This window comes from Traorella massiliensis (assembly GCF_900104665.1).
GTDB classification, from domain to species: Bacteria; Bacillota_I; Bacilli_A; order Erysipelotrichales; family Erysipelotrichaceae; genus Traorella; species Traorella massiliensis.
The window spans coordinates 267,584-317,522 of the sequence record NZ_LT629967.1 but is presented as its reverse complement, the minus strand read 5'-3'; the positions used below and the strand labels follow the sequence as shown (position 1 = coordinate 317,522).

The following is a 49,939-nucleotide window of genomic DNA, read 5'->3' as shown; positions in this document are numbered from 1 at the left end:
CGTTAACTTAATTTAGTTTTATACATCTATAAAAAAGAAAAAATATAAATAGCTCAAATAGGTGATAAAATAAGCGTATTTGAGCTTTTCTGTTCGGAAAGAGTATGATATAATAGATGTATAAATATACATCTATAGAAAGGATGATTTTATGCATCAAAATCCTGTGGATTTACCTGAAAGAACAGTCATCATAAAAGGCAGAAGTGGCAGTTATGTGTACTTGACACAAAGGGTTAAATATTCGCCAGAATTAAAACAAACCAGACCAGTAAGAGTAGCTATTGGAAAACTTAACGAAGAAGGAAAGCTGATTCCAAACAGGAACTATTTTGAAATATTTCCATATGAACAGAATGAACCCGGAGATAAAGCAGACTTCGTTATTGCGGGACCTCATTTTGTGGCGGACAAGATAAGTGCTGGGAATGGATTAAAAGAACTGCTGGAGACGATTTTCAAAGATGATTCGGACAAGATCCTGGATATAGCGACATATATGATGATGAGCGAAAATAACGTAATGCAGTATTTTGAAGACTATGGATATAATCACACATTGTTCAGTGCAGAGAACTTCGATGATAATGCGATAGGAAGACTGTTTAAAAAAATAAAAGTAAAGGATATCGATTTGTTCATCAGATCGTGGGTACATATGCATGTTGAGAAGCAAATCTATATAGCTTATGATTCGACGAATATGAACAGTGCTGCAGGAAATCTTGAATTGGCAGAATACGGACATGCGAAGGATCGTGATGAATTACCGCAAGTGAATTTATCAATAGGATATAATCAGACGGATCAGGTGCCTTTATTCTATGAATTGTTTCCGGGAAGCATCATCGACAATACGGAATGTGAAAAGATGGTGGAGAGAGCCCGGCAGTACGGATGCAGGGAAATAGGATTCATACTGGACAGGGGATATTTTTCATTACGGAATATAAGGTATTTCGAAAAGCATAATTATGACTATATACTGATGACGAAGGGGAATGCAAAGTTCATACAGGAAGCGGCAGAAGAAGCAGGAGCAGTATTAAAGAACGGATATTCAAATTATATGCAGGGATACGAACTGTACGGGATGACAGTAGAGAAGGATTTATTCAATACAGGAAAAAAAGAATATGTGCATGTATATTATAATGGAATAGAAGCGGAAAAAGAAAAGATTACGATCAATAACAGATTCAATAAGATGGATGAGGAGTTAGAGAAGAAGAAAGAGAAAAAGATAAAGAAAGCAGAAGATGTGAAAAGCTATGAGAAATATTATCGATTGGGATTTGATGAGAATGGATACTTCATGAATTATCAAAGAAAAGATAACGAAATCATGAAGCTGATAAATAAAGCGGGATATTTTGCGATAGTGACGTCAAAAAAGATGAGTGCAGAAGAAGCGCTGGAAACATATCGGGATAGGGATGCGGTGGAAAAGATATTCAGGATGGAAAAGACATATTTAGGGAATGATGTATTCAGAGTACATTCGGAAGAGAAACTTGAAAGCAAAGTGTTCGTATCATTCATAGCATTGATTATCAGGAATGAGATTTATCAGTCATTAAAGGAATTGTATAAAACGAATAGAAAAGAGTACACAGTACCGAAAGTATTGAAAGATTATGAACGGCTGGGAGTAACTAAATTAGCGGATGAGAAATATCATATAAGATATCGACTGACAAATAAGCAAAAAAAGATATTAAAGGCACTGGGAGCAACAGAAGAAGAATACAGGAAGTTTGTAAATGAACAAATGGATATGTTAGTTAATAATTAACATATCCATTTTATATAGATGTATAATTTTTTGAGAAGTTGACGTTAGATTTAAAAAACATAATTGTCGACAATTAACATAAATTGTTCATCTAATAAAAACTTGTTAATACAACAAGTTCTTTAATGAAAATATGAACAAATAAAGATAATCATAAATATATTTATGATTAATAAGAGTGGAACACCAACTTTAAAAATAGTTTTTTGTGTTTTATGATGGAAACAATGCATTGCGATCAATGTGCCTAAGCTTCCACCTAAAAAAGACAGTGTAAGCAGAACTTTTTCAGGTATACGAAAAGAATGTTTTTTAGCTTTTCTTTTATCTAATCCCATATAGATAAAAGTAATTATATTAATGATGAATAAATAGACAACTAGATAGATCATTTTGATTTTAAAGTCCTTTTTATTTTGCTGGCACAGTTTTTTTCATATTTTAAATTCACTTGACTTAAAATTTGATTAAACACTGTTATGCCATCATGATCACAAGTCTGTTCGTACTCGATTTCATAATCGGTAATGCCATTGTATTCGTTGATGTCAAAACAGAGCTCAGCTTTATCTAATTCGACAACAGCCCGATATGTTACACATTTTCCAAGTTCTATAAGTGGCTGATCTTTTATTAACTGATAAAGGATGTCTTTGATTTCTGAAGTTTTAAAAACTTCTGGTGAATTTTCTTTAACATAACATTCATATTCATGATGTCCTTTTGAGGCAGGAGTTTTAAGCGTAATTAAAAATGTATTATTTTTTTCACGGATTCTTAAGGCACATTTCTGATTTCTTAAGTTGAGAGTTTCTGTATCATAATAATAATTTGTCTGTTTTACAAACATCTTATCTTTATATAAAGCAGATAGTTTTTCAAAACTATCTTTGTTTACTAATATCTTATATTCAACTTCTAAATTATTTATCATTTTCATCACCTATATCTTTATGATACAATAGGGAAGGCAGAAAAGGAAGAAAGAAATGAAAAAGTTTGGTATTGTCGCAAAAAAGGATGAAGCATCGATTCAAATTGAACAGCATTTGAAAGAACAGTTGACTGAAAAAGGATTAGTTTATGATAAAACAAATCCAGAACTGATATTGTGTGTTGGCGGTGATGGAACATTTTTATATGCGGTACATAAATATCTCGATATACTTGAAAATTGTTGTTTTCTTGCCATTCATACAGGAACATTAGGATTTTTTACGGATTATACGGTAGATGAAGTGAATGAATGTATCTTTGATATCGTAAATAAGAATCCTGTGATTCGAAGCGTACCTCTGCTTCAAATAAATTGCGGCAAAGAGGTTTGTTATGCAGTGAATGAAATGAGAATTGAAAATGTAGTTCGTACACAGCTTTTAAATGTGAAAATTGATGGTGTTCCTTTTGAAACTTTCCGTGGCACAGGAATGTGTGTTTCAACACAAGCGGGTTCTACAGCTTATAACCGTTCATTGAAAGGAGCGGTGATCGAAGAAGGACTGAATCTTCTACAGCTGCATGAAATTACCGGAATTCATCATCATAAGTATCGCTCTTTAGGTGTTCCTTATATCATGAATCCTAAAAGAAGAATAGAATTTTTTAGTGATGATTTCAGTGATGCAATTTTGTGTTATGATCAAAAACATATGACTTTAGATCATGTGAAAAATATTGAAGTATCATTGAGTAAAAAAGAGATTCATTTTGCGAAATATCGCAATATTGATTATCTGGAACGATTAAGAGATCTGTATTAAAAAAGTGACTAGTCATAGACATAGTCACTTAATTTTTTTGCTTTAGAAGAAGCATTTAAGATAAAACCTAGAGCAATAAAATAGGAAAGCAGGGAACTTCCGCCATACGAGACAAATGGCAAGGTAATACCAGTGATTGGCAATAGACCAACAACCATACCTATGTTTTGAATTTGCTGATAAACAATCATACCTAAAAAACCACACATCATATATTTTTCAATAGCATTGTCTGATAAAGCAATGATACGATAGATGCGATAATCAAGAGCAAAACATAAGCTCAGTAAGGATAAAGATCCAATAAGACCAAAAGATTGACCAAATATCACAAAAATCAGGTCAGTGTTTGCTTCTGAAAGCTGAATGGTCGTTGGCTGAAGGCCAACTCCTGTGAGTCCGGCAGAACCTAACGCTAAAAGTGAAGTATAAAGCTGATGTCCATCTTCTAATACACTTTCTTCCGGATAGAACCATCCATCAAAACGACTTAGCTGATGATCTTGAAGAAATATATTTAAAATATCTCGTTGGTAAAAATAGAGATAAAGAAATAAAAGTACGATGATCACAATTGCCGTAAAGAAAACTAAAAACCATTCTTTACGAATCCCGGAACATAATACCATCACGACAACACTGATGCCAATGATCAAAACAAGACCTGTATCCGGCTGAAGGAGGATCAGAATTAAAGGAAGAGCACAAAGTTTTGCTACCTTGATAAATAGCTGAATATCTTCTTCATAACTGTTTTCTGTCTTATTTTCATTATGTTCATGAATGATCAGTGCAGTTTTGATGACCAAAACGATTTTCATAAATTCTGAAGGCTGTAAACTACCAAGTCCGGGAATGTTATACCAGCTGATAGCACCGTTGATCTGATCGATCAAACCACCAGGGAGATGATGACTGGTAAGCCGATATAAAACCATATCGATAAATAAGATAACTAAAAGGGCAAGCAGGATCTTATAGATAATCTCAATAAAATCATAAAGCGATTCATTACCGAAGTACAAAATGACGGCAACTGCTACTAAACTGATCAAAACCCAACGGAATTGTGTAAAAACAATATTTGACTGATAAGCTTGAAGCTGTTTTAAAGATGAATAAATGGCAACCAAGCTACAACAAACTAATAAACCTACGACTATGATCAAAATATAATCATACTTCTTTGGTTCTTTTACACGATGAAGATATTTATTCATGAAGTCACTCCTTCTTAAAAGTGTTGTTTGAACTGAACACTTAATAATGTTATTATATATGAGAGGTGATTGTATGTCAAAATGGCATTCATTATTAGAGATACTTCAATTTCCATTAAAAATGCTTTTTATTGGAACATTGTTGCTTGGTATAGGGACAGCTGTCCTCAATCCTAATGTCACATTTTTGTGGCAAATCGATCATCCCGTTTTAATACAGGTTTTTGAATTGCTTCGGTATATGGGGGCAAGTATTATTTATTTTTTTCCATTTCTTGTCTTTATACATATTTTATCACACCGATATGAATCTTCTATGCTTGTAATGATCGGCGTACTTTCTTATGTAGTTATTCATATTTCGATGGTATTCTTTTTAAATCCATCGTTACCAAGTTATTTCTATCAGTCAATTTTTAATGTAACCGAAATTGATTTCACTCAAATGAGCGGAAATCTATCATCGATCAGATTACCATATCAACTCGGTATTTTTGGTTATATCCTTGCCTATGCGGTTACTCATTTCTGTTATATTCGTTCAAGGAAATATTCTATTTTTGGAATTACTTCTTTTGTAGATCATGACACGATGGCTGGAGTTATGACACTTATTCTCAGTGTCTTGTGCGGGATAGGAGTTGCTTATGTATGGCCGCTGGCAACGAATGTGATGAATTCTTTTTTTGAAGTTATCGCAAGCGATATTTCAAATCCGGTAAATTTATTACTGTATGGGATGTATGAAAGAATTAGCGCAGTTTTGGGATTTTTAGATATACCACGACAGATTTTCTGGTTTAGTGATATGGGAGGCAGCTGGCTAAATAATGTAGGGCTGAAGTTTTCAGGTGATGTTGCGATATGGACAGCTCAGCGTCAGGCAGGTATGAGCACAATGACGTCAGGTACTTTCATTACACCTTATTATGTGATTAATCTGTTTATTATGCCGGCATTTTATTTGGCATATTATCGTCTTTGCAGTAATATTGAAGATAAGAAAAGATATCTAGGGTTTTTCATCATTGCTTTTTTACTAACGATTCTTTGTGGTAATCCATTACCTGCGGAAATTATGATGCTGATTTTATCACCAATGCTTTATCTTATATATATCGTTATTGTGGGGTTGTTATATGCCTTCTTACAGATGTTTCACGTGGTGGTTGGATATAACTTTTCAGAATTATTGATGCTGGCAAATCCAGGTAGCGGATTAGACTTATTGGAATATCTAAGAAATCCATATATAGCTTATAATGTTTATAAGCTTTTAGCGGTTGGACTGATCGTTGCAGTTATCTTTTATTTCTTAACTAGAATTTATTTTAAGAAGTATGCTTTAGGTTTATTCCAGATGGTAGATAAAGATAAGATCTGCGAAGAAATCGTAGAGAATCTTGGTGGACTTGATAATATTATTGAAGCTCATTCTACACCGGATAAGCTGACGATTAAATTTGTGAATCGTGAAATGGTAGATTATGATTCTTTGAGGAAAAAAGGTGCTTATTTATTGTTAGAAAGTAGAAATGGTTATTTGATCCGTATCGGTAATATTTCCACGATGATCAAAGACTATATCGTACGTATGAAAAAAGAGAGCATTCAAGAATTTCCACGTGTCCAAAATGAAACAAAAAATGATGAAACAAGCGAATAAAGACCTATTTTGAAAGGTCTTTTTTTGATATAATAAAATGAGTCAGGAGTGATTTTTATGAGTGAAGAAGTTAAATATACCCCAATGATGATGCAGTATCTGGAAGAAAAGAAAAAGTATCAGGATTGTATCGTGTTTTATAGATTAGGTGATTTTTATGAAATGTTTTTTGATGACGCTAAAACAGCAGCACAGGAATTAGATCTTGTCTTAACTGGAAGAAATGCGGGCGTAGAAGAAAGAGTTCCCATGTGCGGGATTCCTTATCATGCCGCAAATGGTTATATTCAAAGATTAACACAAAAAGGATATAAAGTTGCGATTATTGAACAATTGGAAGAGCCGACAGCAGGAAAGATCGTACAGCGTGGCTGTATTAAAATTGTTACTCCGGGAACATGGATGGAAGAAGGCGGTGATGAAAAAGAAAGCTATTTTATTGCTTCAATTGCTGATACGCAGTTTGGACTATCCATTGTGTATTGTGAGATCACAACAGGAGAATGTTATGGACAGCAAGCAGATCGCAGTGTTCAGGCATTGACACGTCTATGTTTAAGTAAAAATGTACGAGAGATCGTTGTTTCGACTAAGTTTGATGCAAAGTTTAAAAAAGTTATTGAAGATCTGAATATCACCCTTTCGACAAATGATAATTTTTATATTCATGACGTATATGAGCCTTTAGTATCTCATATTGATGATGAAGGTATACAAAATGCATTTGCTCAATTGACTAATTATTTAGAAGAAACACAGAAAACGGTCATGTCACATTTAAGTAAAGTTGAAATGATCAGTGAAGAAGAAACGATGCAGATGGATTTTTCTACTCGACAGAATCTAGAACTTACACAGACACTTCGAGCTAATTCAAAATCACAGACGCTTTGGTCTTTTCTTGATCATTGTGAAAGTGCCATGGGTAGCCGAATGCTGAGAAGATGGATCGAAGCACCGCTTATTGATTTGAAGGAAATTAACAAAAGAGAAGATGCAATTGATTATTTAAATGGAAATTTTATTGTGAAGGATGAATTGAAAGAATATCTATCAAATGTTTATGACCTTGAACGATTATGTGCACGAGTAGCAATCTCAACAGCAAACCCTCGAGATTGTGTTCGCCTAGCACAGACACTTTCTGTCATACCTAAGATCTTAGATATTATCCAAGACTGTAAACCTTATGCTTATCTGGCTAAATGTGATCCATGTCAGCCACTTTATGAAAAACTAAAGGGTGCCTTTGTGGATCAGCCAAGTGTACATGTAAAAGATGGCAATGTCTTTGTAGTTGGCTATGATGAAGAACTGGATGAATATCGTCGACTTGGTAAAAGTGGTCAGGAATGGATCTTAGAGTTTGAGGCAAAAGAAAGAGAAAAGACACAGATCAAAAATTTAAAAGTAGGTTATAATCGAGTATTTGGCTATTATATTGAAGTTTCTAAAGGAAATGTACCATTAGTAAAAGATGAATATGGATATGTTCGTAAACAGACACTGACCAATTGTGAGCGTTATGTAACCCAGGAATTGAAAGATCACGAAGATGCGATCCTGCATGCTCAGGAAAGAGCCATTCGTCGTGAAGTCAATTTATTTAATGAATTGATTGCGCAAATTAAAAGTTATTTGCCAAAGTTACATGAATGTGCTCATGCTTGTGCGATCATTGACTGTCTGTATTCATTAGCGGTCGTATCTAATGAGAATGGTTATATCCGTCCTATATTTACTGATAAGCATGAAATTGAAGTGATTGATGGACGCCATCCGATCTTAGAAAAAATGCTGAAAGGAAATCGTTATATTCCTAATTCTTTAGTGATGAAAGAAAATGAGAATGTAAATATCATTACAGGTCCCAATATGGGTGGTAAGTCTACGTTTATGAGACAGATGGCAAGTATCGTGATATTGGCTCAAATTGGCTGTTTCGTCCCAGCTAAAAAAGCTTTGCTGCCGGTTTTTGATAAGATCTTTACAAGAATCGGTGCAAGTGATGATATCATGAGTGGGCAGTCAACCTTCATGGTAGAAATGATGGAAGCAAATCAGGCATTAACTCATGCTACTGAAAATTCATTGATTCTATTTGATGAAATTGGACGTGGAACATCTACTTATGATGGTATGTCATTGGCACATGCAATGATAGAATATATCAATCAGACCATTCATGCGAAAACGCTCTTTTCTACCCATTATCATGAATTAACAGCTTTGGAGGAAGAATATGATTCTATCCGTAATTTACATGTTGAAGTTCATGAAGAAAATGACCATGTAACTTTCCTTTATAAAGTACTTCCAGGTAAAGCAGATAAGAGTTATGGTATCAATGTTGCCCGTTTGGCAAAGTTACCAGAATCTATTCTTGAAAGAGCGAATCAAATATTGGCAGGACTTGAAAATCAGACCAAGCTTGATTTAAATCTGGCAGGACATTATGAATTTAAAAAAGAAGAAAATGTATTTGAGAAACAGCTTTGCGATCAGATTGCACAGATGGATGTAGATGCTCTTTCACCGAAGCAGGCACTTGAATATTTATATAAGCTTCAGGAAAAACTGAATCAGAGATAAGGAGGTCCTATGGCCAAAATAAGACAATTAAGTAAACATATTACGAATATGATCGCTGCCGGAGAGGTCGTTGAAAGACCGATGGGGATCGTTAAGGAATGTGTAGAAAACTCTATTGATGCTCATGCGACACATATTGAAGTACATATTATGGATGGCGGACTTTCTAAAATTACGATCATTGATGATGGTGACGGCATGGATCATGAAGATGCTGCTATGGCTTTTGAACGTCATGCGACAAGTAAAATCAGGGAAGAAAGTGATTTGTGGAATATACATTCATTGGGATTTCGTGGAGAAGCGATTCCTTCGATTGCTTCTGTCAGTGAGGTTACCATGAAGACAAATAATGGTAATGAATCTACGATGATCCAAGTCTTTTATGGAGAAAGAGTCACTTATAAAAAATATGCAACACCAAAAGGAACGCAGATCGATATTGAAAATCTATTTGCGAAAACTCCGGCCCGTTATAAACATTTAAAGACGACACAATATGAATTTTCACTGATCAGTGATGTCATTCAGAAATTTGCGTTAGGATATCCTAATATTTCTTTCCTTCTGACACATAATCAAATCGAAACATTTAAAACCGGAGGAAAAGGAAATCTACAGGAAGTGATCTTTCAGATTTTTGGCAGGGAAACAGCTAAGGGAGCCATTCCTATTTATGGAAAAGATGATGACTATACGATTGAAGGATATGCGATCCAGCCCAATATCAATCGTGCTACTAAATATTATATGTATGTTTATATCAATCAGCGTATGGTACGGCACCCCCGAATCTATAAGGCAATACAAGATGCGTATCATGCTTATATGCCATCTGATCGTTATCCGATCGTTGTCTTAAATGTAACGATGGACGCCCAGCTTTTAGATGTTAATGTTCATCCTTCAAAATGGGAAGTTCGTCTTTCAAAAGAAAAGCAGCTGGAAAATCTTGTTTATACAACGATTCAAAATGCATTGAAAAATAAACTGCAGGTTCCAGAAATGCAGCCTGTAAGAGAGAAAATCAAGGTAGAAATGCCGACTTTTGATATTTATCCAAATGAAGTATCACTTCATCAGGAAGTACATGAAAGCTTCGCAGGATATCAAAGTACAGTGGAAAAAGCACATGAAGAAGAAAAGATAAATGATGTGCAAGAAGAAGTAACAAATGATAATATTGAGGTATCACAACCTAAAGAAGAAAAAAGCATGGACTTTACAGAAACAGTGCAACCTGCAGTAAATCCATCTTTCCCAAATCTTAGCGTTATTGGACAGTTCCATGGCAACTATATACTTGCACAAGGAGATAAAGGTTTATATATCATCGATCAGCATGCAGCACAAGAAAAATATCACTATGAAGTATTACGAAACAACATCTTCAAGCCATGTGATATGCAAACACTTTTAATACCGGAAGTAATCAAGGTATCGCCAGCTATTCTTGTTCAATTAGAAGATATTAACAGGATGCTTGCACATATGCAGCTAAGATGTGAATGCTTTGGTGAAGATGCTTTGATATTGCGTGAAATCCCAATATGGCTCAAAGATACGGATATTACTAAATTTATGCTGGATATTTTTGACTATTATCAGAAAAATCAGCAGATTCAGGCAGAAAGCTTACGTAAGGCAGCCCTTGCGTCATTGGCTTGTCATTCCAGTATCCGTTTTAATCGAAAACTCAATATGGAGGAAATGAAACAAGTCGTAGAAGATCTAAGAAAATGTGAGCAGCCATTCTCTTGTCCGCATGGCCGTCCAACGATGATTTGTATCACCGATGAACAACTGATCAAAGAATTTAGCCGTTAAAGGAGACAATATGAAAAAAATAATCATTCTGGTAGGACCAACAGGGGTAGGAAAAACAAGTTTAAGTCTTGAACTGGCAAAAAAATATGATAGTGAAATCATCAGTGGTGATTCTATGCAAGTGTATAAAGAGATGACAATTGGTACCGCAAAAATTAAACCTGAAGAAATGCAAGGTATCGTTCATCATATGATTGATTGTTTTTCTTATAAAGATGAGTTCAATGTCAAAGTATTTCAAAGTGAAGCCAGAAAATATATTGAACAAATCAGCGCTCAAAACAAAGTAGCGATCATTTGCGGAGGAACAGGATTATATATTAAATCATTATATTATGATTATGAATTTGCAGATGAAGAAGAGGATGAAGAATTTAAAGTTTTCTTACGCTCCAGAAGCAATGATGAATGCTATGGAATGTTGAAAGTGGTAGATCCTAAATCATGCGAAACGATTCATAGAAATAATCGTAAGCGAGTTGAAAGAGCGTTGATGCGAGCTCATTTAGGAAACAAAAAAAGTGAAAAAGAAGAAGCTCAAAAACATCAGCCTATCTATGATGCATATGTAATTGGCTTAACGGCATCACGTGAAACACTTTATGAGCGTATCAATAAAAGAGTTGATCAGATGATGGAAGAAGGTCTTTTAGAAGAAGTGAAGACTTTGATTCATGATGAGTCTGACTGGCAGCTTCAAAGCTTACAAGGAATCGGTTATAAAGAATGGAAGAACTATTTTGAGAATCAAAGTTCACTTGAAGAAACAGTAGAACGAATCAAAAAAAATTCTCGCAATTTTGCGAAAAGACAATATACTTGGTTCAATCATCAGATGAAAGTACATTGGTACAATATTGAAGAAGAACATTATAAAGAAAAAATATTCAAAGACATTGAGAAATGGATAAAAAACTAGCTGTGCAAAGTGCACAGCTTTTGTATTTATAATGAATCCTAACATAGTTATTATAACATAGAAAAATGTAAAAAATAAGGCTAGTACAAAAAGTAAAATAAGATAATATATAAGTGTAATATAGTCATTATCATAATAATGAGAAAAGGGGAGAAGGTGATAATATGATGAAAAAAATACTCATTCTTTTAGGTGGCTGTCTGATAGTGATTGGTGCTTGGGGATTTATAAATTTCATCAAGAACCAGCCGGTAGAAGAGGGAACGATTTTTAATGATCCTGATGCAGGAGGCCAAATGACTTCAAATGAAGTCAAATTTGAATATATCCTGGAAAAAGATGAACGATATATTAGAGCATATTCTGCAGCAGGAAGTCCTTTAAACCATTATTTTTATGGTTTAGACTTTGTGGAAACAAATGAGCCGGCAGATGAAGAGTGGATTTATCGAATTACTTATAATAAAGATATTGATGGAGCTGTTGTCTTGTTAAGTGAAGATTCATTAAGCGTAGATGGTATCAAATATGTTGCAGATGTTGATGATCCTGAAGAGTATTATCAGCTCATATTTGATCAGATTGCTCATTTATATGAAAAGCTTGAAGAATATAAAGTGGATGTCAGGTGATATTATGAAGAAAAAAATTGTTTTAATTGGAATAGGGGCAATTGTAGTCATTGGATGTATAGCTTTTGCTTTACTTCAACGTCAAAGTCCAAAGAAAATGGATGAATCTTTATTTTACGATGCCCTGTGTTATAAAATAGAGTCTGCACAAAAAGAGGAAGATGTTTTTGTGACAAGAGCAGATGGGTTCTCAACAATCGATATTTTTGCTTCCATTTCTAATAATTTAGTAGTGACAGATGATCCATTTGAAGGAGATTGGATTTATAAGATAACTTTTAATGGGAATGATTATTGCGGTTCTTGTGAAGAAGTGATCGTTTTAGTCAATGAAACATCCATGAGCGTAAATGGAGAAAACTTTGTTCCTAATGATGAACAGGACGCAGACTATATGGATTATATATTAGAAAGATTATTGATTCAGTATGATTATTATTACGAATATAGTGAATAAAAAAAGTATGATATCTGATATGGATATGAAATCGGATATCATGCTTTTTATTTGTAAGAGGATCATACTCAAAATAATAAGTTATGATCTATTTATTTTATGATTTCAATTACATCAATAATTAAACGATATACAGCCCATATAGCTAGAAATAAATATAATGGAATTGATATCATCTTTCTTGTTTTTGTTAGATTTTTAAATCTATTTTTCACAAAATCAATACATACCCAAAGCATCAATATGTGAACGATCATATCGAGTATCATCTTCCATGTCATAATGTTAACCTCCATTCTTGTATTTCTATCGTAGGCATTGATCATAGAATAATTTATGATGTAATGAAGAAGTTTACTTTTGATGCATATCGATCCATAATTGGATCTGTTTTTTTACTGGTGGAGAAATATTATCAGGAATAGTTTCGATTGAAAAGAATTGTAGATCATCAACTTCATCTTTTTGAGGTGTAAGCGTACCTGAATAATGTTTACATAAGAATACGATATCAATATTTGACACTTCATCGCCATTTGGATAAATATAATGCAGATCTTTTCCACTGAAAACGCCAAAAAGTTCTAAGTCATGTGCAATCAGACCAGTTTCTTCAAAAAGTTCTCTTTTGGCAGCGTTTTCCACCTCTTCATCTAGCTCAACAGAGCCACCGGGATATCCCCAGCAATGATTATCCCTTCTTAATTGAAGCAAAATGCGATTGTCTTCATCTTCTACGATGACACTTGCTCCTACTTGAAGCAGTGGACGATGCCCAACTATTTTCCGTAGATCCATGATATAATCTGACATTTATTATCCTCCACTATACATCTATAATAAAGGATTCATGAAAAGATGTAAAGATATGGAAATAAATCAAAATACTATAAAAAATATCAAAACAACCAACAGTTGAGCTTAAAACAACCGTAAGTTGGCTGGTTCAACTGTGAAGTTATTTACTTTTATCTATATGGAATTTAAAATGAGGACAGAAAGAAGGGAATTACGATGGAAAAATTCAATATCTTATCAGCATTAAAAAAACAGCTTAAATTGATTAAAGAAGCAAATATGAGATATTTATATATATGTTATGTAATAAGTGCTCTTTTTGGAGGGATGATTCCTATTATTTCCGTTTTTTATGCGAAACTGATCATTGATGTTATTCAGGGGTCTAAAGATCAGCAGGAATTGATCATGAGAGTTATTGTACTAACTGTAACAAGCGTAGTATGTTTCTCGGTAAAGACAATGGTAGGAGGATATGCTGAAAGTAAGTATATTCGTTTAAGACAGAATGAATTTAATCGTTGTGCAATGTTTTATCATGATGTTGATTATAAATATATCGAAGATTCTCGTTTTCAAGACCATGTAAATGTAGGGTTTCAAGCTTTAGAAAGTGATGGCGTTGGTTTCCAGCATGTGTATCATATGTTAGGCATACTGGCAGCTGATTTTATAAGTATCATAATTTTCTTTATCTTGATCAGCCAATTTAGTATCTGGATCGGTATCATCTGTGTATTGGCAACTGTTATGATTACCTGGATCAATCGTTCAATTTCTAATTATGCACATTTAAGGGAAGATGATAAAGCAAAGGCTTTTCGTCAATCTCATTATTTCAATAATACATGTTCTGATTTTACTTATGGTAAAGATATACGTGTTTTTGAACTTAAATTTCCTCTTCTTAAAATTTATCAGGATAAATCAAAACAATATATTCGAGTCATTCGTGAAATTGAAGATAAAAAATTAAGAATTGGGCTTATGGAGTTGGCAGTGCTTTTGATTCAAGATGTTCTTTCGTATTATTTGATCGTGCAGGGATTTTTTAATGGCAGACTTGATCTGGCTTCTGTATCGCTATATCTCTCAGCAGTTGTTGGTTTTACAACAATCATGCGTACTTTTTCAGAAAATCTTTCAATCATGCTGACTGATCTAAAATTAAGCAGTACTTATTTTGAAATGATTACAGATCAAAGCTATTATAGTGAAGATCAAGGAAGAAATGCATTAGATGAAGAAATACCAATTGAAATAGAATTTAAAAATGTAAGCTTCCGTTATCCGAATACTGAAAGATATATTCTTAAAGATTTTAATTTTAAGATCCACGCTAAAGAGAAATTAGCCATTGTTGGAACAAATGGTGCAGGAAAAACAACGATCGTGAAACTGATTTGCGGTTTATTTGAACCAGAGAGTGGTGAAATACTTATAAATGGTATAAGTATGAAAGAATTTTGTAAACAGGAATATTATAAGATGTTTAGTGCTGTATTTCAGGATTTTGAAATTTATGCGGGTACGATTCTTGAAAATGTAATTGGTAATGATATAGATGAGTCATCAAAAAAGAGAGGAAAGATGTGTTTAAACCGGGTAGGTTTGAAAGAAAAAATAGAAAGTTTACCATCAGGTTATGATACACCTTTAGTAAAAAGTATTGATCCAGAAGGAGTTGATCTTTCCGGAGGACAAAAACAGAAGATTGCGATTGCTCGTGCTTTATATAAGAATGGCAATGTTGTTATTCTTGATGAGCCAACAAGTGCGCTAGATGCTTTAGCTGAAGCCGATATCTATCAGTCTTTTGACGATCTGGTATCAAATAAAACAGCAATTTATATTTCTCACCGTCTTTCATCTACAAAGTTTTGTGATAAAATTGCTTTCTTTGATGAAAATGGTTTGCAGGAATATGGCACTCATGAAGAACTGATGGCTTTAAAAAAAGGATATTATCATATGTTTGAAGTACAGGGACAGTATTATCAGGAAGGGGTTGAGAAAGATGGAAGAAAAGAATGTTTTGCCTAGATTTGTGAGATTTGCTTATCAGGCACATAAAAAATTTTTCTATGTCATGATGTTTTCTTCATTAGTAACATCAGCACAAACTATATTCAGCGCTTATACCATTTCGCTTCTCATTGGCTGTATTGAAAAGGGGCAATTAGAGAGAGCCTATCAGATGGTAGCATTAATAGCTGTTGTAGAAATCATCCTTCTTTTACTAAATAAATTGATGAAACGTCTCTTAGAAATTCATCGTGTAGCTATGCAGGAAATCATCAATCAAAAAACTTCAGAAAAAATCATGTCTTTACCATTTGCATATTTGGAGGATCCTTATTATATGGAATTAAAGAAAAATGTACAAATGGGAATTAATAATATGGGTGCCGTTTATCTATTGTGTGATGGATTTTTTAAAATCATATCAAATATTTTATCCTTGGCAGGGCTTGGACTTATTATCTTTACTTTCGATCCAGTCTTAGTAGCTATATTGTTGATTGGCATCCTTTTGAATATCATTTTAGTTAAATTATCCATGAGATCACAGATCCGGTTTTTTCATGAGCTATTACCGATCAATTATAAATATGGTTATTATATGGATACGATCATCTCAGATAAAAATGGTAAAGACTTTAGATTATATTCTCAATTTAATCTCTTATTTAAAAAATTTAATGGCTTTGCGGAAATCGTTGCCAGTTATTTCACTTCTTTTAATCTTGAACAGTCTTTCTATCAGACACTTATTTCTATTGTGCGTTATGTGCAAATGGCCTTTGTATATGCATTAGTAGGAATCAAAACTATTGTAACGATGACTAATATTTCAAGTTTTTCACTAACTGTATCGGCTGCCATCAGTTTTTCAGATTGTATCACAAATATGATTCAAGTCAGCAGTAATTTTATGCGTTCGATTGAATATGTAAAACCTCTTCTTGAATTATTGGATATTCAAGAAGATCAGCATGAAGGAAAAGTAGAATTGAAAGAAATTAGAAGCATTACCTTTGATCATGTCAGTTTTGCTTACCCAAATACAGATAAGCTGATATTAGATGATATTACGTTTACAATTTATAGAAATGAAAAAATTTCTATCGTTGGATTAAATGGTGCAGGAAAAACGACGATCGTAAAATTGATTTGTCGTTTATATGAACCAACAAAAGGACAGATCTTAATAAATGATGTACCTATTTGTGAATATGATCATCGTTCTTATATGTCAATGGTCAGCAGTGTTTTTCAGGATTATAAAATGTTTGCGATTACGATCAAGGATAATATATCTTTTCATATTGATGAAGAAAAGGCGAGAGAGCTTTCTTATGATACCGGAGTTGGAGAAGTTATTGAACAATTACCAAATAAGTGGCAATCAATTCTTTCTAAAGCTTATGATGAAAAGGGTGTGGAGCTTTCAGGAGGACAAAATCAAAAAATTGCAATTGCTCGAGCATTAGCAAAACCGGCAGATTTATTGATTCTGGATGAACCTACAAGTGCGTTAGACCCAATAGCAGAAGCAGAGATTTATGAAAATTTCAATGAATTGGCAAAAGAGAGAATGGCCATCTATATTTCACATCGTATGTCCTCTTCTATTTTCTGTGATCGTATTTTAGTGATTGATGGCGGTAGGATCAGTGATTTTGATACACATAAAAATTTAATGGAAAAGAAAGAAAGTCTTTATTATAAATTGTTTATGACCCAAGCGCAAAACTATGCTTTATAAAAAAAGAGTCTTTGAATTTTAATAATAATTTATATTATATTAAACGGCTATAAATATACTTCATTTATATTTATAGCCGTATTTAACTAGTTAGCTTCTCGGAATTGAATTTCGATCGTATAGTCTTCTTTGATCTGTGGTATCATCTCTAAAAAACTTCTGATCGCATTTTGAACACGAGTTGCTGCTTCGCTCAAAAAGCCATTTTCAATAGCTTCTTCTTCCACAACACTTTTTTGATTAGAAGCAAATGTCTTATAGTCATTGATACTAATAGGATTAAAGATATTTTTTGTTTCATCATAGACTTCAATACTGTCTTCATCGATTAAATTACTGATAATTTCAACATCAGGCAATAAAACGGTAATGTTTTTATCATCTACAGATATTTCAATATGGCTCATATCGATTCCTGCTTGAAGAGTTCCTGAATATGTGAGCAGAAAACTCTTCTTGGTAAGTGGAATATCCCATCCATTGAGTTCAAGCGAATTTTCAAACTTACCTACTTTGGTATAGTTGTACTCTAAGACCGCTAAATCCGAGATTTCTTGAAGCTGTTGTTGTAAAGAAGTAGAAGTGATTTCGGGTTCACTATTTTTACCAGCAAACATCATACCAGCAAAGAAAATGAGACAAGCTACGATTACTAAGAAAAGTAAACTAAAAATTGTTTTTCGTGTATTACGAATTTTTTCAAAAAATTTCATGAGACATCCCCCTTTCCCATCTACATGTAGAATTATACCATGCATTTTTATATTTCTTTACTAATTATTACAAATTCGTTAGAATTCAAATATATAAGTAAGATAGTCTATTTTATTTTACAAAATCTTTATATTTTTTTCATAGAATAATGATGAAAATTATAAAAGGAAAAGAATAATTTATCTATATTTTACATATAATTTACATAAAAATGAGTTTTTGTTAATAATTTACGTAATTAAGAGATAATTTTTTATTAGAATTTACAAATTATATATATACTTGAGAGGCCTTGTGGTAAAATAATGTATGAAATGTCATGATAAATATGACAGAAAAGGAGCATAGAATGTCGATTAGCTTAACAGAGTATCTTAATCAGCTTGCTGCCAATCCTGCACTAATCATTATTTCTATATTAACATTAGGGGTCGTATTAGTGAATGGATGGACGGATGCGCCAAATGCAATTGCGACATGTGTATCAACACGATCAATGACGCCACGGAAAGCCATTATGATGGCGGCTGTCTTCAACTTCTTGGGAGTCTTTGTGATGACCATGATCAATGCAACCGTTGTGCAAACCATTTATAACATGGTTGATTTTGGCGGAGATCCTCATAGTGCACTGACAGCGTTATGTGCAGCGTTATTTGCGATTGTATTATGGGCTACAGCTGCCTGGTATTTTGGAATACCAACAAGTGAATCTCATGCGTTAATTGCCGGATTATCTGGTGCTGCAATAGCTCTTCAAGGAGGATTTGGCGGAATTAATGGCAGTGAGTGGATCAATGTAATTTATGGTTTAGTGCTTTCATCTATCTTAGGATTTGCGATGGGCTGGATCGTCGTAAAAGGTGTAGAACTCATATTTCGAAATATAGATCGAAGGAAGACACAGGGATTCTTTCAAAAAGCACAGATTACCGGTGGTGCTGCAATGGCTTTTATGCATGGAGCACAAGATGGTCAGAAGTTCATGGGTGTGTTTATGTTGGGAATGTTTCTTGCCCAAGGACAGGCAAATGCCGAAAACTTTGTTATTCCGGTTTGGCTGATGATCCTATGTTCAGCTGTGATGGCTTTTGGAACCTCTATCGGAGGTTATAAAATCATCAAGGCTGTAGGTATGGATATGGTAAGACTAGAGAAATATCAGGGTTTCTCTGCAGATATTGCGGCAGCAGGGTGTCTTCTAATTGCTTCTGTAACAGGAATACCGGTTAGTACGACACATACTAAAAATACTGCCATCATGGGTGTGGCAGCTGCGAAAAGATTGAGCGCTGTAGACTGGGGAATTGTTAAAGAGATGGTTTGGACATGGATTCTAACATTCCCAGGTTGTGGTTTGATTGGATATATTATGGCACAAGTATTTATGTGGATATTCTAAAAAGGAAGGTAAAAAAATGTCAAAGAAAAAAAATAACTGTTACTTTGAAGCGTTTATTGAACTAGCTGATTATTCTAAACAGGCAGCTGAATTATTGAATGATTATGTACATCATTTTGATTTATCTAAAATGGATGAAAAAATTAAAGAAATGCATGAAATTGAAACAAAGGCTGATAGTACAAAACATGAAATGATGGATCGACTTTCAAAGGAATTTATTACACCCATCGAAAGAGAAGATATCAACCATTTATTCAATGTGATTGAAAATGTATCGGACACGATTGAAGATGTACTGATTAAAATGCATATCTTCTGTATATCAGAAATGCGTCCGGAAGCAAAAGAATTTGCGAATATCATTGTTAAATGCTGTGAATCATTAAAGAAAATGATGATGGAATTTCCTAATTATAAAAAATCAACACAGTTACAGAAATATATTATCGAGATCAATGATCTTGAAGAAGAAGGCGATAAATTATATACAGGCAGTGTTCATAATCTATTCTCTATCTCAAAAGATCCAATTGAATTATTAACTTGGACAGAAACCATGGATCGATTTGAAAAAAGCTGTGATTCAATTGAACATGTAGCTATTGTCGTAGAAAGTGTCGTCATGAACAATATTTAATTACATAAAATCATAGACAATAAAAAAAGGATATGATAGAATATGGGTGGATGAAACTCCACAATATAAAGAAACCCCAGTGTGGTAGCACTGGGGTTTCACTTTGGGAGGGAAGAGTCAGAGTCTTATCTGAATCGTAAACGAATCAGTCGAAGACATTCATTCAAAGCTATTATATTCTCATATAATAACTGGAGAATGATGATGGTTTCAAAACCCAACAATTACTCCTCCACAATATAAATACAGGCATCATAAATTTTCCCTCCCTTTCTATGCTGCCTACTATTATATATGCGCAAAAAGACAAAAATTCCCAAAAAAAAGTAAAAAAATAAAAAATGATTTATCAAAATAAATCTATACCCTTATGCTTCTATGTTCAGATTCTTCATTTATTATCAAAGACAAAAAGAACCTGAAGGCTGTTATCATAATTAGCAATTTTAACGATTAATTTGAATATTGTACAAATATTCTTTTTTTTTATAATTATTTACAGAGGAAAACATTATGAAATTATATACATTGTTATCAAAGTTAGAAGATAAATCCATTATATCCAGAAGTGATTTAGAAAGAGAACTGCATATTTCTGAAAGTACTCTTCGTAATCTGAAATCCAAAGCAAATGCAATTGGGAAATATCATGGATTTACGATTCAGACAATACGTGAAAGGGGGTATCATCTGGATGTTTGGGATAAAGAAAAATATGAAAAGTTTCTTACAAAAGAAAACTATCTGCCGACGGAAGGTCTGGATGCCGATAAGCGGGTATCATTGATGCTTTATATCTTATTGCAGTCAAATGAATATATTACATATGAAGATTTAAGTAATCTTCTTGATGTTTCCAAAGCAACAGTTATTCGAGATTTTAAGGAAGTTGAGAAAAAGATCAACGAGAGCAATCTTCAATTAGAGAAAAGGAGTGGTTATGGAATAAGGGTTATTGGAAATGAACAGGATATAAGAAAAGCTTTTTCAAAATATGTGATTTGTAATTCAGCTTATATACAACCTGTAAAAGGATATTTTGAGTTTATTAAAGAGATTGATGTTGATGAAGTTACTGAAAAGTTTAAAGAGCTTTTAAAGAAATATTCGCTAGAAGTCACAGATGCTTCATTAGCAAATATCGTAGAACATATCCTGATACTTCTTTATCGATCAAAACAGAAAAAATATATCAATCAGTTTGATTCATATCCGGTTGAACCATGCTTTACAGAGATTGCTCAACAGATTATCGACTGGTTACAAGAAAGATATCCGATTGTCATTGATCCAAAAGAGGTTGATTTGCTGGCAGCTCATATTTCCGGCAAGACGTTTTCGGATAAGATGATTTCTGATCAAAAAGAAGAAATTACAGATGGAATCAAAGATATCTTGAACGAAATTGATGAAGAATTTCTGACAAATACGAAAGATGATGAATTGTTGCTGAATGCCTTGATCATTCATGTTCTGCCACTGATTAATCGAATGTATCACAATATTCAGCTGACTAATCCGCTAATTGATAAGGTATATAGTGAATATGCAAATGTTTTTCTGTTAGCAATGAGATTTAGCAATCTGATCGAGAAAAAATATAACTTTAAGCTTTCAAAAGATGAAATTGGCTATATTGCCCTTCATTTTGCTACTCATTTTGAAAGGATGAAAAATAGCAAAAAAGAGCAATATAAAAAGATACTTGTTATCTGTGGAACCGGTGGAGGATCTGCACAGCTGTTGAAAATTAAGCTGAAATCGATCTTCCCTCATGCATCGGTATCGACGATTGCTGTGAATAATATGAAGGAAACGGATTATCACAGTTATGATCTTATCTTAACAACGATTCCGTTGGAAGAAGAATATAAGGATGTTCCTGTTATCTTCATCAAGGAGTGGCTGGATGAGAATGAAATCGCAAGAATCGAAGAGATCATCATGATGCGTGCGAAAGAGAATCAGATAACAACGACTATTCGTGATATTTGGGATTTGTTCCATGAAGACTTGTTTTATGTAGACGGAATCAGGGATTATAAGAAAATGCTGGTTCATATGGGTGATGATGCCATTAAAAAGGGATATGCCAATGATCATTTCACAGAGTTGGTGTTAGAAAGAGAAAATCGTTTTGCGACAATATATAAGAATGGTGTTGCAGGACCTCATCCGATGGTTTTTGAAGCAAAAAAAGATTCAATCAGCGTTGCGGTATTTGAGAAACCCTTCTTTTGGGAAAACAGAGAAGTACGTGTTATCTTTTTGATCAATCTAAGAAAAGGTAACTTGTATCTTCATAAAGAGATCAGTAATATCTTGCTTTTGCTGATTGAGAAAGAGCATCTATTAGATACGATTGCAAAGTGTAAGACATTCAAGCAGTTTATAGAAGAGTTAAAAGCTGCGGTGTTATAAATCAGGAGGTAATTTTATGAGTACAGAAGAGAAGATTATGACCATGATTAGCTATGCCGGAGCAGGCAGGATGAAGCTGATAGAGGCGATGCGCTTAGCCGGTGATCGAAAGTATGAAGAGGGACTTCAATTGGTAGATGAAAGCGACAAAGATATTGTGAAGTGTCATCAGGCACAGACAGAGATATTGTTTCAAAACAGTTCAGATCCCAGTGCGCCGGGCAGTAATATCTCAGTGCTGTTGATTCATGCCATGGATCAGGTCATGAATACGATGAGCATGAGAGATTTAGTATATGAAATGATTCATATGTTAGAAAGGAGGGAAAAACATGATTAATGTAATGCTGGTTTGTGAGTATGGTATCAGTACTTCAATGATGGAAGAGGCTGTTAGAAAAGAAGCTAAGAAACAAAATGTCGATCTTCAGATCGAAGCACATAGTATCACGGATATTGATAAGTATATCAAATCAGTGGATTATGTCTTACTGGGTCCACAGGTTGGATATCGTATCAATGAATTACAGAAAAAATATCCGGAGCAGGCAGGTATCATGCATATCTTAGATCCAAGTGACTTTGCATTGCTGAATAGCAAAAAAGTCCTTAAAGAGATCGTTTCTGCTGTGAACAAGTAAAAGAAGAAAGGAGAAAAAAAATGGAAAAAATTATTGAATTAATTAATAAGACGTTAGTGCCAATTACGATCAAAATAAAAAATATTAAATGGCTGACAGCAATTGGTGACGGTGTCATGGCTACCTTCCCGATTTTAATGATCGGATCATTTGGTACCTTGATTGCATATTTCCCAAATGAGGAAGTATTGGCATGGTTACAAACAACACCGATCTATCATATTTCCTTGACATTGGGAACATTGTCAAACGGATTGATGGGTTTGATCGCAGCTGTTGCCATCGCTTATTCTATGTCGAAACAGATTGACAGCGATGAGTTTACCAACTGTATTCTTGCAGTTATGTCCTTCATTATCTTACAGGGATTCACAGCCGGAAGCATTGCTACTTCAGGTATGGGAGCTCAGGGCTTATTCGTTGCGATGATCATTGGTGTCTTGATTCCGATGTTATCAAAATGGCTCATTGACAAAGGCTTTTATTTAAAGATGCCTTCCGGTGTACCGCCTATGATCGAACGGACCTTTGCGGCATTGGTACCGACACTGGTCGTCCTGCTGCTATCCGGTATCGTTGAATGGGCCTTCTCTTTAACGGAATGGGGCAATGTGATCACTGCGTTCTATACATTGATCCAACGTCCGTTTACAAGTGTTGCGGCAACGCTGCCAAGCTTTATCCTATGTATCGTTTGCGGTGTGCTTGTTAACTTTGTAGGTGTTCACTCAACAGCTTTGACAAATCTGTGGCTTCCATTCTTAACGGCTGCCGCTGCAGAAAACCTGGCAGCAGTAACAGCAGGAGCTCAGCCAACCAATATGGTTACGGAAATTTATCGTGCTTATTATGCTGTTGGTGGTTTTGGATGTTTCTTTGGTTTACAGATCTGTATGCTGTTTGCCAAGAGCGAGCGTGTCAAGGCTGTCAGTCGAGTTTCATTCATTCCGGCTATATTCAATATCAATGAACCGGTACTTTATGGTTTCCCAATCATGATGAATCCGATCATGTTAATTCCATTCCTTTTGGCACCAATCTTAAACTGTGTGCTTGCCTATGTTACGACTTTGATAGGATTCCTTCCGATTTCAAATGGTGTCATATCTTCTTGGGCTTTGCCGACACCGATTCGTGTATATCTGGCAGGTTTAGGATGGCAAGGAGTAGTGCTGACATTTGTCATGATTGCCATGGACACTGCGATTTATTATCCATTCTTCAAACTTGCCGATCGTCGCTATGCAGAAGAAGAAAATAGGAGCGAAGCAGAAGCTGCTTAGATGTGATGATTGTTAATAAGAAGGATAAGTGAAAGCTTATCCTTCATTTGTAAAGGAGTAAATATTCATGAACGAAAAATATCTTGATAAATATTTGAATTATTATACCGGTGAAAACAGAAAAGCCATGTATGTATTATTTGCGAAACTGGTGGATGCACTGCGTAGTGATGAATTAGATGTATTTGATGAAATTCTGACAGAGGATTGTATTGCAGAATACAGTACGGTTGGAAAAGCGGTTGGTATTGAAGCCATTAAAAAAATGTTGAAATGGCCGGGACCTGAATGCAATGTCAAGAAATCAACGATCTGGAGCTTTGTCGCAAGAAGCAATAAAGAGGGATTTGGTCAGCAAAGTGCTTATATCCAAAGCATCATGGCCATTGATGATGGTGTCAATATCTTCCCGTTTACTTTCGGAGGGGTTTATTGTAATTCATATGTAAAAACAGAAAAGGGCTGGCGTATCAGTCATATTCGCTTTGATCTATGCTATGGTGATGATAATAACGGCTTTGTAATGGGTAAATGGAATCTGATCAGTCCGGATCTCTATTCAGGACATGTACCTGTCATCGTATCTGAACTGGATAATCCATGGACCGTGATTCCGGAAGACTGCGAACCACAGTCAGATGTCGAACAGATTTTTGAATTGCAGTTTAAGAAGACATTTGGATTTGACCGCGGTGATTTCAACTTGCCATTAAGTGTCGCAACAGAAGATATGTGGCAGTTTACTGAAGAACCGGGCAAACGCAATTATGTCAATTTCTTAAAATATAAACAGCACAAAGAACCGAATATGGAACATGCCAACCGTATGGGAAGCTGTGTCATTACAGGAGATACAGCCATCGCATGGATGCCAAGAGGTGAGGAACACCGTTTAAGAGATAAGGTATATACGAGAGAAAACATTCATTCCATGGTCACGACAGAAGCACATAAGATCTATGCGAAAAAAATAGATGGTGTATGGAAATTATATAAGATACAGGCCGGTTTTGAACCGGTAGAGAAAATGCGTTTTATTCCTATGGAAGATGATATTGTATCCTTTGATGAATATATTATAGGAGGTGACTGTGATGACAGCTGTTTCATTGGTTAAGAAATTCTTTGATTCCTATATCATGAATGAGTCAGATTTATTGGATGATCTTTTGGATACGGAAATAACCATTGATTATTCGACATTGGGAAGTATAAGCGGAAAAGAAGCGGTAAAGAAAGCGTTGGCTTTAAATGAAGATTTTACATATCGATATAATATTTTAAGTAATCTGATTGATTATAAAAAAGAAGATACATCGGTTGTCATTTGTAATGTTTTCCATTTTCTTATCAAAGAATATTCTTCTTATAATGTAGCGTCTGCGACTAGCTCAGTAAACGGACAGGTATTTCCATTGGTTTATGGCGGTAAATATAAATTTATCGTGGAAAATGATAAGATCAAGGCAGTATCTTTTGATTTAGAAGCACAGATGGGCAATACTTATTGGGCAAAAAAGAATTGGCAGTGGCATTTGTATGATGAAACAAAACATGATGCGAGAAAGGTTCTTTTAGATGAAACAAGAACGTATGAAAAAACAGATGAACAACAAAATATCATCCGCAGAATCTATGAATTTATGTTACTGGTAGATACCCGTCAAAGTGATTTATTCAAGCAATATGTCACAGAGGATGGTATCTATTCCTATCGTGATGCAACCCGGCAGGGAATGGGAATCAGCGAAGATACGCGTACAAGAGTCAGTATCATGAATCTGGTGAATCATATCGACAATCGTGAATATCAGAGCCATCACAGCTGTCGTATCATTGATGTAAAGGTGGATGGTGATGAAGCTGAAGTAACCTTAGAAATGTTTGAACCGACTAAGTTAGGTTATAAGCATCTTTTCTCTAACAATGTCTATCAGCCATATTATAATGAGCAATGGAAATTAAAACTGGTGAAAAAAGAAGACTGGATAGTATCAAGTGCAGATCGTAAAGCTGTTTCTAAATTCCAGAAAGTATCTTATAAGACACTTTGTATCTAATGAAAGGAATCAGTATGTTTAAAAAAGATTTTTTATGGGGTGGTGCTATTAGCGCCAGCCAGGCAGAAGGAGCATGGAATGTTGATGGCAGAGGTATGAGCGTCATTGATGTGACAACAGCTGCTGCGCTTCATACACCACGACTTATTACTTTTGTCGATCGTGACGGAAATCCTCATGCTGTCAACCGGGCAGATGAAGTGGATGTCATGGGAGGTCATTATGCTGTTTTAGAGGGATATGATTATCCAAATCAAAAAGGCATTGATTTCTATCATCGCTATAAAGAAGATATTGCGTTATTTCATGAGATGGGGTTTAAAACATTCCGTATGTCTATTTCATGGTCACGCTTATATCCGACAGGACTTGAAGATCAGCCAAATCCAAAAGGTGTTGAATTTTATCGCAATGTATTTAAGGAATTAAGAAAATACGATATAGAACCTTTAGTTACCTTGTGGCATTTTGATACCCCTGCTTATTTAGAAGAAAAATACCATGGATGGAAAGACCGCAGGACCATTGATTTATTTGTGAAGTATGCGAAAACCTGTTTTGAAGAATATAAGGGACTAGTCAGATACTGGCTGACATTTAATGAGATCAACAACACCTTAAATCACTTATTAAGAAGAGAAGATGCGACAGAGGAAGAATATCAAAAGGCATACCAGCACCTTCATTATCAGTTTGTCGCAAGTGCAAAGGCAGTAAAGATCGGCCATGATATTGATCCTTTAAATAAAATTGGCTGTATGATCTGCGGAATCACTTATTATCCACATACCTGTGATCCTAAAGATATACTTTTAAATCGTCATAAGTGGGAAGAAAGCATCTTTTATTGCGGAGATGTACAATGCTTTGGAAAGTATCCTGTTTATGCACAGCGGTTATGGAAGAAACACCACATCACACTTGATATCACCCAAGAGGATATTGAAGCTTTAGCACAAGGAAAAGTAGATATCTATACATTTTCTTATTATATGTCGAATAATGTTTCAAGTCATAAAACAAAAGACCAGGTTGGCGGAAATATGGCATTAGGTGAAAGAAATCCTTATTTGGAATATTCGGACTGGGGATGGGCCATGGACCCAACAGGTTTACAGTATTATTTAGAAGTGATGTATGATCGCTATCAGCGTCCGCTGATGATTACTGAAAATGGTTTAGGTGCCTATGATAAGGTAGAAGAAGATGGTTCGATCCATGATGAATATCGGATTGAATATCTGAGAGAACATATCATCGCAATGAAAAAGGCCGTGGAAGATGGTGTAGATCTTATCGGTTATACGACCTGGGGTCCAATTGATATTGTTTCACATTCAACAGGAGAAATGAAAAAAAGATACGGTTTTATTTATGTAGATGCTGATGATCAAGGTAACGGTACTTATGATCGCTATAAAAAAGATTCGTTTTACTGGTATAAAAAAGTGATTGAAAGCAATGGCGAAGACCTTGGTTGATGAATAGAATATATGAAACTCTATATCTTAGATAATGGCTGGATGGAATGTGATGAAAACTGGATCGTTTGTCTGAATAGTTATAAGACAAAGACCAATCGTGAAGCAACAAGCAGATGGATCAAGATACCGGTATATTGTGTTTTGATCGACATAGGAAATGAAAAGATCTTATTTGATACAGGACAGAATCCAAATGAATATGATCGAAGCATCCGCTGCCCGTATTATTACAGAGAAGAACAATTGCTGATCAATCAGTTAAAGAGTCTCCATCTTGAACCAACTGACATTGATAAAGTTATATTATCTCATTTTCATGATGATCATTGCGGCAATATGGACATATTTAAGAGTGCGGAATTTTATATAGCACAAGATGAGTATGATTATGTCAAAGAGGCTTTGGATAATCATCAAAAGCCTAAAGGAGCGTATAAGTATGCTCATCTAAATATCGAAAAGATTCATTTAGTAAAAGAAGATATAAAGATCCATGATCATATTCAATTGATTAATCTTCCGGGACACAGCAAAGGTCTATTAGGGATGATCGTTCATTTAGAAAAAGAGGGTACTTTGCTTTTTCCAAGTGATGCAGTTGATACACACTTGAATTATGGACCACCGGCCATGCCGCAATATAGTCAATACAACTTAGAAAAATATTATGAATCAATTGAAAAGATTAGAAATCTACAAGAGAGGTTAAACGCTAAAATCATATTTTCACATGATATGGAACAGTTTATGACATTAAAAAAAGCTCCCGATTATTATGAATAAAAAATTTGAAATTATAGATAATTTTGAGCGAAGATGATAACATGTAAATACCCCAAATAAATAGAAACCCCAGTGGCCTAAACACTGGGGTTTCGTTTGGAGGGAGAGGTCACAACCTATTAACGTTTAGCTGTTCTGATATACAGAACAGTCAAACGAAGGCATTCTTTCACAGCTAGCCTATTTTCATAGTATAACTGGAAGAGAATGATGAACAAAAAGTTCAACTGCAAACCACCCAAACAAATAAATGCAGGTGTCATATTTTCTCTCTCCTACTTATGCCACCTACTATTTAATATGCATGAAATGTTAGAAATTCCCAAAAAAAATAAAGAATTATTACAAAAAACTGTATTTATTTGCTTTAATAATTGAATGATTTTTGTTTAAAACTTTATTATAAAACTCTTGACAAATGTAAGCGGAACCATTAGTATAAAGATGTAGATAAAAAGGATTGTTACTCTTTGAGGCTTTACCTTTCATAACATAGAGATATGTTTTTAAGGTGTGACTTGGAGAGTTTTTATTTTAGGAGGAAGTATGTTTAACTTATTTAAAAAGGTTGTTGAATCTGAATTGTATTCTCCAGTCAAAGGAAAGATGATTCCTTTAAGCGAAGTTAATGATCCGGTATTTTCTGAAAAGATGATGGGCGATGGATGTGCTTTTGTATTTGATGGAGATACAATCTATGCACCTTGTAAAGGTGAGATCATCTTAATCGCAAATACCCGACATGCAATTGGTATCAAAGCAGAAAACGGTGCAGAAATTCTGATCCATATTGGTTTAGATACCGTGAATTTGAATGGGAAAGGGTTTGAAGTGCTGGTAAAAGAGCATGATAAGGTGAAGGTTCATGATCCACTTGTTCGTCTTGACCGAGCGTTCATGAAAGAAAATAAGGTTGATCTGACAATGCCAATGGTAATCACAAGTTCAGATTATGTTATTGAATTAGACGAATATGGTGATAAAGAAGTAAGCAATAGAGTTCTTAAAGTTAAAAAGAAATAAAGAAAGGAGCTGCCATGAAGGTTATTAAAAATATCAATAATAATGTTTCATTATGTTTAGATAGCAATAACAATGAAGTGGTGGCTTTTGGAAAAGGAATAGGTTTCACAAAACCACCCTATGAGGTGGATTTGGATAAGATTCAACGTACATATTATGGTATTGATCCTACCTATATCAATATGATCAATGATATTCCTGAAGATATTTTGGATATTTCTGATAAGATCATCAATTACGCAAGAATGAAACTGGAAAATCCTGTAAGTTCTAATATTGTGATCACCTTAGCGGATCATATTAATTTTGCGATTCAGCGATATAAGGAAAATATGAATATAAAGCTGCCCATCGTTCATGATATTGAGTATTTATTTGATACAGAGATGGAGATTGGTGAATATGCATTAACCTTGATTAGAAAGACTTTAAAGGTATTTCTTCCAAAAGAAGAAGCAGCTTATATTGCTTTACATATTATCAATGCTGAATCAATGAATAAGAATAACAAACAGGAAAAAATGGATGAAGAAGTGATTGATGATATTTGTGAAATCATCGAAAAAGATTTCCAGATCAAGATCGATAAAACAGGTTTTAACTATTCACGTTTTGTTTCTCATATGCACTATCTTTTAAAAAGAGGTAAGAAGAATGAAATGGTGAAAAGTGAAAATCAGAAGTTATATGAATCGCTTGTAAATGCATATCCCAAAACATATGAATGTACACAGCACGTAAGAGAGTATTTAAAGGATCAGCTGAATTGGGATCTAAGCGATGAAGAATGTATTTATCTGATGTTACATATGAATAGACTTTGTGCTCGAGAGGATTGTTACCAGTAGGGCTTTACCCCTGACATAAAGCTAAGTAATGAATGGTTCATTCATTATTTAGTTTTGGTTTGGGGTTTTTATTTTAGGCAAAACCAATGGAAGTGCGCAGCCATTGTTTGCAGATAAAAGCTATAAGAGAAAGGAGATAGTTATGGCAAAGAAGAATTATGATGAATTAGCTACAAAGGTAGTTGATTTAGTTGGTGGGAAAGAAAATATATCTTATTTTACACACTGTATTACACGATTACGTTTTAATGTGAAAGATAAAGGATTAGTTAAAATTGATTCGATTAAAAAATTAAAAGATGTGATTGGCACACAGTGGCTTGGTGAGCAACTTCAGGTAATTATTGGTACAGATGTTCCGATAGTTTATAAAATGATTTGCGCTAAGCATGGTTTAAAACCAGAGGCAGCTATTGATGAGAATCTCGACATCAACAATAATAGTAATAAAGGAAATATTATTACTAGAATAATTGATCCCTTATCTAAAAGTATTATTCCTGTCTGCGACGTTATTATTCCAGCATCATTTGTAATGTTGATTGTCAATGTGCTTGGTCCAACTCAACTTAATGTCATTTCGGCTGAAAGTGATCTTTATAAGCTATTTACTTTTGTTGGTAATGCTGGTTTTTATTTCTTGCCAATATACATGGGGTTTAGTTCGGCAAAAACCTTTAAAGCATCTCCCTATTTAGGTGCACTGATTGGCGGTGTGATGATTCATCCAACATTAATTGAAATGGTAACAAATGGTACAGCATTTACAGTTTATGGGATCCCAATGACCCTAGTTAATTATTCCAGCACCATTATTCCTATTTTTATGGTGGTATGGATTATGTCGTATATCGAAAGGTTTTTCAAAAGATATATGCCTAAAATAATATCACCAATTTTTTCACCTTTATTAACTTTGCTTATTATGTTACCTATTGTTTTATGTGTTATAGGACCTATTGGTTCGTGGATCGGCACTGGTATTTTAAGCGTTATTACATGGCTAGCTTCAAAGGGAGCTATTGCAAGTTTCTTAGTTACGACGATAATTGGTGGCTTGTGGATCGTTTTAGTTTTGTTTGGAATCCATGCTCCTGTGTATGTTTTAGCACTTGGTATGTTTACTGAAGCAGGTATTGACAGTGTTATTTTTCCTGGTGTAATTTGTGCTTTCTTCGCCCTTATGGGTATTGCCTTTGGAGCTTTTTTGAAATTAATGCGATTAAAAAAGGGCGACGAAAGTGGAATGTGTTTAACCGACTTCATCACGCTAGCTATAGGAGGTATATCAGAACCTTGTATTTATGGCGTAGGTATTCGTTATAAGAAGAGCTTTGGATTCATGTGCATTGGTGGTGCAATTGGAGGAGCATTAACAGCTTTATTTAATATTTCTTGCTATTCGCCAGTAGCACACTCGGGATTATTTGCCATTCTTGGTTTTGCTGGGGGAACTTCAATGAATCTTATTATTGGTGGATCATGTGCCATTTTGGCCATGTTAGTATCCGGTATCTTAACTTATCTTTTTGGTATTGATGCCAATGATGTTAAATCGGTAGAATAAAAAGGGAGGAAACTATGCATGGAAACATTTAAAAAATATGGTTATGAAGTTAGAAAGATTTATGATAATACATATCGAATAATGGATAATGATGCATGTAGCAGTTATTTAATTATCGGAAGTAAAAAATGTATGTTAGTTGATACCGGTTGCGCTAGTGGTGATCTAAGAAAACTAGTTGATGAGATTTGTCAAAACAAAGAGTATTTTGTCATTAATACTCACGGACATGATGATCATGTAGCTGCAAATTATCAATTTGATAAGGTTTATATCGGAAAAGAAGACGAACAAATGATGAAGAATCTTTTCTTATATGAAAAGGAAAAAGAAATCTTTTATGAAGAAATGAAGACATATGCTTCGGCAACTGCGGATATTCACCATTTTTCAACTAAAGAATATTTCGATAATTTTGCTAATGCAAAGATTACTTTCAGTATTGAATATTTAAAGGATGGAATGTTGTTTGATTTAGGCGATAGCGAAATTAAAGCCATTCATATTCCTGGTCATACACCGGGTGGCTATTGTTTTTTAGATATCAAATACAGAAGATTATACGTTGGTGATGCGGTCTTAAGGCATGCCTCCGTTTTGCATGTGGGAGGTATGAAAATTTCAGATTTTATCAATGGCCTGAAAAAACTGAAAACATATGCCAGTGATTTTGATTGGATTATTGCTGCTCACGGTCATCGCCAGCATGGTTTTAGGCCACTTGAACCATTTTTTATTGATAAACTTATCGAGTGCGCCGAAAACATCGATGTGTCAAAATCAATCGAAAGACACGAAGCAGATGGTGATGGGTATGAGTATTATTTAAACGGAGGTCGCTATGAAGATTATGATAGTGTAAGCATAGCTTATAAATTAATAAGTCTTGATTAATAAGGAAGTAGAGTAAATAAAATGACGATACTAGAAACGGTATCGTCTTTCGGCGGAGTTAAGGAGGAATTAAAAGATGAGTTTTCCAAAAGGATTTTATTGGGGCGGTGCAACAGCAGCCAATCAGTGCGAGGGTGCATGGCAGGAAGGAGGTAAAGGAATTTCCTGTCCTGATATCTGTACAGGAGGAACAGCGACTCAAAGCAAGAGAATCACGCCTGTTTTGGAGGAAGCAACCTTTTATCCAAGTCATGATGCGATCGATCATTATCATCGCTATAAGGAAGATATTGCATTATTTGCGCAAATGGGTTTCAAGATGTATCGTTTTTCGATTGCATGGACAAGGATCTTCCCAAATGGTGATGAAGAGGAAGCAAATGAAGCCGGACTAAAGTTTTATGAAGGTTTGATCGATGAATGTTTGAAATATAATATTGAGCCAATGATTACCATTTCACATTATGAAGTACCTTTTGGTCTGACCAAGAAATGGAATGGATGGGCAGATCGCAGGATGATCGAGTGTTATCTGAGATACTGCAGGGCCATCTTTACCCGGTACAAAGGTAAGGTAAAATACTGGCTGACCTTTAATGAGATCAATTCCGCAACGGGAAAGATGGGAGGCTTTTTAAGTCAGGGTATTTTAAATGAGATCAAAACGATGGAGTTCATGGATCAGAAAGATGTTCCTCAGAATCGTTTCCAGGGATTGCATCATCAGTTTATCGCCAGTGCTTTGGCAGTAAGGATGGCGCATGAGATCGATCCGGATTACCAGGTAGGATGCATGAATATCATGGCAACGACCTATGGGCTGACCTGTGATCCGAATGATCAGATTGCGGCACAGAAGCAGAATCATCTGTTTAACTGGTTCTGCAGCGATGTACAGTGCCGGGGAGCTTATCCAAACTATATGCAGCGATATTTCAAAGAAAATAATATAAAAATCAAAAAAGAAGAGAAGGATGATGAGATACTGAAAAACGGCTGTGTTGATTTCTATACCTGTTCCTATTACATGTCAAACTGTCAGAGTGCCGATCCAACAAAACAGGATGCAGGGAAAGGGAATATATTGAATGGAGTGCCGAATCCATATTTAAAGGCCAGTGACTGGGGATGGCAGATTGATCCGATCGGCTTACGGTTTTCGCTCAATGAGATCTGGGATCGCTATCAGCTGCCGATCTATGTGGTAGAGAATGGTTTAGGAGCTTATGATAAGATCGAAGAGGATGGCAGCATTCATGATGATTATCGAATAGACTATCTGCGAAGACATATCGAACAGATGCATGAAGCCATATTGGATGGAGTGGATCTGAGAGGATATACACCATGGGGCTGCATTGATTTGGTGAGTGCATCTACGGGAGAGATGAGGAAGCGATACGGATTTATTTTTGTGGAGCGGTATGATGACGGAAGCGGTGATTATTCGCGAAGAAGAAAAGATTCTTTCTATTGGTATAAAAAAGTCATTGCCAGCAATGGTGAAGATTTAGATTAAGACCTCACTTAGGAGCAGAAATGCTCCTTTTTTGTTATCTATGTAAAATCAAAATTAAGTAAAAGTAAAAGATAAATCAATATTGATTGTCTATATTGACACCTCTAATATGCCAATATAAAATCAAAACATAACTGAACCATACTATTTTTACGAGTTATCATAATGATTTCATAAATACAATAAAGGCAAATATGAAACTCATAACAGTTACCCCAATTTTAAAAAATATGATACGTATTCTATAAATGAGAAAAGGAGTAAGTTTATGCAGAGCGAGTATCTGATCATTGAACAGGTCTATGCCGCAAAAGAAAGTATGCAGGCAGCGGATGAGCTAATTCGTGCATATCTGCCTTTTATCCGATCGGAAACATCAAAGTTTTTTTCACGTCCTTGTACTGAGCAAGATGATGAATTCAGTATTGCGATGATTGCTTTTCATGAAGCCATTCGAGGATATGAAAAAAACAGAGGAGCTTTTTTTACTTATGCTTCTATGATCATACGCAGTCGTCTGATTGATTATCAGCGAAAAGAATCACGTCATTATGGACATCTTTCTTTAGATGAAAAGAAGGATGAAGATGGTAAAACCTTAATGGATACGATAGCCAGTGATGATACTGTTGATGATTTTGTAAGCTTAGAAGCAACCAAACAGGAAATTGAGGAATTGGCATCAGTAATGAAAGAATATGGTATAGGATTTAGTGATGTATCTGAAAATTCACCTAAACAGGAAAGGACCTTAGAAGCTTGTAAAAAGGCCATTCAGTTTGCAGCGGATAATAAACAAATCTTAGATGAACTTTTGAGAACAAAAAAACTTCCATTAGCTCGTCTTGTAGAAGGCAGCGGAGCAGATAGAAAAACTTTAGAAAGGCATAGAAAATATATACTGGCAATGCTTCTCATCCAAACGAATGGATATGAAATTATTCGTGGACATTTGAGACATCTCCTAAAAACGAAAGGAGGTAATCTGGCATGAAGTATATGGTCATGGAATGTCATTTAAGTTATGCTGTTGTATTAGATGAAGACGGCAGGTTCTTAAATGTAGCAAATAGAAATTATGAAGTAGGCCAGGTTGTAAGTGACGTAGTCGTGATGGAAGAGAACTCTATCGAAATAGATGATAAACCAAAACCATATTTTAAATGGATTGCTTCCATAAGTGCACTTGCTGCATGTCTGGTCATTGCATTTACGACTCTTTTTCAATCAACCCCATCTTTGCAAGGATCAATATATATGACGATCAATCCTGAGGTAAGAATTGATGTTGGTGAAGAGGATATCGTTATTGATATCGAAGGCATCAATGAAGATGGTCATTTACTGATTGAGAATTATGATTATGAGAATAAAGAAGTGAATCTTGTCATGGATGAATTAATTGATCGTGCTATTGAAATGGGCTATCTCTATGAAGGAGGACAGATTACTCTTACATTAGATGCGGAAAGTGGCGAATGGATCACGAATAAGCAAGAGTCATTAGGGACTCATTTAAATGAATATCTAACAGATAAGCTTTCGGTTACGATCGAGATTACCAATCAGCCATCAGAAAATCAAGAAATTACGATACCAGTACCACCGAATAACTCTTCATCAAATGAAAATGATTCAGGATATGAAGAAGCACCTATTGTACCACCTGCATCTCAGCCAAATACTAATTCTCAAGATGATTATGATGATGACGATTATGGGGAAAATGATCCTTCGACAAATGATGATCCGGATAAAGATACAAATAATGATGGAGATAGTGGTTATGATAAAACAGAAACTGAAGCACAGTCAAATTACGGCGATTCAAGTTATGAAAAGAATGATGATGGAAATTCAAATTATGAATAAAATTTAAGTTTGACCCCAAAATCATCAAAGAATATCCGTAATCTTATAGTGTAAGGAAAAAATCTTACAGGGCTTCAAAAAAATTATTCTCTTACCCCGGTTTAGAAAGTGGGCTCACGTAATCTTTATATGTAAGATGAAAAAGAAGCCCGATAAAATAATGAAGGAGCTAACTATATAAAAATCAAGAGAATTAGATGAAAAAGTTTGAAAATATAAAATTTCTAGTTTTGTATGTTAGCTGGAGCTGTTCTTTGAAAAGTGAATAGTGATTTGTACTTTTTGGGCATGATGAAAACAACCTTGATGAAGGGAATTTCTAAAATTTGTTTGAAGTTAATTATTTATCTTAACAAATCAGGATTAAATGGCTGATTCGTAGTGACTAAATGATAGATAACTCTAAGCAGCTTTCTTACACAGTGTCCTTGAGCACAGCGATGTCCCTTGCCTTGAGAGATCTTAAGCTGATAGTATTCCTTGAATACAGGATTGCATCGAATAACTGTCAGTATGATCTGATACAAGGTCTTTCGAAGATACTTTGATCCTTTCTTGGCAATAGCTGTATGCTGTGCAGCAAACTGACTTGATTCGTAATGGTAAGGGGCCACCCCTGCAGCCTTTATGATTTTTCTTGCATTAGAATAGTTGCTTATATCTCCTAATTCCGCTAAAATAGAAGTACCAGAGAAATGAGAAATTCCTGGTATGGAGAGGATAGGAGAGTTTGTCTTGAGCGAGAACTCTTCTATTTTTTTATCTATTTCAGTAATTTGCTCATGGATCAATTCTATTTGATCGACCAGATGTCTGATCTGAATAACGTCTGCTGATGAAGGAATTCCAACAGAGGATTTTGCACGATCCTTAAGCATTTCAGGGGTTAAAGAAATACGTCTTCCTCTGCCTTTGTATTCAAAGCATCGACGAATCCTTCTTATATCAGCATTAGCGATAGCTTCAGCACTGCCAAAAGTTTTAAGCACCGCCATATATACACGGCTATATTTGGAATCAAACAGACTGTTGAATTCAGGGAATACAATATCAATACACCTTTGCAGGCGGTTTGAGTAGACATTGAGCTCTTCCTTCAGATTATGATGATGTCTGGTTAACTGTTTCTGTTCATAAAGATCGAAGCTGTTAACTTTCGTGATACGATACTGCTTTTTACGTTCTGGAGTATCCAGGACATCACAAATAGTCAAAGTGTCGAGCTTATCATTTTTGGTAATACCACCTTGCATTTTACGGGAAAAATCAGTGGTTGTAGGATTGATAAGAGCAACGGAGAAGTTTCTATCCAGAAGAAATCTCAACAAAGCAAAATGATAGTGTCCGGTATCTTCCATACCAATTAAGATAGATTTTTTAGAGTAAGGTTTAAGATTTTGAATAAGCAGATCAAAGCCATGTTTATCATTAGAGAAAGAAGCAGGGTGAACGATAAGTTCTCCGGTATCTTTATCCATGATACAAAAGAAGTGTTTATTCTTTCCAATGTCGATTCCAACTAATTTCATGATATAAAATCCTTTCTTTAAAATACGTGAAAATGGTATCCACAACACTTAAACCACAAAACCTGGTTCAAAATACGAATTCAAAGACTCATCTAACTCATCATTATTTAGGAATAAGGTGTGGTAAGAACCTCCTTAAAGTAGTCAAGCCACAAGGAATAATACAAATCCACATTCACATTATTCAATTTTACAGATTAACAAAACCGTAATCAACCACGGTTTAAAGGGTTGATAGAAAGGAAAAGTATACTGTAAATGACTATTAAATGAGTCATTTATAATATACCAGGAACTATTATGAAAAAAAGAAATTTAAAATCAATTTTATCGATCGCAAGTGTTTTAATGTTATGTTTGTTTTGTATGAGCGGATGTAGTGGAAATCCTATAGATACTACGACCCCTGACAGCAGCAGTGAGAATGTAGATGGCGGAGTTTTATACTTAAAGGTAAATCCGGAAATTGCCATTACTTATGATAGTGAAGGAAATGTAGTAAAAGTAGATGCACAAAATAGTGATGCAGATGCGATCCTTGCGAACTATACAGGATATGAAGGAAAAGAATGTAAGACAGTTGTATCAGAATTAGTGAATGCAATTGGCAATGCCGGATATTTTGTTGAAGAAGTTGAAGGTGAAAGCCGTCAGATTACCATTGAAATTGAAGCAGGTTCTAAGCTTCCAAACAGTACTTTCCTTGATGATGTTGCAGAAGAAGTTCGTCTTTGTGTAAGCAATAATAGCTGGCACAGTCCTGTAGATGTAGTAGGTGAAAGTGATTATGGGATTACTAATTATGTGGATACCGATTATGGAGCAAACAATGATGGTGTAACGGATTATAATGATACGGACTATGGAGCAAACAATGATGGTGTAACGGATTACAATGACACGGATTATGGGCCAAATAATGATGGTGTTACAGATTACAATGATACCGACTATGGGCCAAATAATGATGGTGTAACGGATTATAATGATACCGATTATGGGCCTAACAACGATGGCGTAACAGATTATAATGACACGGATTACGGGCCAAATAATGACGGTGTTACTGACTATAATGATACCGATTATGGACCAAACAACGACGGTGTAACGGACTATGATGATGGTAATAGTAATTACGACGATGGAAATAGTAATTACGATGATGGCAGCAGCGACTATGATGATTAAAGAAAAACCATCACTTAAACTTCGTCATGAGATTAAATATACGATAGATCCGTTAAACGATTGGATATTATCTCATCGCTTAAGAAAATTATTTAAACATGATAAAAATGCTGACTCACACGGGAACTACCGTGTGAGCAGTCTGTATTTTGATACACCGAATGATTCAGCATTACGACAAAAAATAGATGGTGTAGATCGTCGAGAAAAATTTCGTATACGTTATTATAATTCTGATCTATCATTCATCCGTCTTGAAAAAAAGATAAAAATAAACGGATTATGTAGTAAATACAGTGCCAGAATCAGTGCAGAAGAGACAGAAAGACTAATCAAAGGTGATATTCGCTTTCTTCTTGAAAGTGATGAGCCCTTATTTATTGAACTCTACAGTAAGATTCAAGGACGGCTTCTACGTCCTATGACAATCGTTACTTATGATCGTGAAGCTTTTTTATATGAGCCAGGTAATGTAAGGATTACCATTGACCGTAATCTTCGTACGGGAATGAGAAGCATTGATTTTTTAAATCATGATCTATATCATGCAGATGTATCGGAACAATTACCTGTCTTAGAAATAAAATATGATGAATTTCTTCCAGAAATTGTACGCATGGCTGTCAATATAAATCAAAAAGCAACAGCTTATTCAAAATATGCAGTTTGTCGTCGATATGACTAAACAGGAGGGAATATGGGTTTTGGAGATATTTTTAAATCAGGATTTTTAGAAAATGTTACTGCAATATCTGTTTTAGATATGGTTCTTGTTTTGATCCTTTCTTTTGCATTAGGGTTATACATTTTCTTTATTTATAAAAAAAGTTATGCAGGAATTATGTATTCTGCATCGTTTGGGGTTACTCTTATTGCCTTGACAATGATCACAGCTCTTCTTATTCTTGCGGTTACAAGTAATGTCATATTGTCACTTGGTATGGTTGGTGCCTTGTCAATTGTTCGTTTCCGTACCGCTATAAAAGAACCATCAGATATTGCTTTCTTATTTTGGTCAATTGCTGTAGGTATCGTTCTTGCTGCAGGATTTATTCCATTAGCGGTATTTGGCAGTTTCTTTATTGGTATCATCATACTGATATTTTCAAGATACAAGGGATTTGAAAGACCTTATATTCTTGTTGTTCATTGTGAAGATTCTACAGTAGAAAAATATGTGTACGATTATTTAAAACAAAAAGTAAAGAAAACGTCTGTTAAGAGTAAAAGTGTAGTCCCGGGTTGTATTGAATTGAATTATGAAATAAGACTAAAAGATGAAAATACAGATTTTATCAATGAACTGGCAGAGTTTCCGGGTGTCAGTCATACCGTCATGGTTTCTTATAATGGCGATTACATGAGCTAAAGAATATGTTGAAACATAAGTATATTGATAAAATTTGTATTGTTGTGATAGCGGCTGCTCTTTTAATTACTTGCTTATTTATCAATGGAGAAAGTTTAGGAATCACTTTTATGTCGTCACAAATGGGTTATGAAACAAGATTGTTTGAAAGATCAAAGATTCATGAGATCGATATTATTATTGATGACTGGCAAGGGTTTTTAGAAACAGCGAATGAAGAAGAATATCGCTCATGTACGATCGTGATTGATGGTGAAGCATTTTCAAATGTAGGATTACGAGTAAAAGGAAATAATTCACGACGACTTGTTCATGAATATGGTCTTGAGCGTTATAGTCTTAAAGTAGAGTTTGACCATTATGAATATAACAGTTATTATGGACTCGACAAATTTTCCTTAGATGCTTCTTTCCAGGATAACAGTTATATGAAAAACTGGATTACCTATGATATGATGGATCATATGGGTGTACCCACACCTTTGCGCAGTTATGCAAATGTTCGTGTGAATGGAGAAGATTGGGGCTTGTTTTTAGCTATTGAAGAACCTGAAGAAGCCTTTGCACGACGAGTATATGGAAAAAATCATGGACAGCTTTACAAGCCGGATTATAAGTCTTTAAACGATGAAAATGCAGATGTAGCTTTACGCTATACGGATGATGCTTTTGAAAGCTACGATAATATATTTAGAAATGCTAAGTTTGATATTACAAATCGTGATAAAGAAAGAGTGATTGAGGCATTGAAGATTCTTTCTACAGGCGAAAACTTAGAGTCTGCAGTGGATGTGGATGAAGTGCTTCGTTATTTTACAGTACAAGTATTTGTAGTCAACTTAGACAGCTATTTAGGAAGGACCGGACATAATTATTTCTTATATGAAGAAGAGGGAATTATCAGTATATTGCCATGGGATTATAATCTGGCATTCGCAACCTATTCCCTAGGTATGCCGGATCCTATTAATGATGCTACACTTTATGTGAATTATCCAATCAATACACCGGCTTCTGGAGAAATTATGTTAAACCGCCCATTGTATCACAATCTCATGAAAAACGATGAATATTTTAAACAATATCATCGTTATTTTGACCAGCTGATCAAAGAATATTTTGAGAGTGGTTATTTTGAGAAATTTGTTGAGGAAACAAAAGCTATGATTTCACCTTATGTAGAAAAAGATCCAACAGCTTTCTGTAGTCATGAAGATTTTCTATTAGCGGTAGAAACGATCAAAGAGTTTTGTCTTTTGCGTGCAGAAAGTATCCGAAGGCAGCTTGAAGGAACGATACCTGCAACTATAAGAGGGCAAACGGAAGATAAGAGCAACTTTGTAGATGCCTCTTCCATCTGGCTGCCAGACATGGGAGAAATAGCTGATTTAAAGGATGAATAAAGGTGTTTAAACAAATAGAATTTCACTGATAAATGTGCTAATATGAAAGTACTTAGGAGGAAAGGATATGCAAAATTTTCATTATAACATACCAACACAAATTTATTTTGGTAAAGGTCAGATTGAGAATTTAGGAGAGAATCTGAAAAAAATTTCTGATAAGGTGCTTCTGGTATATGGAGGCGGCAGCATTAAAAAGATTGGTTTATACGATAAAGTGTGTGAGCAATTAAAAAAGGCAGGTATCGAATGGCAGGAACTTGCAGGAGTTGAACCGAATCCTCGTATTGAATCTGTACGTAAAGGCGTAGAAATCTGTCATCAGCATGGTTTGACAGCCGTCTTGGCTGTCGGTGGCGGCAGTACGATCGACTGTTCAAAGATCATCGCAAGTGGCGTGTGTTATGAAGGTGATCCATGGGATCAGGTATTAGATCGAAACAAGATTACGAAAGCTTTACCTGTTGCGGCTGTTCTGACATTAGCGGCTACAGGCAGTGAAATGGATGGCTTTGCAGTTATTTCAGACTTAACCAAAAATGAAAAATGGGGATCGGGAAATGATCTGACAAAACCGGTATTCTCAATTTTGGATCCAGAGTATACGTATTCTGTATCTGCATATCAGACAGCAGCAGGAACGGCAGATATCATGAGTCATACTTTTGAAAACTATTTTAATCAGGAAAAGGGTGCTTATCTTCAAGCTCGTTTCTGTGAAGGTATCTTAAAGACTTGTATCAAGTATGCACCTATTGCTTTAGAAGATCCTAAGAATTATGAAGCTCGTGCAAATCTGATGTGGGCAAGTTCTATGGCCATCAATGGTATTTGTTCCTATGGGGAAAATACTGCATGGTCCGTGCATCCGATGGAACATGAATTAAGTGCCTTCTATGATATCACCCATGGTGTTGGACTGGCTATTTTGACACCAAATTGGATGGAATATGTTTTAAATGAAGACACATTGTGGAAGTTTGTAGAGTATGGGAAGAATGTCTGGGGAATCCATGAAGGAAGCGATATGGATATTGCGCATGCAGCAATTCAAAAAACTCGTGAATTCTTTAAATCATTAAATCTTCCTAGCTCATTACATGAAATTGATATTGATGAAACACATTTTGATGTCATGGCACAAAAAGCAGCTGATGGTGGACTTCAAAATGGTTTTGTAGCTCTTAGTGCAGAGGATGTAAAGAAAATATTTAAAATGGCATTATAAAAGCTGGCAATCGCCAGCTTATTTATTATCTTCTTCTTTTTGTAGTGTTTCTAGGATATGTTTTGATACTGCATAATCTTTGCAGCAGCCAATAATTTCATTCGCCGCTTTTTTAGCGGACTCCATACCATTTGACATCCCATAAGAATGTTTGAATCTTTCTAACATCTCTATGTCATTGCCGCCATCGCCATATACCGCAACTTCATCTTCCTGAAGATGAAGATATTCACATAGCCATGCGACAGCATTTCCCTTATTGACATTTTTTCCAGTAATTTCAAAAGCACCATTATCATAAGGAGCATTTACGATTTCATCTTTATGCTGATCAAGATAACAATTCATTTTTTCAATCGTTTTCGCATCACTTAAACGACAGTTGATCTTATAAATATCATGAGATAAAATATCATCAATACTTTGATCAAAAATACTATCTTTTATAAAATCTTCAATTTTCCATTTTTTTGCAGCTCTGTTCCAAATGCTAGACCGGCTAAATTGATCCAAATGTTCCTGGCGATTCGCACGGATAAAAACATGGTCTTTGCCAATACAGTCAAAGTCAATCTCAGGAAAAGTTTCTAATAAATCTTTGACAATTTTTTTATCCATTTTTCTGTCATAAATTATATTTTGAGAAGGATCTAATATCAAAGCTCCATTCATACAAACCATAAAAACATCCCGTTTTTCATATTTTAATATTTTTATTTGCTGAGCATGCATATGTCTGCCTGTCGCAAATGAAAAATATTTTCCTTCTTTAATTACTGCATCAATTGCATTAAAGATAATTTCATCAAATTCATGATCATCATTTAATAATGTTCCATCTAAATCACATGCAAATAATTTTATCATAAAGTCCTCCTCAACTCTTATATTATAAAGGAGAAATTCATAAAAAAATATCATATTTCATAAAATTTTATTGAAATTCCCGTAAAAAAAGAGATTGTCATTTTAGACAATCTCTTTACGAAGCCAGTTATATGAATACTTTCAATTTATAAGCGATGGAACCATATTCATAAAATTCATATAATCAACGTCTCTAGTTTTTAGATAACTCTGTCTTGAATCTTCTAAATACTTAGATCTTCATTGTTCATTCTTTATATGAATCCATCTATTGAAAAGCCTCCTTTATAAACATGGAATCATTTAATTTGGAAGGAAATATAATTACATTTGTTTGTTTGATTTCTATAGGAAGAACGACACATTAAACTCTCATTTATATCCAAATCATCGTTTTTTCTATTTTAAATCATTAAAACATTCTATAATTTATTTCTTAGAATTGTTTCTGACAATTCAAGTATGAAGCCATCTATATGTAAATCTCTTTCGATTTGTCAACGATGGGATCATCGATTTTTTTATAAGATCCTTAGGGCTTAATGAGAAAGTTATTTTATTCATTTTATATAATTTATTGAATATCTAACTATTTCTGTTTATAAGCACAGGGGGATTCGTTAGAATTCAATCATTATAAATTAATGATTTCTTACAACATTTCAATCATAAATAAGCCGTATCTATAAATAGATCATTTATCTATTTTTTCTACACTGCGGTAGACTTTTTATATATTCAGTTTTAGTTCTTCTCCTCTTCTCTGTCCATTGGTCTGCCCTCTCACAGAAAACACTTTCTTTTTAAAACATAAATAAGATTTTTAGTTTCCTCATGAAGTTCTGTCAGGCTTCATAGGAAACGAACTAAATTTCTTTTAAAACCTCTTTCATAAGACATTTCCTCCTTTCAGATGTTCTGTCTTTTTACACTTATATAATACCTTATTTATGCTATAGAAACAGTCTTATAATTTATTTTTTTTTGTGTTATAATAAATATGTTGGGGCATGATTCATGCCTTTTTCTTATATAGGAGAATAAGTGAATGAAATTATCGGTTTTAATGAATGACAAGATAAATCAAAACTGGTTTGAGAAGATGCTTGAAATGGATCGTAGAATTTTTCCTGCTGAGGGAAATGACTATTTAGAACCGGATTATATCCGCTCATTGTATAAACAAGTCAAAGAGGGACTGTTTTTTTGTGTAGATGAGGATGTAAATAGACTGGCAGGATATTTTACGGTGATTTTTCTTGATGAAAAGCAAAGAGATGAATATTTAAATGGTTCTCATTTTTCAACACTTTTAAATAAAGGAATGAAGAAAGGAAAAAACATCCTTTATCTATATACGCTTGCAGTGGAAGAAGATTATCGTGGTACTGCATGTATGAAGTTAATGGGAAAGGCTTTTGCCAGATGGCTTGATACAAAGATTCAGGAGGGTTATGAAGTAAGTGAAGTCTATGCAGAGGCTGTTTCAGAAGATGGAGCACGTTCTTTGAAGAATGGTTTTGGGATGACACCTATGAGAGGTGCTGATGAAAAGGGCATTGGACATTATGTCTCAGATGATCAATTGAAATCTTATATTATTAAAATGCTTTGATGATTAGGTATAGGATAAAACGCTTTTTATGTTGATGATGATTGTGGTATAATCATTTTATAAGCTGACAGGAGATATTTATGAGAGGATATTTTATCACGTTTGAAGGACCCGATGGGAGCGGAAAGACGACAATTTCAACAATTGTTGCGCAAAAATTAAAAGAAATGGGCTATGATGCCATTTATACAAGAGAACCGGGTGGTATTGAAATTGCGGAACAGATTCGAAATGTGATTCTTGATCCAAAAAATACAGCCATGGATGCGAAAACAGAGGCATTGCTTTATGCTGCGTCACGACGTCAGCATTTAGTAGAAAAGGTTATTCCAGCTTTAGAAAAGGGACAAATCGTAATATGTGATCGTTTTGTAGATTCTTCTTTAGCTTATCAGGGTTATGCACGTCATCTGGGTATTGATAATGTGTATATGATCAACCAGTTTGCGATAGATGGATATTTTCCAGATACCACGATATTTTTAAATCTTGATTACAATGACGGATTAAAACGTATTGAAACAAGAGCCTTTAAGGATCGTCTTGATTTAGAAACGAATCATTTCCATCAGGAAGTAAGTGAAGGTTATCGGCAGGTACTTGCGAAATATCGTCACCGTATGCGTGTGGTGGATGCTTCACAAGAGGTAGATAAGGTTGTAGAAGATGCGTTACAGATCGTTTTGGAGACGATTAGAAAATGAAAGAAAAGCTTAGAAAAAAACAGCCAGTTGCTTATCGGATCTTAGAAAATGCTTTACTGGGAAAAACTTCAGCACATGCTTATCTGTTTTTTGGAGATAAGGGATGTGGCAAATTTAAGAGTGCCATTTTACTGGCTCAAAGTCTTCTGTGTGAAAAAGAAGGCTTTGCATGTGAAAAGTGTGATGTTTGCAGACGTGTCGCAGAGAATAACTTTTCTGATCTGATCATTATTGACGGCAGTATCAAAACAATAAAAAAAGAAGATATCATGCATATTCAGGAAGAATTCAATAAGACGGCATTAGAAGCTACGGGAAAGAAGATCTATATATTAAATCTAGTAGAAAATGCTACAGCTGATGCAATGAATTCACTGCTTAAATTTTTAGAGGAGCCGGCAAGTGATGTGACGGCAATCCTTATCAGTGAGCAGCTGGATAAAGTGTTACCGACCATCGTATCAAGATGTCAGAAAATACCTTTCCGCAAACCGCCTGTAAAAGAAGGACTGGAATTTGCCAGAAATGAAGATATTGACGAACTGGATGCTTATTTGTGTTCTCATATAGCGGCAGATGCTGATGAAATTCTAGCGTTAAGTGAAGATGAAAATTATAGAAATGCCAGAGATTGGGCGATGGAGGTCATTGAACATTTTTATGATGATCCATATATGACACTGTTGACGATTCAGACTCAGGCATTTAATGAAAAAAAGGGAAATGATCGAATTCAGTTTACTTATTTTAATGAAATATTAACGATATTTTTTAGAAATGGGATCATGCAGAAAAGTGAATGTAAAGATGATATATGGAATAGGATGATAGGCAAATATTCAAAAGAACAATGTGTTGAATATTTAAATATTTGTGTCAGTACAAAAAATCGTTTCAGTAAATCTGTTAGTGTGAAATTGTTAGTTGATTCGATGCTGATCAGGATGAAGGAGGTAGCAGATGGAGAATAAAGACTATACACATATAGCGTTTGTAAGTTTTTCGGAATCAAACAAGCTTTATACATTTGGGACAAATGATGATACCTTGAAGGTCCATGATAAAGTTGTTGTTGAAACGGTTCGAGGGCTAGAAGTTGGTACGATCATGAAAGAAAATCAGCTTTTTGAAAATGTCTCCACTGAATTGGAAATCAAACCAGTTATCCGAAAGGCCACAGAAAAAGATTTAAAAGATGTGGAAGAGAATAAAGAAGCGGCTAAGAAGGCAATGGTGATTTGTGAAGAAGCCATTCAGGCACAGGGACTGGATATGCGTTTGATCGAAGCAGAATATACATTAGACCGCAGTAAGATCATTTTTGTATACGTTGCCGATGATCGTGTTGATTTTAGGGAGTTGTTGAAAGATCTAGCGACAAAATTTAAGTGTCGTATCGAACTTCGTCAGATTGGACCTCGCAATAAAGCAAAAATTGTGGGTGGCTTAGGTACTTGCGGCATGGAAACCTGTTGTTCAAGGTTTTTAAATGATTTTGATGTGGTGTCAATCAATATGGCTAAAAATCAGATGCTGGCTTTAAATGTGCAGAAGCTTTCAGGGCAGTGTGGCAAGCTAATGTGTTGTCTCCGCTATGAAGATGCACAATATAAGGAAATGCGGGCGGGTTTACCAAAAGTGAATTCACAAATTGAATATAAAGGTAATAAATATCGTGTGACAAGCATGAATGTACTGTTGAAACAGGCAAAAATAGAAAATAAGGAAGATGTTCAATTTCTGGACTTTTCAGAATTATGGCCAGATATTGACTGGTCAAAACGATGAATCGGCAGAAAAGCTTTGAAAATGAAAAAGCAACGTTATATCTGGTTGCAACACCTATCGGTAATCTAAGTGAAATGACACCAAGGGCGATTGAGATATTAAAGAGCGTAGATGTAATTGCAGCGGAAGATACACGTAATACGATGAAATTGTTGTCACATTTTGATATCAAAACGAGATGTATGGCACATCATATGCACAATGAATATGAAAGTGCCAAAGGATTGGTAGCATTGCTGGAGGAAGGTAAAAATGTTGCCGTTGTCAGCGATGCCGGCTATCCGCTTGTCAGTGACCCCGGTCAGGTAGTTGTGAATATGGTGGTAGAAGCCGGTTTTAATGTAGTGCCTGTATCAGGAGCCAATGCAGCGCTAAATGCTTTGGTAGCTAGTGGCCTTTCAGCTCAGCCATTTATGTTTGTCGGTTTTTTAAAAGTCAATGAAAATGAACGAAGAAAAAGCTGTGAAGAATTATCAAAGGTCAAACAAACGATGATCTTCTATGAAGCTCCGCACCGTATTAAAAAGACGCTGCATACATTTTTAGAAGTTTTTGGTAATCGTAAGATGTGTCTGGCAAGAGAAATTACTAAGAAACATGAAGAATTCCTTCGTGGAACGATCAGTGAAATGTTAGATATATGTGATGATCTCAAGGGTGAGATGGTACTTGTGCTTGAAGGATATAAAGAAGAAGAAATTGGCGATGATATTCCTTTTTCTATTTTAAATGAAAAAATACATTGTTATATCCAAAGCGGTTATTCAACAAATGAGGCAATAAAAAAAGTTGCCCGGGATCACGGGTTATCCAAAAATGAAATCTATAAACAATATCACAGTAGCTAGAGCTAATGCTCTGGCTTTTTAATAATACTTGTCGAAGATAAAAAGAAAAGCTATAATAAAAAGGAATTTAGGGGGATCAATATGAAAGATACAAATGAAAATGGTTTAGTACAATTTTTAGTGGGCATCGTTCTACTTGCAATAGGTTTATATATGTTATCTCAACGGGTGTATGTACATCATGGCTGGTCGGTCATACACTTTGGTTCTTTTAGTATCACATCTGGAATAATTACAATTCCCTTGATCATAGGTGTTGTATGGTATTTTTATAATCCAAAATCATTAGGGCCAAAGATTCTTATCATCTTAGGTGTCATTTTTATTGTAGTTTCATTGCTTATGAATATGCGGATTTCAATCATGCGAATGACACTGTTTGAATATATTCTCGTTTTTGGCTTCATTGCTTCAGGCTGTGGTTTACTTTTAAAAAGTTTATTTAAAATAAATAATAAATAAAAAAGAAAAAGATGTGAATCATCTTTTTCCTTTTTTAATTATGTGAAATGCTAGAACGACTAGCGATAGAATACGATTCCCCAAGCAGAAGTAGAATTTCCGGCATTAATGTGCTCTACTTCACGAGAAGTAATCGATTGTTTAGCGTTTGTGCGATTCTTGTTGAATTTCACAAAATTGATAGCCTTTAATAAGTTCTTCATATTTGTATCCTCCTTCTCTTTATCTTAACTTACACCCATATAATATACTGAAAAAAAGCTGAAATCAAGGGATTTATTTAACTTTTTGAAATTTTTTTCACTTTGTTTTTCTGATAAAATCAAGTGTTTTTGTAGGGCAAACACTG

47 protein-coding genes are annotated in these 49,939 nt (G+C 34.7%); 38 read left to right on the top strand and 9 right to left on the bottom strand.

Translation table 11 applies throughout. The annotated features are described in order from the left end of the window. The first annotated feature begins 151 nt into the window (after positions 1-151). Positions 152-1,795, top strand: coding sequence for an IS1634 family transposase (locus BQ5367_RS02660; protein ID WP_071440588.1), 1,644 nt, complete (start codon positions 152-154; stop codon positions 1,793-1,795). Positions 1,796-1,917: 122 nt separating this feature from the next. Here the strand turns inward: BQ5367_RS02660 and BQ5367_RS02655 are convergent, their stop codons facing one another. Both BQ5367_RS02655 and BQ5367_RS02650 read right to left on the bottom strand, forming a co-directional pair. Continuing rightward, positions 1,918-2,187 (bottom strand): DUF1294 domain-containing protein, encoded by a 270-nt coding sequence (locus BQ5367_RS02655; RefSeq protein ID WP_071441019.1) that lies wholly within the window; start codon positions 2,185-2,187, stop codon positions 1,918-1,920. Then, positions 2,184-2,729, bottom strand: a complete 546-nt coding sequence (locus BQ5367_RS02650) for a CYTH domain-containing protein (RefSeq protein WP_071441018.1) — start codon at positions 2,727-2,729, stop codon at positions 2,184-2,186. The genes BQ5367_RS02655 and BQ5367_RS02650 overlap by 4 nt, the downstream gene beginning before the upstream one ends. Before the next feature lie 55 nt (positions 2,730-2,784). Here BQ5367_RS02650 and BQ5367_RS02645 point away from each other — a divergent pair, with 55 nt between their 5' ends. Further along, a complete protein-coding gene (locus tag BQ5367_RS02645; RefSeq protein ID WP_071441017.1) occupies positions 2,785-3,555 on the top strand; it encodes an NAD kinase in 771 nt (256 codons plus the stop codon). A gap of 8 nt (positions 3,556-3,563) precedes the next feature. Here BQ5367_RS02645 and BQ5367_RS02640 read toward each other — a convergent pair whose 3' ends face one another. Next, positions 3,564-4,775: an FtsW/RodA/SpoVE family cell cycle protein gene (locus BQ5367_RS02640; RefSeq protein ID WP_071441016.1), complete on the bottom strand. Its 1,212-nt coding sequence runs from the start codon at positions 4,773-4,775 to the stop codon at positions 3,564-3,566. A gap of 73 nt (positions 4,776-4,848) precedes the next feature. Between BQ5367_RS02640 and BQ5367_RS02635 the strand changes: the two genes are divergently transcribed. The 6 genes from BQ5367_RS02635 (at position 4,849) to BQ5367_RS02610 (ending at position 12,868) form a co-directional block, all read left to right on the top strand. After that, entirely contained in the window at positions 4,849-6,441 is a 1,593-nt protein-coding gene (locus BQ5367_RS02635) for a hypothetical protein (protein WP_071441015.1), read from the top strand. 57 nt (positions 6,442-6,498) lie between these two features. Next, on the top strand, positions 6,499-9,033 hold the full coding sequence (gene mutS / locus BQ5367_RS02630; RefSeq protein ID WP_071441014.1) for a DNA mismatch repair protein MutS: 2,535 nt from the start codon (positions 6,499-6,501) through the stop codon (positions 9,031-9,033). 9 nt (positions 9,034-9,042) lie between these two features. Continuing rightward, positions 9,043-10,860, top strand: a complete 1,818-nt coding sequence (gene mutL / locus BQ5367_RS02625; protein ID WP_071441013.1) for a DNA mismatch repair endonuclease MutL — start codon at positions 9,043-9,045, stop codon at positions 10,858-10,860. A gap of 10 nt (positions 10,861-10,870) precedes the next feature. After that, positions 10,871-11,779 (top strand): tRNA (adenosine(37)-N6)-dimethylallyltransferase MiaA, encoded by a 909-nt coding sequence (gene miaA, locus BQ5367_RS02620; protein ID WP_071441012.1) that lies wholly within the window; start codon positions 10,871-10,873, stop codon positions 11,777-11,779. Positions 11,780-11,943: 164 nt separating this feature from the next. Continuing rightward, positions 11,944-12,411 (top strand): hypothetical protein, encoded by a 468-nt coding sequence (locus tag BQ5367_RS02615; protein ID WP_071441011.1) that lies wholly within the window; start codon positions 11,944-11,946, stop codon positions 12,409-12,411. A 4-nt stretch (positions 12,412-12,415) separates the two neighbouring features. Then, on the top strand, positions 12,416-12,868 hold the full coding sequence (locus BQ5367_RS02610; RefSeq protein WP_071441010.1) for a hypothetical protein: 453 nt from the start codon (positions 12,416-12,418) through the stop codon (positions 12,866-12,868). Between the two features lie 92 nt (positions 12,869-12,960). Here BQ5367_RS02610 and BQ5367_RS02605 read toward each other — a convergent pair whose 3' ends face one another. Further along, entirely contained in the window at positions 12,961-13,149 is a 189-nt protein-coding gene (locus tag BQ5367_RS02605; RefSeq protein ID WP_071441009.1) for a hypothetical protein, read from the bottom strand. Positions 13,150-13,222: 73 nt separating this feature from the next. Next, entirely contained in the window at positions 13,223-13,681 is a 459-nt protein-coding gene (locus BQ5367_RS02600) for an NUDIX hydrolase (RefSeq protein WP_071441008.1), read from the bottom strand. Between the two features lie 201 nt (positions 13,682-13,882). Here BQ5367_RS02600 and BQ5367_RS02595 point away from each other — a divergent pair, with 201 nt between their 5' ends. Further along, complete coding sequence (locus tag BQ5367_RS02595) at positions 13,883-15,709, top strand: ABC transporter ATP-binding protein (protein ID WP_071441007.1); 1,827 nt, start codon at positions 13,883-13,885, stop codon at positions 15,707-15,709. Further along, positions 15,684-17,435 (top strand): ABC transporter ATP-binding protein, encoded by a 1,752-nt coding sequence (locus tag BQ5367_RS02590; protein ID WP_071441006.1) that lies wholly within the window; start codon positions 15,684-15,686, stop codon positions 17,433-17,435. The genes BQ5367_RS02595 and BQ5367_RS02590 overlap by 26 nt, the downstream gene beginning before the upstream one ends. An 86-nt stretch (positions 17,436-17,521) precedes the next feature. Here the strand turns inward: BQ5367_RS02590 and BQ5367_RS02585 are convergent, their stop codons facing one another. After that, a complete protein-coding gene (locus BQ5367_RS02585; protein ID WP_071441005.1) occupies positions 17,522-18,148 on the bottom strand; it encodes a DUF4230 domain-containing protein in 627 nt (208 codons plus the stop codon). 350 nt (positions 18,149-18,498) lie between these two features. Between BQ5367_RS02585 and BQ5367_RS02580 the strand changes: the two genes are divergently transcribed. The 17 genes from BQ5367_RS02580 (at position 18,499) to BQ5367_RS02500 (ending at position 36,586) form a co-directional block, all read left to right on the top strand. Continuing rightward, positions 18,499-19,551 (top strand): inorganic phosphate transporter, encoded by a 1,053-nt coding sequence (locus tag BQ5367_RS02580; protein WP_071441004.1) that lies wholly within the window; start codon positions 18,499-18,501, stop codon positions 19,549-19,551. Between the two features lie 16 nt (positions 19,552-19,567). Beyond that, positions 19,568-20,191, top strand: coding sequence for a DUF47 domain-containing protein (locus BQ5367_RS02575; protein WP_071441003.1), 624 nt, complete (start codon positions 19,568-19,570; stop codon positions 20,189-20,191). A 513-nt stretch (positions 20,192-20,704) separates the two neighbouring features. Then, a complete protein-coding gene (locus BQ5367_RS02570) occupies positions 20,705-22,612 on the top strand; it encodes a BglG family transcription antiterminator (RefSeq protein WP_071441002.1) in 1,908 nt (635 codons plus the stop codon). Between the two features lie 16 nt (positions 22,613-22,628). Next, on the top strand, positions 22,629-22,952 hold the full coding sequence (locus BQ5367_RS02565; RefSeq protein ID WP_071441001.1) for a PTS lactose/cellobiose transporter subunit IIA: 324 nt from the start codon (positions 22,629-22,631) through the stop codon (positions 22,950-22,952). Beyond that, positions 22,945-23,253 (top strand): PTS sugar transporter subunit IIB, encoded by a 309-nt coding sequence (locus BQ5367_RS02560; protein ID WP_071441000.1) that lies wholly within the window; start codon positions 22,945-22,947, stop codon positions 23,251-23,253. Before BQ5367_RS02565 ends, BQ5367_RS02560 begins: the two co-directional genes overlap by 8 nt. Positions 23,254-23,273: 20 nt before the next feature. Further along, entirely contained in the window at positions 23,274-24,536 is a 1,263-nt protein-coding gene (locus tag BQ5367_RS02555) for a PTS sugar transporter subunit IIC (protein ID WP_071440999.1), read from the top strand. 67 nt (positions 24,537-24,603) lie between these two features. Next, complete coding sequence (locus tag BQ5367_RS02550; RefSeq protein ID WP_071440998.1) at positions 24,604-25,653, top strand: nuclear transport factor 2 family protein; 1,050 nt, start codon at positions 24,604-24,606, stop codon at positions 25,651-25,653. Beyond that, on the top strand, positions 25,631-26,596 hold the full coding sequence (locus BQ5367_RS02545) for a nuclear transport factor 2 family protein (RefSeq protein WP_071440997.1): 966 nt from the start codon (positions 25,631-25,633) through the stop codon (positions 26,594-26,596). The genes BQ5367_RS02550 and BQ5367_RS02545 overlap by 23 nt, the downstream gene beginning before the upstream one ends. 14 nt (positions 26,597-26,610) lie before the next feature. Beyond that, the gene (locus BQ5367_RS02540) at positions 26,611-28,077 is read left to right on the top strand and encodes a glycoside hydrolase family 1 protein (RefSeq protein WP_328586467.1); all 1,467 of its coding nucleotides are present in this window, start codon (positions 26,611-26,613) and stop codon (positions 28,075-28,077) included. 12 nt (positions 28,078-28,089) lie between these two features. After that, positions 28,090-28,863, top strand: a complete 774-nt coding sequence (locus tag BQ5367_RS02535) for an N-acyl homoserine lactonase family protein (protein ID WP_071440995.1) — start codon at positions 28,090-28,092, stop codon at positions 28,861-28,863. 546 nt (positions 28,864-29,409) lie between these two features. Further along, entirely contained in the window at positions 29,410-29,886 is a 477-nt protein-coding gene (locus BQ5367_RS02530) for a PTS sugar transporter subunit IIA (protein ID WP_071440994.1), read from the top strand. Positions 29,887-29,900: 14 nt separating this feature from the next. Further along, on the top strand, positions 29,901-30,734 hold the full coding sequence (locus tag BQ5367_RS02525) for a PRD domain-containing protein (RefSeq protein WP_071440993.1): 834 nt from the start codon (positions 29,901-29,903) through the stop codon (positions 30,732-30,734). Positions 30,735-30,876: 142 nt separating this feature from the next. After that, positions 30,877-32,301, top strand: coding sequence for a PTS transporter subunit EIIC (locus tag BQ5367_RS02520; protein WP_071440992.1), 1,425 nt, complete (start codon positions 30,877-30,879; stop codon positions 32,299-32,301). 18 nt (positions 32,302-32,319) lie between these two features. Beyond that, positions 32,320-33,195 carry an MBL fold metallo-hydrolase gene (locus BQ5367_RS02515; protein WP_071440991.1) on the top strand — a complete coding sequence of 292 codons (876 nt, stop codon included), beginning with the start codon at positions 32,320-32,322 and terminating at the stop codon, positions 33,193-33,195. Positions 33,196-33,271: 76 nt separating this feature from the next. Next, positions 33,272-34,714, top strand: a complete 1,443-nt coding sequence (locus BQ5367_RS02510; protein WP_071440990.1) for a glycoside hydrolase family 1 protein — start codon at positions 33,272-33,274, stop codon at positions 34,712-34,714. Between the two features lie 268 nt (positions 34,715-34,982). After that, positions 34,983-35,708 carry a sigma-70 family RNA polymerase sigma factor gene (locus tag BQ5367_RS02505; protein WP_071440989.1) on the top strand — a complete coding sequence of 242 codons (726 nt, stop codon included), beginning with the start codon at positions 34,983-34,985 and terminating at the stop codon, positions 35,706-35,708. Next, positions 35,705-36,586: an anti-sigma-I factor RsgI family protein gene (locus BQ5367_RS02500; RefSeq protein WP_071440988.1), complete on the top strand. Its 882-nt coding sequence runs from the start codon at positions 35,705-35,707 to the stop codon at positions 36,584-36,586. The genes BQ5367_RS02505 and BQ5367_RS02500 overlap by 4 nt, the downstream gene beginning before the upstream one ends. Before the next feature lie 344 nt (positions 36,587-36,930). Here the strand turns inward: BQ5367_RS02500 and BQ5367_RS02495 are convergent, their stop codons facing one another. Beyond that, on the bottom strand, positions 36,931-38,115 hold the full coding sequence (locus tag BQ5367_RS02495) for an IS110 family RNA-guided transposase (protein ID WP_071440703.1): 1,185 nt from the start codon (positions 38,113-38,115) through the stop codon (positions 36,931-36,933). Positions 38,116-38,415: 300 nt separating this feature from the next. On the opposite strand from BQ5367_RS02495, the gene BQ5367_RS02490 reads away from it, so the two are divergent. From BQ5367_RS02490 to BQ5367_RS02470, 5 genes are all read left to right on the top strand, one after another. Continuing rightward, on the top strand, positions 38,416-39,306 hold the full coding sequence (locus BQ5367_RS02490) for an anti-sigma-I factor RsgI family protein (protein WP_071440987.1): 891 nt from the start codon (positions 38,416-38,418) through the stop codon (positions 39,304-39,306). Next, the gene (locus BQ5367_RS02485; RefSeq protein ID WP_202615252.1) at positions 39,233-39,991 is read left to right on the top strand and encodes a polyphosphate polymerase domain-containing protein; all 759 of its coding nucleotides are present in this window, start codon (positions 39,233-39,235) and stop codon (positions 39,989-39,991) included. The genes BQ5367_RS02490 and BQ5367_RS02485 overlap by 74 nt, the downstream gene beginning before the upstream one ends. A gap of 12 nt (positions 39,992-40,003) precedes the next feature. Next, on the top strand, positions 40,004-40,675 hold the full coding sequence (locus BQ5367_RS02480) for a DUF4956 domain-containing protein (protein WP_071440986.1): 672 nt from the start codon (positions 40,004-40,006) through the stop codon (positions 40,673-40,675). A gap of 5 nt (positions 40,676-40,680) precedes the next feature. Beyond that, a complete protein-coding gene (locus BQ5367_RS02475) occupies positions 40,681-42,078 on the top strand; it encodes a CotH kinase family protein (RefSeq protein WP_071440985.1) in 1,398 nt (465 codons plus the stop codon). 67 nt (positions 42,079-42,145) lie between these two features. Then, entirely contained in the window at positions 42,146-43,306 is a 1,161-nt protein-coding gene (locus BQ5367_RS02470) for an iron-containing alcohol dehydrogenase (RefSeq protein WP_071440984.1), read from the top strand. 18 nt (positions 43,307-43,324) lie between these two features. Here BQ5367_RS02470 and BQ5367_RS02465 read toward each other — a convergent pair whose 3' ends face one another. Next, a complete protein-coding gene (locus BQ5367_RS02465) occupies positions 43,325-44,173 on the bottom strand; it encodes a Cof-type HAD-IIB family hydrolase (RefSeq protein WP_071440983.1) in 849 nt (282 codons plus the stop codon). A gap of 1,048 nt (positions 44,174-45,221) precedes the next feature. On the opposite strand from BQ5367_RS02465, the gene BQ5367_RS02460 reads away from it, so the two are divergent. From BQ5367_RS02460 to BQ5367_RS02435, 6 genes are all read left to right on the top strand, one after another. Further along, on the top strand, positions 45,222-45,788 hold the full coding sequence (locus BQ5367_RS02460) for a hypothetical protein (protein ID WP_071440982.1): 567 nt from the start codon (positions 45,222-45,224) through the stop codon (positions 45,786-45,788). A gap of 80 nt (positions 45,789-45,868) precedes the next feature. Further along, complete coding sequence (tmk, locus tag BQ5367_RS02455; protein ID WP_071440981.1) at positions 45,869-46,492, top strand: dTMP kinase; 624 nt, start codon at positions 45,869-45,871, stop codon at positions 46,490-46,492. Then, a complete protein-coding gene (locus BQ5367_RS02450; protein WP_071440980.1) occupies positions 46,489-47,463 on the top strand; it encodes a hypothetical protein in 975 nt (324 codons plus the stop codon). The genes tmk and BQ5367_RS02450 overlap by 4 nt, the downstream gene beginning before the upstream one ends. Further along, positions 47,453-48,280 (top strand): regulatory iron-sulfur-containing complex subunit RicT, encoded by an 828-nt coding sequence (gene ricT, locus BQ5367_RS02445; RefSeq protein ID WP_071440979.1) that lies wholly within the window; start codon positions 47,453-47,455, stop codon positions 48,278-48,280. Before BQ5367_RS02450 ends, ricT begins: the two co-directional genes overlap by 11 nt. Beyond that, complete coding sequence (rsmI, locus tag BQ5367_RS02440) at positions 48,277-49,128, top strand: 16S rRNA (cytidine(1402)-2'-O)-methyltransferase (RefSeq protein WP_071440978.1); 852 nt, start codon at positions 48,277-48,279, stop codon at positions 49,126-49,128. Before ricT ends, rsmI begins: the two co-directional genes overlap by 4 nt. Positions 49,129-49,209: 81 nt before the next feature. After that, entirely contained in the window at positions 49,210-49,590 is a 381-nt protein-coding gene (locus BQ5367_RS02435; RefSeq protein ID WP_071440977.1) for a hypothetical protein, read from the top strand. Positions 49,591-49,649: 59 nt separating this feature from the next. On the opposite strand, the gene BQ5367_RS13455 is transcribed toward BQ5367_RS02435, so the two are convergent. Beyond that, positions 49,650-49,793, bottom strand: coding sequence for a hypothetical protein (locus BQ5367_RS13455; RefSeq protein ID WP_154667075.1), 144 nt, complete (start codon positions 49,791-49,793; stop codon positions 49,650-49,652). Positions 49,794-49,939 lie beyond the last annotated feature (146 nt).

What these genes read in the sequence shown, in the direction of transcription:
- BQ5367_RS02660 (WP_071440588.1), top strand. Translation starts at nt 152, where the DNA reads ATGCATCAAAATCCTGTGGATTTACCTGAAAGAACAGTCATCATAAAA.
- BQ5367_RS02655 (WP_071441019.1), bottom strand. Translation starts at nt 2,187, where the DNA reads ATGATCTATCTAGTTGTCTATTTATTCATCATTAATATAATTACTTTT.
- BQ5367_RS02650 (WP_071441018.1), bottom strand. Translation starts at nt 2,729, where the DNA reads ATGATAAATAATTTAGAAGTTGAATATAAGATATTAGTAAACAAAGAT.
- BQ5367_RS02645 (WP_071441017.1), top strand. Translation starts at nt 2,785, where the DNA reads ATGAAAAAGTTTGGTATTGTCGCAAAAAAGGATGAAGCATCGATTCAA.
- BQ5367_RS02640 (WP_071441016.1), bottom strand. Translation starts at nt 4,775, where the DNA reads ATGAATAAATATCTTCATCGTGTAAAAGAACCAAAGAAGTATGATTAT.
- BQ5367_RS02635 (WP_071441015.1), top strand. Translation starts at nt 4,849, where the DNA reads ATGTCAAAATGGCATTCATTATTAGAGATACTTCAATTTCCATTAAAA.
- mutS (WP_071441014.1), top strand. Translation starts at nt 6,499, where the DNA reads ATGAGTGAAGAAGTTAAATATACCCCAATGATGATGCAGTATCTGGAA.
- mutL (WP_071441013.1), top strand. Translation starts at nt 9,043, where the DNA reads ATGGCCAAAATAAGACAATTAAGTAAACATATTACGAATATGATCGCT.
- miaA (WP_071441012.1), top strand. Translation starts at nt 10,871, where the DNA reads ATGAAAAAAATAATCATTCTGGTAGGACCAACAGGGGTAGGAAAAACA.
- BQ5367_RS02615 (WP_071441011.1), top strand. Translation starts at nt 11,944, where the DNA reads ATGATGAAAAAAATACTCATTCTTTTAGGTGGCTGTCTGATAGTGATT.
- BQ5367_RS02610 (WP_071441010.1), top strand. Translation starts at nt 12,416, where the DNA reads ATGAAGAAAAAAATTGTTTTAATTGGAATAGGGGCAATTGTAGTCATT.
- BQ5367_RS02605 (WP_071441009.1), bottom strand. Translation starts at nt 13,149, where the DNA reads ATGACATGGAAGATGATACTCGATATGATCGTTCACATATTGATGCTT.
- BQ5367_RS02600 (WP_071441008.1), bottom strand. Translation starts at nt 13,681, where the DNA reads ATGTCAGATTATATCATGGATCTACGGAAAATAGTTGGGCATCGTCCA.
- BQ5367_RS02595 (WP_071441007.1), top strand. Translation starts at nt 13,883, where the DNA reads ATGGAAAAATTCAATATCTTATCAGCATTAAAAAAACAGCTTAAATTG.
- BQ5367_RS02590 (WP_071441006.1), top strand. Translation starts at nt 15,684, where the DNA reads ATGGAAGAAAAGAATGTTTTGCCTAGATTTGTGAGATTTGCTTATCAG.
- BQ5367_RS02585 (WP_071441005.1), bottom strand. Translation starts at nt 18,148, where the DNA reads ATGAAATTTTTTGAAAAAATTCGTAATACACGAAAAACAATTTTTAGT.
- BQ5367_RS02580 (WP_071441004.1), top strand. Translation starts at nt 18,499, where the DNA reads ATGTCGATTAGCTTAACAGAGTATCTTAATCAGCTTGCTGCCAATCCT.
- BQ5367_RS02575 (WP_071441003.1), top strand. Translation starts at nt 19,568, where the DNA reads ATGTCAAAGAAAAAAAATAACTGTTACTTTGAAGCGTTTATTGAACTA.
- BQ5367_RS02570 (WP_071441002.1), top strand. Translation starts at nt 20,705, where the DNA reads ATGAAATTATATACATTGTTATCAAAGTTAGAAGATAAATCCATTATA.
- BQ5367_RS02565 (WP_071441001.1), top strand. Translation starts at nt 22,629, where the DNA reads ATGAGTACAGAAGAGAAGATTATGACCATGATTAGCTATGCCGGAGCA.
- BQ5367_RS02560 (WP_071441000.1), top strand. Translation starts at nt 22,945, where the DNA reads ATGATTAATGTAATGCTGGTTTGTGAGTATGGTATCAGTACTTCAATG.
- BQ5367_RS02555 (WP_071440999.1), top strand. Translation starts at nt 23,274, where the DNA reads ATGGAAAAAATTATTGAATTAATTAATAAGACGTTAGTGCCAATTACG.
- BQ5367_RS02550 (WP_071440998.1), top strand. Translation starts at nt 24,604, where the DNA reads ATGAACGAAAAATATCTTGATAAATATTTGAATTATTATACCGGTGAA.
- BQ5367_RS02545 (WP_071440997.1), top strand. Translation starts at nt 25,631, where the DNA reads ATGACAGCTGTTTCATTGGTTAAGAAATTCTTTGATTCCTATATCATG.
- BQ5367_RS02540 (WP_328586467.1), top strand. Translation starts at nt 26,611, where the DNA reads ATGTTTAAAAAAGATTTTTTATGGGGTGGTGCTATTAGCGCCAGCCAG.
- BQ5367_RS02535 (WP_071440995.1), top strand. Translation starts at nt 28,090, where the DNA reads ATGAAACTCTATATCTTAGATAATGGCTGGATGGAATGTGATGAAAAC.
- BQ5367_RS02530 (WP_071440994.1), top strand. Translation starts at nt 29,410, where the DNA reads ATGTTTAACTTATTTAAAAAGGTTGTTGAATCTGAATTGTATTCTCCA.
- BQ5367_RS02525 (WP_071440993.1), top strand. Translation starts at nt 29,901, where the DNA reads ATGAAGGTTATTAAAAATATCAATAATAATGTTTCATTATGTTTAGAT.
- BQ5367_RS02520 (WP_071440992.1), top strand. Translation starts at nt 30,877, where the DNA reads ATGGCAAAGAAGAATTATGATGAATTAGCTACAAAGGTAGTTGATTTA.
- BQ5367_RS02515 (WP_071440991.1), top strand. Translation starts at nt 32,320, where the DNA reads ATGGAAACATTTAAAAAATATGGTTATGAAGTTAGAAAGATTTATGAT.
- BQ5367_RS02510 (WP_071440990.1), top strand. Translation starts at nt 33,272, where the DNA reads ATGAGTTTTCCAAAAGGATTTTATTGGGGCGGTGCAACAGCAGCCAAT.
- BQ5367_RS02505 (WP_071440989.1), top strand. Translation starts at nt 34,983, where the DNA reads ATGCAGAGCGAGTATCTGATCATTGAACAGGTCTATGCCGCAAAAGAA.
- BQ5367_RS02500 (WP_071440988.1), top strand. Translation starts at nt 35,705, where the DNA reads ATGAAGTATATGGTCATGGAATGTCATTTAAGTTATGCTGTTGTATTA.
- BQ5367_RS02495 (WP_071440703.1), bottom strand. Translation starts at nt 38,115, where the DNA reads ATGAAATTAGTTGGAATCGACATTGGAAAGAATAAACACTTCTTTTGT.
- BQ5367_RS02490 (WP_071440987.1), top strand. Translation starts at nt 38,416, where the DNA reads ATGAAAAAAAGAAATTTAAAATCAATTTTATCGATCGCAAGTGTTTTA.
- BQ5367_RS02485 (WP_202615252.1), top strand. Translation starts at nt 39,233, where the DNA reads ATGATGATGGTAATAGTAATTACGACGATGGAAATAGTAATTACGATG.
- BQ5367_RS02480 (WP_071440986.1), top strand. Translation starts at nt 40,004, where the DNA reads ATGGGTTTTGGAGATATTTTTAAATCAGGATTTTTAGAAAATGTTACT.
- BQ5367_RS02475 (WP_071440985.1), top strand. Translation starts at nt 40,681, where the DNA reads ATGTTGAAACATAAGTATATTGATAAAATTTGTATTGTTGTGATAGCG.
- BQ5367_RS02470 (WP_071440984.1), top strand. Translation starts at nt 42,146, where the DNA reads ATGCAAAATTTTCATTATAACATACCAACACAAATTTATTTTGGTAAA.
- BQ5367_RS02465 (WP_071440983.1), bottom strand. Translation starts at nt 44,173, where the DNA reads ATGATAAAATTATTTGCATGTGATTTAGATGGAACATTATTAAATGAT.
- BQ5367_RS02460 (WP_071440982.1), top strand. Translation starts at nt 45,222, where the DNA reads ATGAAATTATCGGTTTTAATGAATGACAAGATAAATCAAAACTGGTTT.
- tmk (WP_071440981.1), top strand. Translation starts at nt 45,869, where the DNA reads ATGAGAGGATATTTTATCACGTTTGAAGGACCCGATGGGAGCGGAAAG.
- BQ5367_RS02450 (WP_071440980.1), top strand. Translation starts at nt 46,489, where the DNA reads ATGAAAGAAAAGCTTAGAAAAAAACAGCCAGTTGCTTATCGGATCTTA.
- ricT (WP_071440979.1), top strand. Translation starts at nt 47,453, where the DNA reads ATGGAGAATAAAGACTATACACATATAGCGTTTGTAAGTTTTTCGGAA.
- rsmI (WP_071440978.1), top strand. Translation starts at nt 48,277, where the DNA reads ATGAATCGGCAGAAAAGCTTTGAAAATGAAAAAGCAACGTTATATCTG.
- BQ5367_RS02435 (WP_071440977.1), top strand. Translation starts at nt 49,210, where the DNA reads ATGAAAGATACAAATGAAAATGGTTTAGTACAATTTTTAGTGGGCATC.
- BQ5367_RS13455 (WP_154667075.1), bottom strand. Translation starts at nt 49,793, where the DNA reads ATGAAGAACTTATTAAAGGCTATCAATTTTGTGAAATTCAACAAGAAT.